We start from the raw sequence: 45,389 nt of genomic DNA, 5'->3' as shown, positions 1-45,389 counted from the left end.
CCGCCCGGGCCCGGGGGGGGGGGGGGGGGCCGGGCGGGCGGGGGGGGGGGGGGGGGGGGGGGGGGGGGGGGGGGGGGGGGGGCGCCGCCCCCCCCCCCCCCCCCCCCCCCCGCCGGGGGGGGGCCCCCCCCCCCCGGGGGGGGCCCCCCCCGGCCCGGTTCTCTGTTTTCCCCGGCTTCGGTGGTCAGCCGCCGGCCTTGGCGAACTCCGCGAGGAACGTCTCGCAGAACGCCTTCAGATCGTCCGGCTTGCGGCTGGTGACCAGGGTGTTGGGGCCGTGGTCGCACACCTTCACCTGCTCGTCGACCCAGGTGCCGCCGGCGTTGCGGATGTCGGTCCGCAGGCTCGGCCAGGAGGTCAGCACCCGGCCGCGTACGACGTCCGCCTCGACCAGCGTCCACGGGGCGTGGCAGATCGCCGCCACCGGCAGACCCCGGGTGAAGAAGTCCTTCACGAACGCCACGGCACCCTCGTCGGTGCGCAGGAAGTCCGGGTTGGCCACGCCGCCCGGCAGCACCAGCCCGCCGAAGGAGTCCGCCGACGTCTGCCCGGTCACCTCGTCGACGGGGAAGGTGTCCGCCTTGTCGAGGTGGTCGAACGCCTGGATCTCACCGGACTGCGTCGACACCAGGACGGGCTCGTGCCCGGCGTCCTTCGCCGCCTGCCACGGCTCGGTCAGCTCGACCTGCTCCACGCCCTCGGGGGCCGTCAGAAATGCGATGCGCATACGGGTTCCGGTCCTTTCTCTCTGCTCTCTCTGCTCTCTCTGACGTCTTTCTCACGGCTGTCTCACGCTCACGCTCACGCGCACGCTCACGTCCGTCGGCCGAGGTCGCCGAGGCTCACCAGGCCGACCGGGAGGCCGTTCTCCACGACCGGCAGCCGGCGCACCGCCCGCTCGCGCATCAGCGTCAGCGCGTCCCGGGCCGGCAGCCCGGGGGCGACCACCAGCGGGTCGCGGGTGCAGACGGCGCCGACGCCCACGGCGAGCGGGTCGACGCCCTCGGCCACGGCCCGCACGGTGATGTCCCGGGCGGTGAGCATCCCGACGACCCGCTGTCCGTCGGCCACCACGACATCGCCGATGCCGTGGTCGCGCATGAGCCGGGCCGCCTCGACGAGCGAGGCCCCCGGGCGCACGGCCACCACACCCGGGGTCATCACGTCCTTGACGTACTCGCCCGCGTGCTCGTTCATGGCACGCCGGTCACGTCTCCCGGGAGCGGGGCGGCCCGGTGAGGGCCTCGGCCAGCTCCTGGACGGTGGTGTAGCTCGCCTTGTGCGGCAGTGCCTCGACCCGCTCGACCAGGGACTCGGGCGCGTTGCCGCGCCGCAGCCCCCGGGCCAGTTCCCGCGCGTTCGCCGGGAACGCCCCGCGGGTCAGGTTCCGGGCCAGTTCCAGCCGGAGCGACTCCAGCAGGGACGGTGCGCGGCTCGGTGTCACCGGGCCGTACGCCACCTCCGGGTCGTCCTCGGCGATCGGCTCGGGGTCGTGCCACTCCTCGGTGCGGGTGGGGTGCCCGGACCGCAGCAGTCCTTGCAGTTCGTGCTTCATCTCGTCGTCACGGTGGGCGCTCAGCCGGTCGCTGCCTCGCTGCATGTCTCCCTCCAGGTCCTTCGGGGTGGGCACCGCGTACCCGGCAGGCGGAGGGCGACACGGATTCACCCGCGCGGAACCGGACCGATTTGTCGCCCCGGCGCACGGCGGGTTTGCGCGGCCGCCGACGGGAACCCGGTCCGCAGCCCCCCCGCGCCCACCCTCCCCGGGAAGGACGGACAGGACCATGGCGGTGCTGTTCACTGTGCTCATCCCGCCCCTCATGCTCGGCGTGGTACTGGCGCTGGGCCGCTACGAGGAACTGCTGCTGCCGGCTCCCGAACCGGCACCCGGAGGCCCCGAGGCGGCGCTGGCCGTACCGGACGCCAGGAAACAGCCCGGGCCGCGGGCCCCCGGCCCCGGCGAGGAACTGTCCCCCGCGGCCTGACGGCGGCGGGAGGTGGGCACCATGCCCCGCACCATCATCGTGGGACTGGACGGTTCGGCCGAGAGCCGGGCCGCCGCGGCCTGGGCGGCCCGCGAGGCGGCCCTGCGCGCCCTGCCGGTACGCCTGGTGCACGTGTGGGAACCGGTGCCGGAGCCGATGGCGGCCCCGCCCGCCGGCCCCCGCGAGGGGCTCGTGCGCGAGGCCGCCGAGGGGCTGCGCCTGAGCCACCCCGGCGTCGAGGTGACCGCCGAACAGCGGGCCGGCAAGGCGGTGGACGAGCTGGTGGACGCGGCCCGGGACGGTGCCGCGCTGCTGGTCCTCGGCTCCCGCGCCCTGAGCGGGTTCCGGGGCTTCCTGGTCGGCTCCGTCGGCCAGGCCGTGATCGCCCGGACCACGACGCCCGTGGTCGTCGTGCGCGCCGGGGAGGAGGCCGCCGACGAGCACCTCCCGGACCCGGCCGGCCCGCCGTCCGAGGCCACCGCGTTCCGGCCGGTCGTGCTCGGCCTGGACACCGACCGGCCCGACGACACCCTGATCGGCTTCGGGTTCGAGGAGGCACGGTGCCGCGCGACCGCCCTGCACGTCGTCCAGGGCTGCGGCGCGGCCCCCTGCCACGGCTACGGGCTGGACGCCGGTGCCCGCTGCGACGACGGCCTCACCCGGCAGCGGGCCGCCCGGCTCGGTCAGGTGCTGCTGCCCTGGCGGCACCGGCACCCGGACGTCGAGGTCGTCGAGATGTCCCGCACCGGCAGCCCCGCCGACCGGCTGCTGGACGCCGCCCGCGACGCGTCCCTGACGGTCGTCGGCCGCCGCGTGCGCCGCAGCCCGTTCGGCGCGCACATCGGCTCCGTCACCCACGCGGTACTGCACCACGCCACGGTGCCCGTCGCCGTGGTCGCGCACGACTGACCCGGGCCGGCCCCGTTCACAGTCCGCTGCCGCTGCCGCTGCCGCTGCCGCTGCCGCTGCCGCTGCCGCTGCCGCAGGGCCCGTAGAGGTCGAGCAGCCGGACGCGGGCGGCGTGCAGCCGGTGGGCGACCACGCCGCCGACCCAGACGGCCACCGCACGCCCGAACTCCGCGTCCTCGGCGCACAGCTCCCGCACCGCGTCCGCGTCGAACTCCCAGGCCCGGACCGGGCTCATCGCCTCGGCGCCCAGCTGCCACCGGTGGGGCGGGAAGTGCCAGGAGCAGCCGGCCAGTTCGCCGTGGCCCAGCGACTCGATGACGGCGGCCCGCCGGCCAGGTACCCGCAGGTCCAGCGTCACCGTGCCGGTGCGGATGATCCAGAACCGGTCGGCGCGCCCGCCCTCTTCGAACAGTCGTGCGCCCGCCGCGACGGACACCGTGCGGCCGAGCCGCGTCAGCCGCTCGCTCCGGCCGGCCGGGAAAGCCGTGGTGAGTGTGGTGGTGGAGGCCATCTCGGGTTCCTTTCGTCCGGCGCCAGTCTGGAACCGCGCGGACGGGCAGGACACGGGCCGTCCGGCACACCGCCGGGGCCGAACGGCCCGACCCCGGGCCGCCGAAGCCGGCCGCCCCGGACGGGGAGACGCCTTCTGCTACTTCTTCTCCCGCCCCGGCAGGAACTCCTGCACCTTCGACTTGAAGCCCTGCTTCAGCATCGCCCCCCGGTCCGCGTCGCCCTTGAGGATCGCGGAGGCGGTGGCCTCCAGCTGGTCCCAGGTGGCGTGCGGCGGGACCGGCGGCACCGCCGGGTCGGTGAGGAACTCCAGCACCGCGGGGCCGTCCGCCGCCAGCGCCGTCCGCCAGGCACCCTCGACGTCCTCGGGCTTCTCCACCCGGATGCCGGTCAGCCCCAGTGAACGGGCGAAGTCGGCGTAGCGCACGTCGGGCAGCTGCTGCGAGGGCAGGAAGGACGGGGCGCCCTCCATGGCCCGCATCTCCCAGGTGACCTGGTTGAGGTCCCGGTTGTTCCAGACGGCCACGATCAGCCGCGGGTCTTCCCACAGTTCGCGGTACTTGGCCGCCGTGATCAGCTCGGCCATCCCGTTCATCTGCATCGCGCCGTCCCCGACCAGCGCGATGACGGGCCGCTCCGGGTGGGCGAACTTCGCCCCGATCGCGTACGGCACGCCGCACCCCATCGTCGCCAGCGTCCCGGAGAGCGAACCGCGCATCTCCCCGCGCATGGTCAGGTGCCGGGCGTACCAGTTGGCGGCGGAGCCGGAGTCGGAGGTGACGATGGCGTTCGGCGGCAGCAGCGGGTCCAGGGCGGCGGCCACGTACTCCGGGTTGACCGGGTCGGCGTCCAGAGCGGCCCGCCGCTCCATGGTGTCCCGCCAGCGCGTGACGTTGTCGCACACCGTGTCGTACCACTCGCGTCCGCGCCCGTCCTCGATCAGCGGGATCAGCCGCTCCAGCGTGGCCCTCGCGTCGCCGACGAGATTCACCTCGTACGGATACCGCATCCCGATCATGTGCGGGTCGATGTCGATCTGCACGCCGCGCGCCTTGCCGAACTCCGGCAGGAACTGGGAGTACGGGAAGGACGAACCGATGGTCAGCAGCGCGTCGCAGTCCCGCATCAGCTCGTAGGAGGGGCGGGTGCCGAGCAGGCCGATCGAGCCGGTGACGTAGGGGAGTTCGTCGCTGAGGACGTCCTTGCCGAGCAGCGCCTTGGCGACGCCCGCGCCGAGCAGTTCGGCGAGCGTCTCCACCTGGTGCCGGGCCCCGGCCGCGCCCTGGCCGACCAGGATCGCCACCTTGTCACCGGAGTTGAGCACCTCCGCGGCCCGCCGTACCGACTCCTCGGACGGAACCGCCGTCCAGGAGCCGCGGTCCAGGCTGGACGGCACCATCTTGAAGGCGTGCGTGGGCGGCGAGTACTCCAGCTCCTGTACGTCGCCCGGGATGATGACCGCCGTGGGGCAGCGCCGCGCGTAGGCGGTGCGGATCGCCCGGTCCAGCACGTTCGGGAGCTGCTCGGGCACGGTCACCGTCTCCACGAACTCCGAGGCGACGTCCTTGTAGAGCGAGTGCAGGTCCACCTCCTGCTGGTACGAGCCGCCCATCGCCGTGCGGTGCGTCTGGCCGACGATCGCCAGCACCGGCACGTGGTCGAGCTTGGCGTCGTACAGGCCGTTGAGGAGGTGGATCGCGCCCGGCCCCGAGGTCGCCGCGCACACCCCCAGCCGGCCGCTGAACTTGGCGTAACCGACCGCCTGGAACGCCGACATCTCCTCGTGCCGGGACTGCACGAAACGCGGCTGGTCGTCGGAGCGGCCCCAGGCGGCGAGCAACCCGTTGATGCCGTCCCCCGGGTACCCGAACACCTGGTCGACTCCCCACTCGCGCAGTCGCCGCAGTACGTGGTCGGAGACTTTGGAACCCATGGACGGACCTCCCGGAAGCCGGTGCGGGCGATGTCGGCGGCAGCCGTACGAGTCACCCCGGCGACCGGCCGGAAACCTCCCGGACGTTTGCCGGGCGGCCCGTGGGGCAGGCGCACCCCCAGTGCTTCGGACAGGAGGCACGCCCGTGGGAGCGGCGCGACGCCGCCCACGGCGGCATCCGTCCGTACCCCCGGACATGCTCCCGCGGTGACCGCCGACCTCCAGGGTCGTGCCGTCGCACCGGCGTCCGTCCCGCGTCCCCCGGTCGTACCGGACGAACCGCCGCCGGGCGCTGCGGCGGACCCCGCACTCCGAGGGAGTTGCGACGCACCATGCCGATCCGAGTTCCCGCCCGGCCCCACCCGCACGACGACGCCCCCGACACCGCGGCCGCCTTCCGCGAACTCGCCGCGCTCCCGGACGGGCCGCGCCGCGCCGCGCTGCGCGACCGGATCGTCGAGGCCTGGCTGCCCATGGCCGAACGGCTCGCGGGCCGCTTCCGCAGCCGCGGCGAGAGCTACGACGACCTGCGCCAGGTCGCCGCGCTCGGGCTGGTCAAGGCCGTCGACCGGTACGACCCCGAGCTGGGCAACGCCTTCGAGAGCTACGCCGTACCGACCGTCACCGGCGAGATCAAGCGGCACTTCCGCGACCACATGTGGACCCTGCACGTGCCGCGCCGGGTCCAGGAGCTGCGCAACCGCGTCCGCCGCTCCGGGCAGGACCTGTCCCAGACGATCTCCGGCCGCTCCCCGACGGTCGCCGAGATCGCCGCGCACGCCGACCTCAGCGAGGACGACGTCCGCGAGGGCCAGGCGGCCCTGGAGAGTTTCACCGCCCTCTCCCTGGACGCCGGACTCACCGGCGACGAGGACGGCTACGCGCTCGGCGACGTCCTCGGCGGGCCCGACCCGGCGCTGGACACCGTCGTCGACCGCGAGGCCGTCAAGGAACGCCTCGCCGCGCTGCCGGAACGCGAACGCGCCATCCTCTACATGCGGTTCTTCGACGACATGACCCAGAGCCGGATCGCCGAGCAGCTGGGCATCTCCCAGATGCACGTCTCCCGGCTGCTCAGCCGGTGCTGCCGCCGGGTGCGGGAGCAGGTGCTGCGGGAGACCGAAGGGTGAGGCCGCGGTCCCGCCGGGCCGGGCCGTGACACGCGGTCCGTCACCCGCCCGGGCGCCGCGGTCCCGCGAACGGAGCAGGGCCGCGCGCGGACCGGTGCCGGGCGGGCTGTGATGGCGGAGGGGGCGCGAGCGCCGTGCCCCCAGCCGCCGCTCGAAGGAGCCCGCCCCATGCTCACCGGCCGCACCAAGGGCCGCGCCGCCCGCCGCCGCGCCGCCCGCGTTCTGACGACCGCCGCCCTGGCCGTTGCCGCCCTGGGGCTCGGCGCCGCGCCCGGCCCCGCGGCAGTCGACACCGGCGCGGCAGCCCTGCCGGTCGCCCGCGAAGGGGGCGCCGCCCCCGGACTTCCGCACGACGAGGACCCGGGCTTCCCCGGAGAGGTTCCGGAGATCCCCGACGAGGAGGACGACCTGCCGGAGATCCCGGACGAGGAGGACGAGATTCCGGAGATCCCCGAGATCCCTGAGATCCCGGACGAGGAGGGCGAGATCCCCGAGATCCCCGGGGACGGAGAGGAAGACTCCCCGGACCCCTTCCTCGACGAGGGGGACGTCCGCACGGACGAGGCGGCGGCCGGCTCCGACCGGCGGGGCGGGGAGCCCGGCGGCGCCGGTGCGGCGGACGGCACCGGCGAGGGCGTCGTCGCCGGGGGACGGGGGCCGGCCGGGAAAGCGACCGCCGAGGTCAGCCCGGCCACGGTCCGGCCGGGAGCCCACGTCACCGTCTCCGTCTCCTGCCCGGCCACCGGCGGCTCCGCCCCGGCCTTCCTGGACGCCACCTCGAAGGCGTTCGAGAAGGGCACCGTCAAGCTCCCCAAGGTCCCCGGCCACGGGGGCGGGACGGCCGGAACCGCCTACCGGGGCACGGCCCGGATCGCCCCCGCCGGGAACTCCGGCAAGGGCCCCGCCACGGCCGGCCATGACGCCACGTACACCGTCGACGGCACCTGCCCGGCGGCGCACGGCGGCAAGGGCCACCCGTGGAGCGCGAAGCTCACCGTGTCCGGGGCGGGCGGCGGCAAGCCCTGCCACGAACCCGAACGGCCCGGCACGCCCTGCCCGACCAGACCGCCGTGTCCGGAGCCCGTACCGCACGGCGGCTCCTGCGGCGACACACCGGTCCCGAACGGCGTGCACGCGGGGCAGGGCGGCGCCTTCACCGACTCCGTGCCCGCCCTGGTCGCCGGCGGTGTCCTGATCGCGGGCGCCTGCGGCGCGGCCGTCCACCGGCTGAGCCCACGCCGACGGCGGACCACCGGGGGCGGCTGACCGTGCGTACCGGGACCGGCGCCCGGGCCGGCCGCCTGCCGCACCGCCGCGCCGCCGCCCCGCCTCGCCCCCCGCCCCGGTACCGCTCCCTGCCCCGGCTCCCGCCGTCCCCTCCCGTCCCGCCACCGGCCCGCGCTGTGATCCGCGTAACCCGGCCCCGGGGCCATGACCGGCCGGTGCGCTGGGTACTCAGAGCACGACACGACCGGTGTCACCGCGGCTGCCGGGCGGCACGAGCGGGTCACCCGCCCCGGCGACGGGGCGGCAGTGGAACTGACTGGCGGAGGTGCCCATGCGGCGGACGGTCCCGGAAGGACACGGCCCCGTCCGGTTCGGGCCGCCGCTGTCCGACGACGGTCTGCCCGTGCCGGCCGAACTGTCCGCCGTCCTCGCCGCCGCCGCGGACCGCACCGGCCAGGACCCGGTCGGCGGCGCCCCCGCCCTGCTGGACGCGGCCGCCGGCCACTGGGACCGGCGCGGCCTGCCCACCGGGCCGGGCGACGTGGTCGCCGCCCCCGGCGCCCCGCCCCTGCTGCTGGCGCTGACCGCCGCGCTCGGCGGCGACGTCCTGGTGCCGCGCCCCTGCGCCGCCTGGTGGGCGCCGTACGCGCGGCTGCTGGGCCGGCCCGTCTTCCACGTCGCCACCCCGGCCGAGTGCGGCGGCGTACCCGATCCGTACGCCCTGCTGGAGACCGTGCGCCGGGTCCGCGCCGAGGGCGGTGACCCGCGGCTGCTGGTGCTGTCCGTCGCCGACGACCCCACCGGCACCGTCGCCCCGCCCGAGGTGCTCCACGAGACCGTCGAGGCCGCCGTCGGCGAGGGCCTGCACCTGGTCAGCGACGAGACCTGGCGCGACACCCTGCACGACCCGCACGGCACCGTGCTGATCAGCCCCGCCGAGATGCTCCCCGAGCACGTCACCGTCGTCACCGACCTGGCCGGCGCGCTGCTCCCGCCCGGCTGGCCCGCCGCCGTCGCCCGCCTGCCCGGCACCGCCGCCGGAAACCGCCTGCACGCCCGTGTGCTCGACGTGCTCACCGCGCTCGGCGCCCGCGTCGCCGCCCCGGTCGCGGTCACCGCCGCGTACGCCCTCACCGAGCCCGAGCCGGTCGTCGCCCACCGGTCGGCCGCCGTCCGCCTGCACGCGCGCGTGGCCGCCGCCGCGCACGCCGTCGTGACCGGCGCGGGCGCCCTGTCCCTGCCCCCGCGCGCCGGACGGCACCTGTACGCCGACCTCGGTCCGCTGCGCCTCGCCCTGGCCGAGCGCGGCGTCGGCGACGCCCAGGAACTGGAGGACCACCTCACCGCACGGCTCGGCCGGCCCGTCCCCGGCGGCCACCGCTTCGGCGACGACCTGGCCGCCCTGCGCGTACGGCTGTCCACCGGGCCTCTGCCGGGCGCCGCGGACGAGCGGCACGCCGCGTGCCCCACCGGCCCCGATCCGCTGGAACTGCCCCAGGTGCACCGTGCGTTGAACGACCTGAAGTCGGTATTCGACGATCTCCACGACGATCGGCGATGGGAGCCCTCTCGATGACGCAGCAGTCCGAGCCGGCCACGAGCACGCCCACCCGGGAGCCCGCGGCACCGACGCCCGGCCCCGCCCCCTTCCCGCCGCTCGCCGCTCCCCGCCCCCTGGCCGAGCGCCGGGTGTGGCCGCGCGCCTTCCACGACCGGCTGACCGCCCCGCTGCCCGGCCTGAAGGCCACCGCCCGGTTCGCCCGCGAGGGCGCCGTCAGACCCGGCCGGGAGGGGCTCGCCGACATCCCCCGGCTGCCGGTCGCCCCCGGCCCGCTGCCCCGCGTCGGCGCCCACGACCTCGCCGTCACCTGGGCCGGGCACGCCAGCTGGGTCGTGCGCGTCGGCGGGCTCACCGTCCTCACCGACCCGGTGTGGTCCCGCCGCATCCTCGGCACGCCCGCCCGGATCACCCCCGTCGGCGTCCCCTGGGACGCGCTGCCGCCCGTCGACGCCGTCGTCATCAGCCACAACCACTACGACCACCTGGACGCGCCGACCCTGCGCCGGCTGCCGCGCGACACCCCGGTGTTCGTGCCGGCCGGGCTCGGCCGCTGGTTCCACCGCCGCAAGTTCACCGTCGTCACCGAGCTGGACTGGTGGGAGGCGGCCGAACTCGAGGGCGTCCGCTTCGACTTCGTACCGGCCCACCACTGGTCCAAGCGCACCCTCACCGACACCTGCCGCAGCCTGTGGGGCGGCTGGGTGCTCACCGCCCCCGGCGGCCGGCGGGTGTACTTCGCCGGCGACACGGGATACGGCCACTGGTTCTCCCGCATCGGCCGCCGCTACCCCGGCATCGACCTCGCCCTGCTCCCCATCGGCGCCTACGACCCCCGCTGGTGGCTCAGCGATGTCCACTGCGATCCGGAGGAGGCGGTCAGGGCGGCCCAGGACCTCGGCGCCCGCCGGATGGCGCCCATGCACTGGGGCACGTTCGTGCTGTCCGCCGAGCCCGTCCTGGAACCCCTCACCCGGGTCCGCGCCGCCTGGGAGCGGGCCGGCCTGCCCCGCGAGGACCTGTGGGACCTGCCGGTGGGCGCCTCCCGGGTGCTGGCCGGGTAGCCGGACCCCGCCCCGGGGCCGCTACGCCTTGGCCGGCCCCCGCAGCCGCTTCCACACGCTGGGCGCCGCGCTGATCACCACCGTCAGCACGACCGCCGCGACCACGCCCTCCCACGGCTCCTTGAACAGGGAGCCGCCCAGGATGCCGATCAGCTGGTACGTCACCGTCCAGGCCAGGCAGGCCGGCAGGTTGCCGCGGACGAAGCGGCGGGTCGGCCACTTGGCCATCAGACAGGCCAGCATCACCGGGATGCGGCCCGCCGGCACCAGCCGGGACAGCACCAGCACCGCGACCCCGTGCTCGGCGAGCTTCTCCTGCGCCTGCGCCAGCCGGTCCTCGGGAGCGCGCGAGCGGATCGCCTCCAGCCAGCGCGAGCCGTTCTTCGACTTCATGCCGCGCCGCCCCAGCCAGTACAGCGCGACGTCCCCGAGGAACGCGGCCAGCGACGCCGTCAGGAACACCAGCCCCAGGGATATCGCCGTCTGGTGGAAGGCGACCACCGCCGCCGAACTGACCAGCACCCCCGTCGGCACCACCGGGACCAGCGCCCCGATCAGCACCAGCAGGAACAGCGACGGATAACCCAGTGCCTGCTGGGTGGCGTCCGTCGGGACGACCGTCACGGCCGATCCGAGCCACGTCACCGGGCGGCCTCCAGCAGCACGCTCTCGCCGTGCCCGAGCCGGTGCACCGCCACGCCCGGCGCGTGCAGCGCGGCCAGGCGCACGAACTCATCTCCCGGCGCATGGAATTCATGGGGGCGCACGGCGTCCATCCCGATGGGCCAGTACGTGCCGTAGTGCACCGGCACCGCGCTGCGCGGAGCCAGCCGGGCCAGCGCCTGGGCCGCCCGGCCCGCGTCGAGGTGCTCCTCGCCCAGATGCGGCCCCCAGCCGCCGACCGGCAGCAGCGCCGCGTCGACCGGCCCGACCGCCTCCGCCATGCCGTCGAACAGCCCGGTGTCCCCGGCGAAATACGTGCGTCCCTCGCCCTCGACGACATAGCCGAGGGCGGGGGAGCGGCGCGGCCCCAGCGGCAGCCGCCGCCCGTCGTGCCAGGCGGGCACCGCCCGTATGCGCAGGTCACCGACGGTGATCTCGTCGCCGGGCACGACCTCGGTGACCGACAGGCCGGTCAGCCGGCGCAGCCCCGGCACCGTCCGGGGAGCCCCTCGCGGAACGAGCAGGCGCGTGCCCGGCGCGAGCCGCGCGAGCGACGGCACATGGAGATGATCGGCGTGCAGATGGGAGACGAGCGTCACATCCGCCCGCCAGGCCTCGGGCGGGGGGAGCGCGCCCCGGCGCCGCCGCAGGTGGGCGAGGCGACGGGCGAACAGGGGGTCGGTGAGCACACGTATGCCCGAGTCCTGGACCGTGCAGGTGGCATGACCCCACCAGGTGACCTCCACCGGCACCTCTTTGCCTCCTTCGCGCGACTCCCCCGAAGCCTACGTCCAGGAGTAGTGTCGGCGGCGAAACCGGAGGTGAGGGGGACGCCATGGGACCGGTGAGAGTCACGGCGATCGCGAGTCTGACGCCGCTGGAGGAACTGGACGCCGATCCGTTCCTGGTGGACTCCCGCAGCCAGCACGCCATGTGTGCCCGCTGGGCCGCCGAACACGGGTACGTCGTCGCCCGGGAACTGCTCGTCAGCCGCCTGCGGCCGGACCACGACGTCCTCTGGGACGGCGTCCGGCCCGGACACGACCTGTTCGTCGCGCCCAGCCGCCGGGTGCTGGAGAGTGCGCTCGCCTCCGTCGAGGAGTTCACCGCCCAGTGCGCGCGGCGCGGGGTGCGGGTGGAGACCGTCGGACACGCGGAGCCGTCCTACGACGCCCAGATGAAGGCGTGCGTGCACCGCAGGCTGTCCATGCCGACGGCAGGTTACGACGGCCGCTGACCAGCGGCCCGGGCCCAGACCCCCCGGGACCCTGGCCGGATCATTCCGTACCCGGACGTTGTGACACGCTGGAGAGCGGTCCGCGCCCGACGGCGGACCGGAACGTGAGGTGTGCGGAGCGTGAACCCGTGAACGCAGGGCGCTGGCGGCGGATCGCCAGTCAGATCGGCCGGAGCGTGACGGTGTGGGCCGTCTCCACGGTGACCATGCTGGTGCTGGCCGGCCTCCTGCCGGACTTCCAGCTCCAGTCCCCCGACGGGGACAGCGCGACCCAGATCGCCGTGACCGCCGCGTTCGGCGCCGGCGCCTTCGGTCTGCTGTCGGCGCTGGTGTGGCCGCTGCTGGTCCGGCTGCTGCTGCTGGTGCCGGCCCTGGTCCTCGGCCTGCTGGTGTTCTTCCTCAACGGCGCGCTGCTGCTGGTCGCGCTCCGCGTCAACCCCGCCGCGCACGGCGCCGCCGGTCCCGAGACCGCGGTCGTCGTCGCCGCCGTGATGTCGGCCGTCGCCTCCGCCACCGGCGGCGCCCTCGCCGTCCGTGACGACGACGCCTACCGGAGCCGCCTCTACCGCCTCGCCGACCGCCGCCGCAGAACCGTTCCGCCCTGTCCCGCCGGCCACGGCACCGTCTTCCTGCAACTGGACGGCGTCGGCCACGACGTCCTGAAGGCCGCCGCCGGCAAGGGCACCATGCCGACCGTCGCGCGCTGGCTCGGCGACGGCACCGCCCCCGGCACCCACCGGCTCACCCCCTGGCGCACCGACTGGTCCAGCCAGACCGGCGCCAGCCAGCTGGGCATCCTGCACGGCAGCAACCACGACATCCCGGCGTTCCGCTGGTACGAGAAGGACACCCGCGAGGTGATGGTCTGCAACCGTCCCTCCAGCGCCGCCGAACTCCAGCGCCGCGCCGTCGAGCGCACCGGTGACGGCGGGCTGCTCACCTTCGACGGGGCCAGCCGCGGCAACCTGTTCAGCGGCGGCGCCGACGAACAGGCCCTCGTGCTGTCCATCGCGGTGCGCCGCCGCAGCCGGGAGACCCGCTCCCGCGCCGGGTACTTCGCCTACTTCTCCGACCCCGCCAACGCGGTCCGCACCGCCCTCTCGTTCGGCGCCGAGGTGGCCCGCGAGATCGGCCAGTCGCTGCGCGCCCGCGTCCACAAGGTCCGCCCCCGGGTCTCCCGCGGCGGCCTCTACCCGTTCGTCCGCGCCTTCGCGACCGTCGTCGAACGGGACGTCGTGGTCGCCGCGGTCATCGGCGACATGCTCGCCGGCCGCACCGCCGTCTACGCCGACCTGGTCGCCTACGACGAGGTCGCCCACCACTCCGGACCGCACAGCCGGGACGCCGAGAAGGTCCTCGCCCGCCTCGACCGCTCCCTCGCGCTGATCGAGAAGGCCGCCGAGCACGCCCCGCGCCCGTACCGGATCGTCGTCCTGTCCGACCACGGCCAGAGCCCCGGCGAGACCTTCCGCGCCCGCTACGGCCTCACCCTCGCCGACCTGGTCCGGGCCGGCTGCGGGCTGCCCGTGCCGCGCAAGGCGCAGCGCACCCACAGCGGCGCCGAGGCCCGCAACACCGTGCGCGCCGCGATGGGCCGGCCGGTCGAGGAGGGCGGCGAGCAGCACCGTCCCTCGCGCCGCCGCTCCGAGCCCCTCGTCCTCGCCTCCGGCAACCTGGGCCTGGTCTCCTTCCCGGACGTCGGCCACCGCATGAGCCGGGAGGAGATCGACGCCCGCCACCCCGCGCTCCTCGCCACCCTCGCCAACCACCCCGGCGTCGGCTTCCTGCTGGTCCGCAGCGAGGCCCACGCGGACGACGAGCACGACGGGCTGGTGCTCGGCGCGCGCGGCGCGGAGACACCCCTGGACCGGCTCGACGAGGACCCCGGCCCGCTCGCCCCCTTCGGGCCCGGTGCCGCCGACGCCGTACGCCGCACCCACTCCTTTCCGCACACCGCCGACATCATGGTCAACTCCTCCCTCGACCCGGCCGACGGCGAGGTGCTCGCCTTCGAGGAGCAGATCGGCTCGCACGGCGGGCTCGGCGGCGCCCAGTCCCAGGCGTTCCTGCTCTCCCCGACCGCCCTGACCCCGCCGGTCGCGGAAGGGACGGAACTGGTCGGCGCCGAGCACGTCCACCGCGTACTGCGGCGCTGGCTGCGGGAGTCCGACGGCCCGCAGATACCGCTGGACGATTCACCGTCCGAGGCGCACGGAGAGACACCTTTTGCGGTGCCGGACGGGGTCGTACAGGACAAAAGCGCCTGATTTGGAGGGCCGCCCGGGTGTGTCCGACCATGGTCGGCGGCCCGGCGATCCCGGGCGGCATTTTCCAGAGAGGCGCACCACCCCCATGCACGTCACCGGGACCGTTCCCCCGCCGGCCCCGCAGCGGAACCCCGACCGGCACACCCGCCGCTTCGGCCTCCCCGTCGCCACCGCCCTGGTCATGGGCAACATCATCGGTGGCGGCATCTTCCTGCTCCCGGCCTCCGTCGCCCCCTTCGGCACGGTCAGCCTGCTCGCCTTCGGCGTCCTGACCGTCGGCGCCATCGCCCTCGCCCTGGTCTTCGGCAGGCTCGCCGCCCGCGACCCGCGCACCGGCGGCCCGTACGTCTACGCCCGCGAGGCGTTCGGCGACTTCGCCGGGTTCCTCGCCGCCTGGGCGTACTGGATCACCACCTGGGTCTCCAACGCGGCCCTCGCCGTCGCCGCCGTCGGCTACCTCGACGTGCTGATCCCGGTGAACGACCACCGCTGGACCGCCTGCCTGGCCGCGCTCGTCCTGCAGTGGCTGCCCGCGCTCGCCAACTTCGCCGGCACCCGGTACGTGGGCGCCGTGCAACTGGTCGCGACGGTGCTGAAGTTCGTACCGCTGCTGCTCGTCGCCGTCGGCGGGCTGTTCTTCTTCGACGCGGACAACCTCGGCCCGTTCAACGCGAGCGGCGGCTCCGCCGTCGGCGCGGTCTCCGCCTCCGCCGCGATCCTGCTCTTCTCCTACCTGGGCGTGGAGTCCGCCGCGGTCAGCGCCGGCGAGGTCAAGGACCCCCGGCGCACCGTCGGCCGCGCCACCGTGATCGGCACCGCGGGCGCCGCCCTGGTCTATCTGCTGGGCACCCTGTCGGTCTTCGGCACCGTCGCCCACGACCGGCTGGTCGGCTCCACCGCGCCGTTCTCCGACGCCGTGAACGCCATGTTCGGCGGCACCTGGGGCGGCTGGGCCGTCGCACTGGCCGCGCTGGTCTCCATGACCGGCTGCCTCAACGGCTGGACGCTGCTCAGCGCCCAGACCCCGTACGCCGCCGCCCAGGACGGCCTGTTCCCGTCGGCCTTCGCCCGCAAGCGGCGCGGCGTGCCCACGGTCGGCGTCGCCGTCACCGTCGTCCTGGCCTCCCTGCTCACCGTCTACAACTACGCCTCCGGCTCGGGCCAGGTCTTCGAGATCCTGGTCCTGGTCACCACCTTCACCGCGACCGTCCCCTACCTGCTGGCCACCGCCGCCCAGCTCTTCCACCTGCTCTCCGGCCGCCGCGACCGGGTGAACCGGGCGCGGCTGCTGCGGGACGCCGTGGTCGCGGCGGTGGCGGCGGCCTTCTCCCTCTGGCTGGTCGCCGGCGCCGGGTACGCGGCCGTCTACCAGGGCGTGCTGTTCCTCTTCGCGGGCGTGCTGGTGTACGCGGTGATGGCGGGCCGCCGCAAGACCGCCCTCGGCTGACCCGCCTTCCGGTAATTCGGCTGCGACAGGCTGCCCGGGCGCCCACACTGAGGGCGGACCTTCTCCCGACCCTCCCCAGGAGCCCCCCGCGTGCAGGCTGCCGTCACCGTCACCCCCGCCCGTCTTCCGGAACTGCTGCTGGGCCTCGCCACGGTGCGGCCGGTGTTCCTCTGGGGGGCGCCCGGCATCGGAAAGTCCTCCCTGGTGCGGAGCTTCGCCGAGTCGCTCGGCCTGGAGTGCGTGAGCCTGCTCGGCACCCAGCTCGCGCCGGAGGACCTGATCGGCGTACCGCAGATCCGCGACGGCCGGTCGGTGTTCTGCCCGCCCGAGGTGATCGCCCGCGACGAGCCGTACTGCCTCTTCCTGGACGAGCTGAACGCGGCCACCCCGGACGTGCAGAAGGCGTTCTACTCGCTGATCCTGGACCGCCGGATCGGCAACTACGAGCTGCCGGCGGGCTCCATCGTCATCGGCGCCGGCAACCGAGCCACCGACAACGCCCTGGCCCGCCCGATCGCCTCCGCGCTGGTCAACCGGCTCACCCACGTCCACCTGGAGGCGTCCCCGAAGGACTGGCTGGTCTGGGCGGGGGAGAACGGCATCCACCCCTGGATCACCGACCACCTCACCGACCGTCCCGACCACCTGTGGTCCAAGCCGCCCAAGACCGAGGAGCCGTTCTCCACCCCGCGCTCCTGGCACATGCTCTCCGACGCCCTGCACTCCTTCGGCCGGGACCTGGACGAGGAGACCCTCAAGGTCCTCGCCCACGGCACCCTCACCCCCGCCCACGCCACCGCCTTCTGCGGCTACGTCAAGATCGTCCGCAGCCGGTTCGGCATCGAGGCGATCATCAAGGGCGAGGCCCGCTGGCCGCACCGCCTCCAGGACCGCGACCTGCTCTACTACCTCGCCGACTCCTTCCGCGGCCGGCTCGTCAAGGAACTCCCCGCCGACAAGGAGCACATGTCGGCGAGCGGCCGGCAGACCGCGTACCGCGCCAAGTCACTGCTGGTGCAGCTGGCCGAGATATCGGTCGAGGTCGCCCAGAGCGTCATCGCCTCCGACGCCGACGGCAACCCCGTCCTGCCGTCCTGGTTCCTGGTGGAGGCGGCCCGCGACATGCCGCGCCTGGTGGAGGCCCGCCGGTGAGCCGGCCGCCCGCCAAGAAGAAGAAACGGGACCTCGCGGGGGAGGCGTTCGCCGAGGGACTCGGTCTGGTGCGGGCCAACCCGGCGCTGGCCGCCGTCGAGTTCACCGTCTGCCGCCGAGCGGACTGCGGCCTCGCGCCCCGCGACGGGCTGGTCCGCGTCGACTCCGACGGCGGCCTGCACGCCCACCCCGACCGCATGGCCGACCCCGCCGACTGGGCGTGGGCCGTCGCGCACGCCGCCCTCCACCTCGGCTTCGGCCACGTACCCGCCGCCAGGGGCGCCCGCGTCCAGCCCGACCGGTACGACCTCGCGGCGCGCTGCGTCGTCGTCAACCGGTTCCTCCAGACCTTCCCCGTGGGGCAGGCCCCCCAGGAACTGCCCCTGAGCTACCCGGACGGCGACGAGGAGCGGCTCGCCACGCTGTGGCGGCGCGACGGGCTCCCCGCGGCCTACGAGCGCTGCGGCACCGCGGGCGCCGAGGCGGACCTGCTGCTCCTGGAATGGGACGGCTGGTACGGGCCGCCCCCGGACCGGCAGCTCGCCTTCGCCACCGCGCTGACCCGGACCGTCTCCGCCGCGATGGACGTGGCGGGCGGCCGGCGTGCCACCCTGGACGGCGAGGAGCCCGCCCGCCGGCCCTGGGAGAACGCGCTGAGCTGGTTCGTCTCCTCCTACCCCCTGCTCGGCGGCATCGCGGCCGGCGTCAAGCTGATCGCCGACGCCGAACTCGCCCGCGCCCACGGCATCGCGGTCGCCGCCGTCGACACCGAGGCCGGTGAGATCTACGTCAACCCGCTGCGGCAGCTCGACGACGAGGAGTGGCGGTTCGTCCTCGCCCACGAGATGCTGCACGCCGCCCTGCGCCACGGCGACCGCACCGGCGCCCGGGACCCCTTCCTCTTCAACGTCGCCTGCGACTACGTCGTCAACGGCTGGCTGGAGGAGATGCGGGTCGGCGTCATGCCCGACGGGCTGCTGTACGACCCGTCGCTGGCCGGCCTGTCCGCCGAGGAGGTCTACGACCGCATCGCCGGCGACCCGCGCCGCGTCCGCCGCCTGGCCACCCCGCGCGGCAAGGGCGCCCGCGACGTCCTCGGCGCCCCGCTCGGACCGCCCCGCGACCACGTCGACCTCGACGAGTTCTACCGGCGCGGCCTCACCCAGGGCCTCGATCTGCACCAGGGCCGGCAGCGCGGCCTCCTGCCCGGTGGGCTCGTCGAGGAGATCCGCGCGCTCAGCCACCCGCCGCTGCCCTGGGACGCCCGGCTGGCCCGCTGGTTCGACGAGTTCGTGCCGCGCCCCGAGCCGCTCAGGACGTACGCGCGGCCCTCGCGGCGGCAGGCGGCGACCCCCGACATCCCGCGCGCCGGACGGTACTTCCCGCCCGAGGAGGTCACCCGCTGCACCTTCGGCGTGGTCCTGGACACCTCCGGCTCCATGAACCGCGTCCTGCTCGGCAAGGCGCTCGGCGCCATCGCCTCCTACGCCGAGGCCCGGGACGTCCCGGCCGCCCGGGTCGTGTTCTGCGACGCCGCGCCGCACGACGCCGGGTACCTGGCCGTCACCGAGATCGCCGGCCGGGTCCGGGTGCGCGGCCGGGGCGGCACCGTGCTCCAGCCCGGCGTCGACCTGCTGCACCGCGCCGACGACTTCCCGCCCACCGCGCCGGTACTGATCATCACCGACGGCTGGTGCGACACCCTGCGGGTGCGCCGCGAGCACGCCTACCTCCTCCCACGGGGCGCACGGCTCCCGTTCGCGCCCAAGGGCCCCCTCTTCCACGTGAGCTGAACCCGGGTGTGATCGGATAGGGGGCGGACCCATCCGATTCGCGAAAGGACCTGCCGTGGCCACCACGCGCTCCGCACACACCGTCTGGGAAGGCAACCTGTTCGAGGGCAACGGCGTTGTCACCTTCGACTCGTCCGGCATCGGCGAGCAGCCGGTGTCCTGGCCGTCCCGCGCCGAGCAGGCGAACGGGAAGACCAGCCCCGAGGAGCTGATCGCCGCCGCCCACTCGTCCTGCTTCTCCATGGCGCTGTCCAACGGCCTGACCGGCGCCGGCACCCCGCCCACCAAGCTGGTCACCTCGGCCGACGTCACCTTCCAGCCCGGTGAGGGCATCACCGGCATCCACCTCACCGTGGAGGGCACCGTCGAGGGCCTCGACAACGACGCGTTCGTCGCCGCCGCCGAGGACGCCAAGAAGAACTGCCCGGTCAGCCAGGCCCTGACCGGCACGACCATCACCCTGTCGGCGAAGCTGGCCTGATCAGGCCGCCGCACCCCTTCCGCCGGGGCCGGGGCTCCGGGCCGCCTCCCCTTGACAACAGCACGCTCAAGTTTTGTGCTGGAGGAGCAGCCACCCGGAGGGCCACGGCGGAAGGGGACGGCATGGGACGCGCGGTCGGTATCGATCTCGGGACCACGAACTCCGTGGTGGCCGTCCTGGAGGGCGGCGAGCCCACCGTCGTCGCCAACGCGGAGGGCGCCCGGACGACGCCCTCGGTGGTGGCCTTCGCCAAGAACGGCGAGGTGCTGGTCGGCGAGGTCGCCAAACGGCAGGCGGTCACCAACGTGGAGCGCACCGCCCGCTCCGTGAAACGGCACATGGGGGACGCCGGATGGCGCTTCCCCGAGCAGGGCGACATCGACGGCACCCGCTACCGGGCGCAGGAACTGTCCGCGCGGGTGCTCCAGAAGCTGAAGCGGGACGCCGAGGCGTACCTCGGCGAGGACGTCACCGACGCCGTGATCACCGTCCCCGCCTACTTCGACGACGCCCAGCGGCAGGCGACCAAGGAGGCCGGGGAGATCGCCGGCCTGAAGGTGCTGCGGATCATCAACGAGCCCACGGCGGCGGCCCTGGCGTACGGCCTGGACCGGGAGAACGACCAGACGGTCCTCGTCTTCGACCTCGGCGGCGGCACCTTCGACGTGTCGCTCCTGGAGATGGGCGAGGGCGTCATCGAGGTCAAGGCCACCAACGGCGACACCCTGCTCGGCGGCGACGACTGGGACCAGCGGGTCGTCGACCACCTCGTCGAACGCTTCACAGGGCAGTACGGCATCGATCTCGGCCGGGACAAGATGGCGGCGCAGCGGCTGCGCGAGGGCGCCGAGAGGGCCAAGATCGAACTGTCCTCGGCCAGTGAGACCACCGTCAGCCTGCCCTACGTCACCGCCTCCGCGGAGGGCCCCCTCCACCTGGACGAGAAGCTGACCCGCACCCGGTTCCAGGAGCTGACCGCCGATCTCCTGGACCGCTGCAAGGCCCCCTTCCACCAGGCCGTCCAGGACGCCGGCGTCGAACTCTCCGCCGTCGACCACGTCATCCTGGTCGGCGGCTCCACCCGGATGCCCGCCGTCACCGGCCTGGTGCGCGAACTCACCGGCAAGGACCCGCACAAGGGCGTCAACCCCGACGAGGTCGTCGCGGTCGGCGCCGCCCTCCAGGCGGGCGTCCTGCGCGGCGACGTCAAGGACGTGCTGCTGCTCGACGTCACCCCGCTGTCCCTCGGCATCGAGACCAAGGGCGGCATCATGACCAAGCTGATCGAGCGCAACACCACGATTCCGACCCGGCGTTCGGAGATCTTCACCACCGCCGCAGACAACCAGCCCTCCGTCGGCGTCCAGGTCTACCAGGGCGAACGCGAGATCGCCGCCTACAACAAGAAGCTCGGCGTCTTCGACCTCACCGGCCTGCCGCCCGCCCCGCGCGGCGTCCCGCAGATCGAGGTGGCCTTCGACATCGACGCCAACGGCATCATGCACGTCTCCGCCAAGGACCTCGCCACCGGCCGCGAGCAGAAGATGACCGTCACCGGCGGCTCGGCGCTCCCCAAGGAGGACATCGACCGCATGATGCGGGAGGCCGAGCAGTACGCCGACGAGGACCGCGGGCGCCGCGAGGCCGCCGAGACCCGCAACCATGCCGAACAACTCGTGTACCAGACGGAGAAGTTCGTCCGCGACAACGGCGACAAGATCCCCGAGGCCACCCGCGCCGAGGTCGAGTCCGCCGTCACCGGCCTGAAGGCCCTGCTGGAACGGCAGGCCGACACCGCCGAGCTGCGGGCCGGCGTCGAGCGACTCGCCGGTGTCAGCCAGCGCATGGGCCAGGCGATGTACGCGCAGGCCGGGCAGCCACCGTCCGAGGGCGCCGCGCCCCCGCGGGAGCAGGGCGACGACGACGCGGTGGTGGACGCGGAGATCGTCGACGACGACAAGGGCGGCGGCGGGGACTGACGGGGACCGGGTGTGAAGCGGTCCCCCCGAGCCGCCGCACCCGTCGTCTTCGTCAGGTCGTCGTCAGGTCGTCTTCGTCAGGGCTTGCGGGCGACGCCGGCGTAGAACAGGTCCGTGGGGCCGGTGCCGGGCGGGGTCGGGGAGGGGTCGGGCCGCCACTGGACGCCCGGGACCAGGCCCGGGTCGACCAGCTCCAGTCCGGTGAAGAACCGGCTGATCTCGGCGTGGCTGCGGACGGTGAGGAACACGCCGCGGTCGCGGTAGACCTGGAGGGCGCGGGCGGTGCTGTCCGGGTCGAAGTCGGCGGTGGTGTGGGACAGCACCAGGTAGCTGCCGGGCGCGAGGGCCGCCAGGAGCCGGCCGACGGTGTCGTAGGCGTGGTCGTCGGGCAGGAAGTGCAGCAGGGCGATCAGGGACAGCCCGACGGGCCGGGACAGGTCCAGGGTGCGGGCCGCCGCCTCGATGATGGTCCCGGGGTCGCGGGCGTCGGCCTGGACGTAGTCGGTGGAGCCCTCGGGGGCGCTGCGGAGCAGGGCCTGGGCGTGGGCGAGGACGATCGGGTCGTTGTCGACGTAGACCACGCGGGCCGCGGGGTCGGTGCGCTGCGCGACCTCGTGCAGGTTCGGGCTGGTGGGGATGCCGGTGCCGATGTCGAGGAACTGCCGCACGCCGGCCTCCGCGGCCAGGAAGCGGACGGCGCGGTGCATGAACGCCCGGTTGGCGAGGGCGGGGCCGCGGCCGTGCGGCAGCCCTTGCAGGACGCGTTCGGCGGCCTCCGCGTCGACCGGGTAGTTGTCCTTGCCGCCCAGGTAGTAGTCGTACATCCGGGCCGGGTGCGGCTTGGACGTGTCGATCTTCAGTCCTGGCCCCTGGGTGTCATCGGTCATGACGGCCTCGTCGCTTCGAGAAGTGGATACCGGCGAGAGCGAATGTATCTCCGGTGGCGGACAGGGCAGTTGGCGGGGCAGTCGACGGGAAGGCCGGGCTCCGGACCGGGAGCGGCCCGCACGTCACCGGACCAGTGCCTCGGCGAGTTCCTGCGGGCGCGCGGCGAACGGGCTGTGGCTGCCCGGCAGGGTACGGACGGTGAACGGCTCGCCCGGCACGGCCCGGTCGGCCTCCGCGATCATCAGGTCCTGCACGGCCGCCGGCAGCGCCCGGTCGTCCGCGCAGCGTACGAACGTACGCGGGATCCGGCCCCACCGTGCCGCGGTCAGGGTGACGGGGGCCGACGGGAGCGCCAGCGGCAGATCGGGGCTCAGCGCGGAACGCCAGCGGTCGAAGCGGTCGGCGGGCGTGTCGTGGTAGTGGGTCTGCCGCAGTTCCTCGACGTAGTCCGGGTCCGGCGAGAGCGGGTCGATCCGCAGGGCACCCAGCGCCTCGGGGTCACCGAGGTGGAGGCCCTGCCCCCGGGCGGTGGCGTTCTCGGGTGTGCTCAGGTAGTCGGAGAACCGGGGGCGGCCGGCCGGGACGAAGGCGGAGAGGTAGACGACGCGGTCGACCAACTCGGGCGCGCGCTCCGCGGCCAGCGACGCGGGGCCGCCGCCCGCGCTGTGCGCGACGAGCACGACACGGCCGTAGCGGCGGACCCGGCGCAGTGTGTCCAGGACGGCGGTGGCGCAGTCGTCCATCGTCAGACCGGCCAGCCGTGACCGCTCGGTCGGCAGACCGGGGCGGCCGGGCAGCAGGTATCCGCTGGGCAGGGGAGCGCCGAAGCCGTGCCCGGGCAGGTCGACGGCGACGCTCGCGGCACCGAGACCGGCGAGCGCCCGCTGCGTCGCCGCCCACTGCCAGGAGCCGTGCCAGGCACCGTGGACCAGGACGAAGACGGTGTGGTTCAGGCCGGAAGGAGTCATGGCCCCATCTCAACCGGCCGTGCCGGATCGATCCAGGGGAAGATATGGCAGGGTGAGCGGCGATACTTCGCAGGTATGGACGGAGCGGCATGGAAGCGCGGCATCTGCGGTACGCGCTCGCCCTCGCCGAGCACGGACACTTCGGCCGGGCGGCCCGCGCGCTGGGGATCGCGCAGCCCCCGCTGTCCAGACAGATCGCCGACCTGGAGCGCGAGACCGGGACGCGGCTGTTCGACCGGACGCGCCAGGGCGTGCTGCCGACCGCCGCGGGTGAGGCGTTCCTCGCCCGGGCGCGGCGGGCGCTGGACGAGATGGCGGCGGCCGCGGTCGACGCCGGCCGGGCGGCACGCGGCGAGACGGGCCGGCTGCGGCTGGGGTTCATCGCCTCCGCCCTGCTCGACCCGCTCCCGGACGTGCTGGGCCGGTTCGGCCGCGAGCGGCCCGACGTACGGCTGGAACTGCACGAGATGGCATCCCGTCACAGCGCCGCCGCCCTCGTCGCCGGAGAACTGGACGTGGCCGTCACCCTCGGACCGCCGCGCGGCGCCGGGGCCGAGCACCTGGTGTCCGTCCCGGTCGGGCACGACCGTCTGATCGCCGTGGTCGGCAGCACCCACCCCTATGCGGGCCAGGCGTCGGTGAGCGTGGACCAGTTGCGACGGCAGCCGCTGATCGTGGCCGCCGGGGAGGACGAGCCCGCCGTCGCCACCGGCCTGCGCGCCCTGCTGGGCGAGGACGCCGCCGCGCTGGACGGTGCCACCGTGGCCAGGGACGTGCACACCATCATGGGCCTGGCGGCCTGCGGGATCGGAATCGGCCTCGGGCCCTCGCGCATGCGGTCGGCCCCGCGACCGGGCATCCGATTCTGCGAGGTGACCCCCAGGACGGCGCTGCCCGACCTGGTCCTGTCCTTCGCCGACCGGGACCGCTCCCCGGCGCTGGGCGCCTTCCTCGACATCGTCCGCGACAACTGCCCCGGCGTCGGTGCCGCACTCGACCGGCGGCTGGGCCACGCATGAGAACCGGCCCACTGCGCCGCCCGCTTCATGCCGGAGGCGGGGAGGGGCGGGCGCGAGGCGGTGGATAGCCTTCCGGGGGAGCGGGAGGAGGAGGCCCCTGACGCACGCTCCCCGGGTTCTCCGCAGGACCTGTTCCCAGAGCCCCGTTCCCAGGGCCCGGCGTCCGGGCCGATACACGTGAGACCGCGAGGTGAGAGGCCCCATGTTCACGACCCGCCCCACCCTCCAGGGCACCTTCGGCATGGTGTCCTCCACCCACTGGCTGGCCTCCGCCGCCGCCATGGCCGTACTGGAGGACGACGGCAACGCCTTCGACGCGGCGGTCGCCGCGGCGTTCACGCTGCACGTCGTGGAACCGCATCTGAACGGCCCGGCGGGTGAGGTGCCCGTCGTCCTGGCCCCTGCCGGGTCCGCCCCCCGGGTGCTGTGCGGTCAGGGGCCCGCGCCGGCCGGAGCGAGCATCGCCCACTACACCTCCCTCGGTCTCGACCTGGTCCCCGGCACCGGCCCGCTGGCCGCCGCCGTGCCCGGCGCGTTCGACGCCTGGCTGCTGCTCCTGCGCGACCACGGCACCAAGTCCCTCGCGGACGTACTGAAGTACGCCATCGGGTACGCCGAGCACGGGCATCCGGCGGTCGAACGGGTCGGGGCGACGGTCGAGACGGTGCGGGAGCTGTTCGAGACGGAGTGGACCACCTCCGCCGAGGTCTACCTCCCCGGCGGCCGGCCCCCGGCACCGGGCGCCCTGCTGAAGAACCCGGCGCTGGCGGCGACGTGGCGGCGGCTGCTCACCGAGGCGCGGGCCGCGGCCGGGGGCGCCGTCGGCTCCGCGCGCCGGGAGGCCGAGATCGAGGCGGCCCGCCGCACCTGGCGGGAGGGCTTCATCGCCGAGGCGCTCGCCGGCTTCGCCGCCCGGCCCGTCATGGACACCTCCGGCGAACGGCACGCGGGCACTCTCACCGGCGACGACCTCGCTGCGTACACCGCGCACTACGAGGAGCCGGTCACCCACACCTGGAACGGCTGGACCGTCGCCAAGGCCGGCCCCTGGAGCCAGGGCCCGGCCCTGCTCCAGCAACTCGCCCTGCTGGACGACGACTTCGGCACACCGGGCAGCGGCGCGGCCTACGGGAGCGCCGCCTACGTGCACACCCTCGTCGAGGGCACCAAGCTGGCGATGGCCGACCGCGAGGCCTGGTACGGCGACGCCGAGGGCGCCGGCGTACCCCTGCGCACGCTGCTGTCGCCGCGGTACAGCGCGGGGCGGCGGGCGCTGATCGACGCCCGGCAGGCCTCGTACGAGCTGCGGCCCGGCAGTCCCGACGGGCGTACGCCCCGGCTGCCGGCGGCCGCCTCCCCGGACGCGGACCCGAGCGTGGCCGTGACGCCCGGCGCGGGGGAGCCGACCGTCGCCCGGGACGGCGCGACCCGCGGCGACACCTGCCACGTCGATGTCGTCGACCGCTGGGGCAACATGGTCTCGGCCACGCCCAGCGGGGGCTGGCTCCAGTCCAACCCCGTCGTGCCCGGCCTCGGCTTCCCGCTGGGCACCCGGCTCCAGATGACCTGGCTGGAGCCCGGCCTGCCGAACTCCCTGACCCCCGGCCGCCGCCCCCGCACCACCCTCACTCCCTCCCTCGCCCTGCGCGACGGGGTGCCGGTGCTCGCCTTCGGCACACCCGGCGGCGACCAGCAGGACCAGTGGAGCCTGCACTTCCTGCTCGCCGTGGCCCTGCGCGAGAAGTTCCGCGGCGGGTACGACCTGCAAGGCGCGATAGACGCCCCGAACTGGCACACCGAGAGCTTCCCGTCGTCGTTCTACCCGCGGCTCACGGACCCGGGTTCGCTCGTCCTGGAATCCCGCTTCGGCGACGACGTGATCGCCGGCCTGCGCCGCCGCGGGCACCGCGTCACGGTCTCCGGCCCCTGGTCGGAGGGGCGGCTGTGCGCGGTCGCCCGCGACCCGGAGACGGGGGTGCTGTCGGCGGCGGCGAACCCGCGCATGATGCAGGGGTACGCCGTCGGGAGGTAGCGGGGCGACGACGGTGCGGCGCGGCGGCGAGCGCGGAGGTCACCGCCGCGCGTCGGCGGTCCCGGGCGGCAGGGTCGCGCACACCGCGTCCAGGACGCACGCGTACGGCGTGCCGAGGGCGGTGAGCCGGGAGCGGAGCCGCGCCAGGGCGTCGTGGTGCTCGACGAGCAGCCCGGTGTCGCCGGTGCGGGAGGCCAGCTCCAGCACGGCGGGCAGGAAGTCGGGCCGTTCCCCGTCGGCGCACTCCAGCCCGTGGGCGCGGTACCGCTCCTCGAAGCGGGCCGGGGACGACCCGCGCAGCCCGGCGTCGCCCCCGCCCCACCAGCCGAGATGGAGGCTGTGCGGGTCGCCGGAGCCGAAGACGGCGGCGTAGTGGGCCTGGAGGTCGCGCGGGAGCGTCACCGCCGCGTGGTCGGTGAACCCCCGCAGCTGCGGCGCCGCTTCGCGCAGCAGCGGCAGCCGGTCCCGGAGACCGTCGTCCGGGTACGTCAGACAGAGCGCCGCCGCCTGGTACAGCACCGCGAAACCGGGCATCGGACCTCCCTCGCCGGCCCCGGTTCACGAACCTAGGGCCGGGCGGGGGAGCGCACCCGTTCACGGCGCCCGTACGGGTCTGCCCGGGAGGGCGTCCCCGGGAGACGCCCCGGCGGCGTCAGGGCTTGCGGGCCACCCCCGCGTACACCGGCACGATGCCCTCCGCCTGCACCGCCACGTCCTCCGGCTCCGGGCGCCACCCGGTCACCGGGATCACGCCGGGACCCAGCAGCTCCAGCCCTTCGAAGAACCGCGCGAACTCGGCCAGCGGACGCGGGTGGAACGGTGTGCCGCCGCGGGCGAACAGCGCGGCGGCCTTGCCGACGGCCTCCGGGTTCAGGTCCGCGGTGACCTGCGACAGGATCAGGAAGCTGCCCGGGGCGAGGGCGTCGACGTACCGCTTCAGCAGGCCGTGCGCGTCGTCGCCGTCGGCCGCGTCACCGAGGTAGTGGGTCAGGGCCACCAGCGACAGGGCGACCGGCCGGCCGAGGTCCAGGGACTCGCCCGCCGCCCCCAGGACCGTGTCCGGGTCGCGGACGTCGGCGTGGACGTAGTCGGTGGAGCCCTCGGCGCAACCGTGCAGCAGCGCCTCGGCGTGCCGCAGCACGATCGGGTCGTTGTCCGCGTACACCACCCGGCACTCGGGTGCGACGTCCTGCGCCACCTGGTGCAGGTTGGGCTGGGTCGGGATGCCGGTGCCGATGTCGAGGAACTGCCGGAGGCCGGCCTGGGCGGCGGTACGGACCGCGCGGTGCATGAACCGGCGGTTGGCGCGGGCGCCGCGCACCGCCGTCTCGTCGGCGGCGAGGATCTTGCGGGCCAGTTCCTCGTCCACCGGGTAGTTGTCCTTGCCGCCCAGCCACCAGTCGTAGACACGGGCGGGGTGCGGCCGGCTGGTGTCGATGGCGGGCACGGCGTCGGGTCGGGTCATGCGCGGCGGTCTCCTCGTGATGCGACGGTGGGTGCGGGGCTTGCGCGTGCGGGGCGGCGGACCGGTCAGCAGCGCTCGCGGTACTCGCGCAGGATCTTCTGGGTGCGCTGGGCGGAGGCGGCCAGCGCCGTCATGTGGTCCAGCACCTCCAGGTGCGTGGAGACCTCGTCCCGGGAGTCCAGGTACAGGGCGCCGGTCAGGTACTCGGTGAACACCATGTCGGGCAGCTCCGGCTCCGCGAACCGGAACAGCGTGAACGGCGCGTACGTCCCCGGGTGCGGACCGGTGGCGAACTCGGCGACCTGGAGGGTCACCCGCTCCCGGCCGGCGAAGTCCAGCAGCTTGTCGAGCTGTTCGCGCATGACCCGGCCGTCGGCGCTCACCGGGCGGCGCAGCACCGTCTCGTCCATGACCACCCACAGGTGCGGCGGCTGCTCGCGCTCCAGCAGCGCCTGCCGCTCCATGCGCAGCGCCACGTGCCGTTCGACGGCGCCCTCGTCGGAGCTGTTGCCGATGGTCCCGGTCTCCAGCACGGCCCGCGCGTACTCCTCGGTCTGGAGCAGCCCCGGCACGAAGTGCGGCTCGTAGGACCGGATGATGCGGGCGGCGCCCTCCAGGCTGACGTACAGGCTGAACCACTCGGGCAGCACGTCGTGGTAGCGCTGCCACCAGCCGGGCCGGTTCGCCTCCTCGGCGAGGTCGACGAAGGACGACACCTCGCCGTCGGGCACCCCGTAGGCGGTCAGCAGGATCTGGACGTACGGGATCTTCAGCGCGACCTCGGCCGTCTCCATCCGCCGTACGGTGGCCGGGGCCACCCGCAGCACCTTCGCGGCGGCCTCGCGGCTCAGTCCGGATCTCTCGCGCAGCTCCTGGAGCCGCTTCCCCAGCACCACCTGACCCACGGTGGGTGCGGGCCTACGGTCACTCACGCCACGCCCCTCCAACGCGCCGAAGTACTTCACCAGTCTTTCACGCCACCCCGCCCGTCCCACAAGGGAGGTCCGGCGGCGGGGGCTGTGGCAGGCTGGGCGGGAGACCCGTCCGGCACCCAGGAAGGAGCGCGGCCCATGCCCGTCGAGCCGCTGTCGCAGCAGGACGTCGAGGACCGGCTGGCCGCACTGCCGGGGTGGTCGCTCGACGGCGACCGCCTCACCCGCTCCTACCGGCTCGCCTCGCACACCGCGGCCACCGCGATGGTCGTGCACATCGCCCAGGTCCAGGAGGAACTCGACCACCACTCCGACCTGACCCTGGGCTACAACACGGTGTCGCTCAGCGTGCACACGCACAGCGCGGGCGGCGCGGTGACGGAGAAGGACTTCGAGCTGGCCCGCCGGGTGGAGGATCTGGCCGGGGGCCACGGGGCACACTGACCTGTGTGCTGGACTACGACAAGGAAGCGGAGCGGTACGACGCCGCGCGCGGCGGCGAGCCCCGGGCCGCCGCCGCTGCCGAGGCCGTACTGAGTCTCGTCCCGGCCGGCGCGCGCCGGCTGCTCGACGCGGCCTGCGGCACCGGGATCGTCACCCGGCGCCTCGCGGCGGCCCGCGCGGGGCTGCGGGTGACCGGCGTCGACCTGGCCCCCGCCATGGTCCGGCGGGCCGCGGCCCGGCTGCCCGGCGCGGTGGTGCGCGCCGACGCCCGCCGACTGCCGTTCACCGCCGGGGCGTTCGACGCGGTGAGCAGCGTCTGGCTGCTCCACCTGGCCGGCACCGACGACGACGCGCGGACCGTCGTCGGCCAGTGCGCCCGGGTGCTGCGGCCCGGCGGGGTGTACGTGACCACGGTCGACAAGGGCCCCTCGCACAACGTGGGCAGCGACATCGACGCCGTCCTCGCCGCCCGTCCGCCCAGCCCCGTCCGGGACGCCGCCGGGGCCGTCGAGGCGTACGCCCGCGAGCACGGGCTGTGCCCGGCGGGGCGGGCCCGGTTCACCGGCCTGGGCCAGGGCCGCAGCCCCCGCCGCACCATCGCGGACCTGCGGCGCGGCTGGTTCATGACGCTCCCGCCGGAGGGTCCGCTCGCCGACCGTTTCGCCGGCCGCCTCGCCGCCCTGCCCGACCAGGACCGGCCCCGGCCCGACCCGGTGTTCACGCTGCTGGCGTTCAGGAAGCCCTGACCGGCGGGGCGTCGCCCCGGTCGTCGACGGCGGCACCGTCGCCGCCGGAAACGACCCGGCAACTTCCGTGCCACCGGCGGCGACTGAGAGGGAAACACCGGGAGCACCCCCTCCCGGCCCCCTCAGGAGGCAGTCTCCATGAAGCACCCGCACCGGCGCGGCAGACACCGCGTCCGCGCCCGCGTCCTCGTCCCCGCCCTCGCCGCGGCCCTGGCCGTGGCCGGCGCCGGGCTGACCGCGCTCACCGCCGACACCGCCGACGCCGCGACCGCCCGGCAGGTCGAGGCGCTGGACCGGGGCGTCGTCAGCGTCCACACCTCGGCCGGCAACCTGGTCAGCTGGCGCTGGCTCGGCACCGACCCGAACGACGTGTCCTTCAACGTCTACCGGGCCGGTACGAAGGTCAACTCCAGCCCGGTCACCGGCTCGACCAACTACTTCCACTCCGGCGCCCCGGAACAGGCCGACTACACCGTCCGCGCCGTCGTGAACGGCGTCGAACAGGCCGACTCGGTCCACGCGATCCAGTTCCGCGCCGGCTACAAGGACGTCCCGATCTCCCCGCCGTCCGGCGGCACCACCCCCGACGGCGTCGCCTACACCTACGAGGCCAACGACGCTTCCGTCGGCGACCTCGACGGCGACGGCGCCCTGGACATCGTCCTGAAGTGGCAGCCCACCAACGCCAAGGACAACTCCCAGTCCGGGTACACCGGCAACACGATCGTCGACGGCGTCAAGCTCGACGGCACCCGCCTGTGGCGGATCGACCTCGGCAGGAACATCCGCTCCGGCGCCCACTACACCCAGTTCCAGGTGTACGACTACGACGGTGACGGCAAGGCCGAGGTCGCCATGAAGACCGCCGACGGCACGACCGACGGCACCGGCGCGGTGATCGGCAGCTCCTCGGCCGACTACCGCAACTCCTCCGGCTACATCCTGTCCGGCCCCGAGTACCTGACCATGTTCAACGGCCAGACCGGCAAGGCGATGGGCACCGTCGACTACGTCCCGGCCCGCGGCACCGTCTCCTCCTGGGGCGACTCCTACGGCAACCGCGTCGACCGCTTCCTGGCCGGCACGGCCTACCTGGACGGCGCCCGCCCCTCGCTCATCATGGCCCGCGGCTACTACACCCGCAGCGTGATCGCCGCCTGGGACTGGCGGAACGGAGCCTTCACCCGCCGCTGGACCTTCGACACCAGCTCCTCCACCAACAGCGGCAAGGGCTACGACGGCCAGGGCTCGCACAGCCTCTCCGTCGGGGACGTCGACAACGACGGCAAGGACGAGATCGTCTACGGCTCGATGGCGGTGGACGACAACGGCAACGGCCTGTGGACCGCGAAGACCGGGCACGGCGACGCCCAGCACCTGGCCGACCTCGACCCGTCGACGTCGGGCCTGGAGTACTTCAAGGTCTCCGAGTCCACCTCCCAGCCCGCCGAGGTGTATCTCAACCCGGCGAGCGGCGCGGTCCGCTGGAAGCTCGACGCCTGCTGCGACAACGGCCGGGGCGTGGCCGGTGACATCTACGCGGGCAACGACGGGGCCGAGGTCTGGTCCGCCTCCGACACCTACATCCGCGACGAGGCGGGCGCCACCAAGGGCCGGGAGCCGTCCTCGGCCAACTTCCTGTCCTGGTGGGACGGCGACACCGTCCGCGAACTCCTGGACGGCACCCACATCGACAAGTACGGCACCTCTTCCGACACCCGCCTGCTCACCGGCTCCGGCGTCGCCTCCAACAACGGCACCAAGGCGACCCCGGTGCTGTCCGGCGACATCCTCGGCGACTGGCGCGAGGAGGTCGTCTGGCGCACCAGCTCCAACACGGCGCTGAGGATCTACTCGACGCCCGTGGAGACCAGCACGAAGATCACGACCCTGCTGCACGACACGATGTACCGCACGGGTCTGGCCTGGCAGAACACCGCGTACAACCAGCCCCCGCACCCGAGCTTCTTCCTCGGCAACGGGATGGCGACCGCGCCGCGCCCGACGGTGTACACGCCGTAGCCGAGCCCGGCCGCCGGTCCGCGACGGGACCGGCGGCCGGTGACCACCACGGCGCCCCCTGCCGGCTGCCGTCCGGCGGCTACGAGGTGACCTCCGCGCCGTCCTGACCGTTCGCCGACCGCGTGACCACCGTGTGGATCCAGTTCCGGGACAGTCCCAGGCGGGCGGCGAGGACGTCCTCGGTCACCCCCCGGCCGTGGGCGGCGCGCAGCGCGTCGTCCCGGAGCCGTCTCCACCGCACGACCGCCCGCCGCCCCGCCGTCGCTCTCTCCGTCAGCACGGCCAGCGTCACCAGTACCTCGCCCAGCACACCGTTCCACCACCGCCGCCGCATACGGCCCCCTTCGCAGACCCGAACCCGCCGCGTGTACCCACCACGGTCGAGTGCGGCGGACGCGGCCCACAAGAGCGCGGGGGAGGCGTGCGAGAGCCCGCGCGTTCCGGGTGTGCGCGAGAGCGGAACCGGTGGGGCCGGCGCGGTCAGTGGGGCTGCCGCAGCCCCGCGACGAGCAGCCGGACCATCCGGCGCGCGTCGTAACGGTCGTCGCCCTCCGCGCCGACGCAGAGGTTCCCCACGCCGCGCATCAGCGAGTACGCCGCGAGACCGGGGCCGATCTCGCCCGCCTCCTCGGCCGCCGCCAGCAGCCGGGCGCACACCGGGGCGAGGCGGTCCAGGAAGGAGGCGTGCAGCGCCTGGAACGCGGGGTCGTCGGAGTTCAGCACGGCGGCGAGGCCGTGCTTGGTGACCAGGAAGTCGGCGAAGAGGTCCACCCACCGCCCCAGGGCCTCGTACGGCGTCGGGCAGCTCTCCAGCAGGGCCGGGCCGGCCTCGGCGCACGCCTCGATCTGGTGCCGGTACACGGCGACGACGAGGTCGGCGCGGGTCGGGAAGTGCCGGTAGACCGTGCCCGTGCCGACGCCGGCCTCCGCCGCGATGTCCCGGACCGGCGCGTCCACGCCCGACCTGACGAAGACCGCGGCGGCCGCGTCCAGCAGCGTCCGCTGATTGCGCCGGGCATCCGCCCGCCTGGGCCGGGCCGCGCGCTCCGCACCCTGCTCGCCGTCGTTCACCGCGTCGCTCCCTCCACCGCCTCTTGCAAAGCGGAACAGTGTTCCGTATCGTCGTCGTAACGGAACAAGGTTCCGCTTGTTCCATCATGCCGGACGGACGCCTCGGCCACCAAGCCGCGCCTCCGCGTCCGCTCCCCCCGCGTGCACGAAAGGCACCTCCATGTCCGCGTACCAGCCGACCACCGTCCCCTCCCCGGTCGTCTCCGTGAAGCCCGTCGTGCTCCCCGCACCCGGTCGCGGCGACGACCTCCAGGTCCAGGTCTCCGCCCCCGTCACCGGCCGTGACCTGCCGGTCGTGGTCCTCTCGCACGGTTACGGCGGCTCGCTGGACAGCTACGCCCCGCTGGCCGACCACTGGGCCGCCCACGGCTTCGTCGTACTGCGCCCCACCCACCTCGACTCCCGCCGCCTCGCCCTGCCCGCCGACGACCCCCGCACCCCGCTGATCTGGCGCACCCGCGTCGAGGACCTCACGCGGGTCATCGACCACCTCCCCGACCTGGAGGCCGCCGTGCCGGGCCTCGCCGGGCGGGTCGACCGCGGCCGGGTCGCCGTGGCCGGACACTCCTGGGGCGCCCAGTCGGCGAGCATGCTGCTGGGGGCCCGGGTCCTCGACGCCGACGGCGTCCCCGGCGAGGACCTGTCCGACCCGCGGGTCACGGCGGGCCTCCTGTTCGCCCTGCCCGGACGCGGCGGCGCCGACCTGTCCCCGTTCGCTGCCGAGAACTTCTCCTTCATGAACCCCTCCTTCGACGACATGACCACCCCCGCCCTCCTGGTCGCCGGCGACCACGACGACTCCGCGCTCTCCGTGCGGGGCCCGGACTGGTTCACCGACGCCTACGCGCTGAGCCCGAAGGACAAGACCCTGCTGACCCTGTTCGGCGCCGAGCACTCGCTGGGCGGCATAGCCGCGCACGAGCACACCGAGACCACCGACGAGAGCCCCGAGCGGGTCGCCCTGCTCCAGCGCCTCACCACGGCCTACCTGCGCAGCGCCCTCGACCCCGACGACCCGGCGTGGCGCGAGGCGAGCGCCGAACTGGCGGCCGGCGGGCAGCAGCTGGGCCGCCTGGAGAGCAAGTAGCCGTGGCCGCCCCCAGCTTCGGCATCATGACCGCCCCCTCGCAGGTCGACTACGCCGACGTTCTGCGGGTCTGGCGCGAGGCCGACACCGTGCCCGAGATCGGGCACGCCTGGCTCTTCGACCACCTGTTGCCGATCTACGGCGACCCGAAGGGCGTCACCTACGAGGGCTGGACCCTGCTCTCCGCGCTCGCCGCGCAGACCAGCAGAGTGCGGCTCGGTGTGATGGTCACCAGCAACCGGTTCCGTCCGCCCGCCGTCCTCGCCAAGATCGCCGCGACCGTCGACGTCGTCTCCGGCGGCCGGCTCGACTTCGGCATCGGCGCCGGCTCCCGGCCCGACGTCCCGATGGCCCGGCGCGAGTACGAGGCGCACGGCCTGCCCTACCACGACGGGGCGCACGCCGTACGCGCCCTCGCCGAGGCGTGCACGGTGATCCGGCGGCTGTGGACCGAGCCGGAACCGTTCGACTTCGACGGCGCCCACGTCACGCTCCGCGGCGCGTACGGCAACCCCAAGCCCGTGCGGCGCCCGCACCCGCCGGTCCTCGTCGGCGGACGCGCCTCGGCGACCCTGCGGGTGGCCGCCGAACACGCCGACATCTGGAACTACCCCGGCGACGACGTCGAGGACGCCGTGGCGCGCGGCGCGATCCTGGACCGGCACTGCGCCGACCTGGGCCGCGACCCGGCGACGATCACCCGCTCCCTCGTCCTGCCGGTCTCCTACGACGACCCCGCGCCCACCCGGGAGGCGATCGGCCGGGCGACCGAGGCCGGTTTCCGGCACCTCGTCCTGACGCTGCCGGCGCCCTACCCCGAGGGCGTGGCCCGGTGGCTCGCCGAGGAGGTCGTCGTGCGGTGAGCGACCGGGAGCGGGGCGTGCTCCCGCCGGAGAGCACGCCCCGCCCGTCACCCACGCGGTCGTTCAGCCGACCGCGCAGCTCTCGCCGCCCAGGGAGAAGGAGGCCGGTTCCGCGTTGGTCCCCGACCACTCACCCGTGAAGCCGAACGCCACCGACGAGCCGGCCGCCACGGCACCGTTCCAGCCGACGTTCCTCGCCGTGACCGTGGTCCCCGACACGGAGTGCTCGGCGTTCCACATCCGGCTCACCTTCTGCCCGTCCGGGAAGGACCAGTTCAGCGCCCAGCCGTTCCAGGCCGCCGTCCCGGTGTTGGTGAGCTTCACGTCCGCCTGGAAGCCGCCCGGCCACTGGTTGGTGACCGTGTACGTCACCGCGCAGGCACCCGTCGGCTCGGGCTCCGTTCCGGGGTCCGTGGCGGACGTGTCGCCGTAGACGATGCCCCGCCCGTTGGTCGCCACGTACACCCGCCCGTACACCCGGGGGTCGCCGGTGATGGCCGCCCCCGTCCAGCCCCACTGGTGGGCGTCGTCGTTGATCCGGGTCCAGGAGGCGCCCTGGTCGGTGGAGCGGAAGACGCCCCGCACCCCGCCGATCTTCGCGCTGGTGTACAGCGTCTGGTACGAGGCGCCCGGCGCCGCCTTGCCGATGCCGATGGTGTCGGCCTGCTCGACGTTCGACAGCTTGGTGAAGCTCGCGCCGCCGTCCGTGGAGTGCCACAGGCCGTACGCCCCGTCCGCGGCGCCGCCCGCCAGCCACACGTCCCCCCGCACACCGGGCAGCGCCTTGAACCGCACGCTGTCCCCGCTCGGCAGGCCGGTCGCCGCCGACGCCGAGAAGGTCGCGCCGCCGTCCGTACTGACGTAGAACTTCCCGGACTTGAAACCGTAGAAGGTGTCCGGGTCGACCCGGTCGGACTCGACGACCGCACCGGCCGGGATGCCGCTCGACGCCTGCCAGGACGTGCCGAAGCCCGTCGTGTACTGCACACCGGTGCCGACCGGGCTCCACACGAACCGGCTCCCGTCGGCCGCCGCCGCGACCGTGCCGCCGCCGCTCACCCCCGACGGGTCGGTGCCGCCGAACCAGTTGGCGCCGTTGTCCGTGGAGAAGGCGATGTGCGGACCCGAGTCCAGGTTGCCGACGCGGACCACGGTGCCCGGGTCCGACTCGGCGTAGTCCAGGCTGGTGCTCGACGTGAAGTTGGGCGAGGTGAACATCATCGACGGGACCTCGGTCAGGCTGGTGTGCCGGAAGCCGCCGATGTCGCCGAGGGCGCTGAGCAGCGGGGCGCCCGACGGGGGAGCGGCGAGGTCGTTGACGGCCGTCTCCTCCAGCCCCCGCACCATCGGTGTGATGGTGAACTTGCTCCCGGCGTCCCAGTCGGTGAGGTCCTCCGTGCCGTAGACCGTGGCGCCCGTCCCGTACATCATCCGGTCGCTGTCGAACGGGTCGATCTCCAGCGACTCCGTCATCCACCCCAGCTTGGGTGTCTGCTCGGGCGGCGTCGGATTCGCGCCCCAGGTCAGCCACGGCGACGACGACACGTCCATCGTGTAGCGGTTCTCGCGGTTCGGGTACGAGGTGTAGCTCCACGCCTGCGTCCAGGTGCCTCCGCTGTCCGTCGAGCGGAAGATCTGGGTGTCCGGCCACCAGGAGCTGTACGCCGTCGCCATCACCGTGCCGGGGTGCCGGCGGTCGACGGTCAGACCGCTGAACCCGTAGTAGGTGTCGGCCTCCGCGACCGGGCTGATGTCGGTCCAGGTGCCGGTCGCCGTCGCGTACCGGTACAGCCGGCCCTTGCCGCCGTCGTACGGGCCGCCCGTGTCGCTGTAGGCCAGGTACAGGTAGCCGTTCTCGGCGTCCAGGACGCCCTTGTGGGCGAGGTACCCGGTCGGTTGCCCGGCGATCCGCTCCCAGGTCGCGCCCGCGTCCGTCGACCGGTAGACGGCGTTCTCCTTGTCGGCGACGCCCACGTAGATCGTCTTCGTCGCCGAACCGCCGCTGCCCGTCGACTCGTCGAAGGTGACCCAGGTGATGCCCTGGTTGTCGGAGGCGTAGCCGCTGGTGTCGCTCGGGTCCTGGGCGTAGTCGCCGGGGTTGGGGAAGGCGGTCACCTGGGACCAGGTGACGCCGGCGTCGGTCGACCGCCACAGGCCCTTGCCGCTGGGCGCGCCCAGGTACAGCACGTCGTTGTCGTGCGGGTCGACGGCCAGGCGCTCGCCCATGCCCCGGCCCGGCATGTTGCCGCCCAGCTTGAACGGCAGGTCGGTCTTCCGCCAGCTCGCGCCCCGGTCGGCGGAGCGCAGGACCGCGCCGTTGCCCGGGTCCCAGCTGTTGGTGTACGTGCCGACCGCCGCGTACACCCGGTCGGGGTCGACCGAGTCGGAGGCGATGCTGACGACACCCGTGTGCCCCCAGTCGTCCCAGCCGACGTGATCGAGCAGCGGCGTCCAGGTCTTGCTCGCCTCCTGCCAGCGGTAGGCGCCGCCGATGTCGGTGCGGGCGTAGGCGAGGTCCTGCTCGCTGCGGTTGAAGACGATGCCGGGGACGAAGCCGCCCCCGTCGATCCGGGCGTTCTTCCAGGTGTAGGTGTCGGCGGCGACGGCCGCCTTCGGCGTCTCGGCGGCCAGCGCGGCGGGCGGGCCGCCGGTCAGCAGTCCGGCCGCGAGCGCCAGCGCGGCGGTGAGGATGCGGGTTCTGCGCACGGTGGGGGACCGTCCCTTTCGTCAGGGTGGGGGAGACGACGACCGGGCGGCCCCCCCGTGCGGAGGGGAGCCGCCCGGCGCGGTACGCGGAGCTTTCAGCGGGGACTTATTCGAGGAGCTCCGCGTACGAGCCCATGGCGAGGGCGATGTCCGCCTGGGCCCAGAACCGGTGGTACGTGAACGTGGGCGCGGCACCGCCCGCGAGGTAGCTCTCGACCTTCGACCAGTTCGGGTCGTCCTCGTAGAACGAGCGGATCGAGGCGAACGTCGACGACGAGTCGATGACGTCACCGTTGGGCATCGTGCCGGTCCAGCCGCTCGGCACGTACACCGAGTCGTCGAACCGGTTGTAGTCCGCCCGGGTCTCCGGCACGGCGATGCCCAGCGCGTCCTGGTTGTTCTCCCACATGCCGTCCAGCAGCGCCTTGGCCGTCGAGGCCGCCTCCGCGTCACCGGAGCGGTCGGCGTAGTACGTCAGGGTCTTGGCGTACGCCGCCGCCACCCCGACGTCGTCGGTGTAGTCGGCGACCGTGACGTGCAGGCCGCTGTTGGCACCGGGGGAGGAGGCGTTCCAGGTGTCGGGCGCGCCCGACCACTGGAGCGTGGACGGGATGCGGAAGCTGCCGTCCGGGTTGACCGTCGTCTCCGACAGCGCCCAGTCGACCCACTTGTCAAGCACCGTCTTGGCGTCGGCGTCGCCGCTCTGCTGGTAGTACTCGGCGACCCGCTCCATGGACCACGCCTGGAAGCCGAACCACTGGTTGGACGGCGGGTCGTGGTACACCGGCTTCTCGTCGTAGTACATGCCGTAGAACGTCGGCGTCCCGGCCGGCGGGGTCGCGTACCGGCCCTGCCAGCTGTTGGTCGCGCCGCCCGCGATGGCACCCTCGTCGGACTGGAGCCAGCGGTAGAACTCCAGCTGCCGGTCGAGGGACTTGGCCCAGTCCGCCGCACCCGTCGCCGACTTCGGCTTCAGGTCGGCGTAGGAGCTGAGGGCGTACGCGGCCAGCGGGTTCTGGTAGCCGCCGTGGGTGTGGCTGGAGCCGATGCGCCAGGCCCAGCCCGCCGAGGTGTCCACCGCGCCGCCCCAGGCGTAGTACCAGGACAGCAGGTAGTGCGAGGAGTCCTTGCCGGTGCCCGCCGGGCAGCTCGTCGGCCCCACACAGCCGCCGACCTTCTTGAAGTACTTGTCGAACATCGCGTACCGCAGGTAGTCGCCCATCTTGGCGGCCTTCGCGACGGTCCCGGAGATCTCCGACTCCTTGCCCTGCTGCCCGGCCCAGACGTCCGCCCAGTACGCGGCCTGCACGGCGCGCGCGTCGGCGTCCGGGGCGTTGGTGAACTTCCACTGCTTGGCGTAGGAGGCGTCACCGGTGAACAGGTCCAGGTAGCCGTTGGTCCCGCCGTACTCGAAGGCGTCGCAGGTCGGCTGCGGCACCGTCTCCCACACCGACTCCTGCGCGCCGCGCTGGAAGGTGTTGATGTACGACGGCCCGGTGTCCGACGGGCCCGCCTCGCAGTTGCCGGGCGAGTTGCCGTAGCCGTAGGTGTTGTCGACGTCCTGGAGCCAGTGCATCCCGTACACGTCGTCCGTGCCGTACGCCGACTTCAGCTCACCGGCGATCGGGTCCGGGCCGACGGAGACACCGGAGTCCAGCTTGGCCGGGTACTCCTGCGGGGTGTCCAGTTCGGGCGCGTAGGTGGCCGGCTTGGACGCGTTGTACGAGGAGTTGGTCGGCTGGTCGGCGTGGGTGGGGATCATGTACTGCTCCATGATGTCCCAGGCACCGTTGAACCGGGTCCAGTCGCCCGTCACCTTGCCGTACATGGCCTGGAGCCACAGCAGATAGCTGTACGCCTCCGACGTGGTCTCGTGGCCGTGGTCCGGCGCCTCGACGATCAGCGTCTCCACCGAGTGGTACGGGATGCCCTCGGGGGAGAAGTAGCCGTTCGCCGGGTCGGTGATCTTCCCGTACAGCTCCAGGAAGCGCGCGTCGTACTCCGTCGCCGCCGCGAGCTGGGTGACGGTGACCGTCGCCTTGCCATGGCCGGGGGCCGTCGACTCGAAGACCGCCGAGCCGGTGCCGGAGGCGTCGGCGCCGATGGTCACCTGCTGCGCGGTGTTCCAGTTGGACGGCGTGAAGGTGAGGGTCGCGCCGCCGGTCACCGACAGACCGGTGTTGCCACTGGTCCGGGCGGTCGTCACCGTCACGTTCGCGGTCGGCTGCGTGGACAGCTTCACGTCGTACGTACCCGACTCGCCCTGCTGGACGCCCAGTTGAGCGGGTGTCGCGACGACGGTGGGGCCGGCCGCGACGGTGATGCCGACCGGGGTGGAGGCCCCCGACGCGCCCAGGCTGTCGTACGCCTTCGCCACCAAGGAATGACTGCCCACGGTCAAACCAGAGGCGGAGTACGTGTAGGGCGCGCTGCTGTCGGTGCCCAGCAGCGTGGTGTCGTCGTAGAACTCCACCTTGGTGACGGTGGCGTCGTCGGCCGCGGCCGCGGTGGCCGCCAGCGGCACCGCCGTGCCCTGGCTGTACACGGCACCCGGCGCCGGGCTGGTCAGCACGGTGATCGGCGGCTGGTGGGCGCCGGTGCACGGGGTGCCGTTGACCGAGAACGAGGTGGGCGCCGTGTTGGTGCCGCTGTAGGTGAACTGGGCGCCGGTGATGACAGCGGCGCCGGCGCCTATTCGAGCGTTGTACGCGGCGTTCGTCACGGTCACCGTCGACCCGGACTGCGACCAGGTGCCGTTCCAGCCGTTGGTCAGCTTCTGGTTGCCCGTGTAGCCGTAGGTGAGGGTCCAGCCGTCCAGGGCCTCGGTGCCCCGGTTGGTGAGGGTCAGCTCGGCGGTGAAACCGGAACCCCAGTCGTTCGTCTTGTAGTCCACGCTGCACTGGACCGCCGCGGCGTGCGCGGTGGTCGTGCCGGTGCCCACCAGGGTGAGCGGGAGCGCGAGGGCCGCCAGCGCGGCCGTCCACAGGCGCCGCGCGGCGCGGCGTCTTCGACCTCGGTGCATGGTGCTGGTTCCTCCTTGCGGCTCGGAGCGAGGGGGGAGGAGCAACAAGCTGTGAACCAGTGGGAGCGCTCCCATGTTGAGGAGAGGGGTGAGTGCGGTCAAGGTGTGTGAAGAGTCGAAAATGTTCGATGGGCCGAGTTGAGGGAATGTTGGCAACTCCTCTGTTCTTTACCGACACTTGGCGCTAACTTCTTCGGCACCAGTGGGAGCGGTTCCGTCAGTCGGTACTCCATCAGTCGGTACTCGATGAAGAGGAAACCCGCACCCATGAGCCGTAGCAGAACTGCGTTACTGGCCGCTCTCGCGCTCGTCGCCGGAGCCTCCGGCGCGGCGTACGCCGCCGTACCCCCGGACGTCGGCGCGGCGGCCGTCCCCTGCACCGTGGACTACAAGGTGCAGAACCAGTGGGACACCGGATTCACCGCCGCCGTCACCGTCACCAACAACAGCGCCGCCAAGTCCGGCTGGTCCCTGAAGTGGTCCTACGCCGGCAACCAGAAGGTGACCAGCGGCTGGAACGCGAAGATCAGCCAGAGCGGTACGGCCGTCACCGCGGCCAACGAGTCCTACAACGCCCCGCTGTCCACCGGCGGCTCGGTGAGCTTCGGCTTCCAGGCCTCCTACAGCGGCAGCAACGCCGTCCCGGCCACCTTCACCCTCGACGGGGTGACCTGCAACGTCGACGACGGCGGCACGACCCCGACCGATCCCCCGGACCCGGAGGGCCCCTCCGCCCGGGTGAACAACCCGTACGACGGCGCCAAGGTGTACGTGAACCCGGAGTGGTCCGCCAAGGCCGCGGCCGAACCGGGCGGCAGCCGCATCGCGAACCAGCCGACCGGCGTGTGGCTGGACCGCATCGCCGCCATCGAGGGTGTCAACGGCGGCATGGGGCTGCGCGACCACCTCGACGCGGCGCTGGAGCAGAAGGGCTCCGGCGAGCTGGTCGTCCAGCTCGTCATCTACAACCTGCCCGGCCGCGACTGCGCCGCCCTCGCCTCCAACGGCGAGCTGGGCGCGACCGAGATCGACCGGTACAAGACCGAGTACATCGACCCGATCGCCGCGATCCTCGCCGACTCCAAGTACGCGTCGCTGCGGATCGTGACCACCGTCGAGATCGACTCGCTGCCCAACCTGGTCACCAACACCACCCCGCGGGCCACCGCCACGCCCAACTGCGACGTGATGAAGGCCAACGGCAACTACCAGAAGGGCGTCGGCTACGCCCTGAACAAGCTGGGCGACGCCCCCAACGTCTACAACTACATCGACGCCGGCCACCACGGCTGGCTCGGCTGGGACGACAACTTCGGTGCCTCCGCCGACCTGTTCAAGGTCGCCGCGACCACCGAGGGCGCGACCGTCAACGACGTGCACGGCTTCATCGTCAACACCGCCAACTACAGCGCGCTGAAGGAGGAGAACTTCACGATCGACGACACCGTGAACGGCACCTCCGTGCGCCAGTCCAAGTGGGTCGACTGGAACCGGTACACCGACGAGCTGTCCTACGCCCAGGCGATGCGGCAGAAGCTGGTCTCCATCGGCTTCGACTCCAACCTCGGCATGCTGATCGACACCTCCCGCAACGGCTGGGGCGGCTCGGCCCGGCCCACCGGCCCGGGTGCCATGACCGACGTCAACACGTACGTCGACGGCGGCCGCTACGACCGTCGCATCCACCTCGGCAACTGGTGCAACCAGACCGGGGCCGGCCTCGGTGAGCGCCCGCAGGCCAACCCCGCCGCCGGGATCGACGCGTACGTCTGGATGAAGCCCCCGGGCGAGTCCGACGGCGCCAGCGAGCCGATCGACAACGACGAGGGCAAGGGCTTCGACCGGATGTGCGACCCGACGTACACCGGCAACCCGCGGAACAACAACAACATGTCCGGCGCCCTGCCGGACGCCCCGCTCTCCGGGCACTGGTTCTCCGCGCAGTTCCAGCAGCTGATGCAGAACGCGTACCCGCCCCTGTCGTAACCGGTTTTGCGGTTTCGGCAAGTTGGTTTGCCTCTCGTGTCGGATCGGCGCACGCTGGTCGCACCACGACACGGGAGGCAGCCGCATGGGGCACCACCAGCACCATCATGATCATGGTCACGACGACTTCGACTGGGCGCGCATGGCGCCGCTGCTGGAGGCGGAGGCGGAGCTGTACGCGCCGCTGTACACCCGCGCCCTGGACTGGATCGGCCGGGACGTCACCGCACCCGGCCTGGTGGCCGACGCCGGCAGCGGGCCGGGGGTGGTCTCCTGCCTGCTCGCCGACGCCTTCCCCGGCGCCCGGGTGGTCGCCGTCGACGGTGCCGCGCCGCTGCTGGAGCGGGCCCGCGACCGCGCCGCCCGGCAGGGCATCGCCGACCGCTTCGGCACCCTGGCCGGTGAGCTGCCGGGCGCGCTGGACGGGCTCGACTACCCCGCCGACCTGCTGTGGGCCAGCCGCAGCCTGCACCACCTGGGCGATCAGCGGGCCGCGCTCGCCGCCTTCGCCGGGCACCTCGCGCCCGGCGGCACCCTCGCCCTGCTGGAGGGCGGGCTGCCCGCCCGGTACCTGCCGCGCGACCTCGGCTTCGGACGCCCTGGCCTGCAGGCCCGCCTGGACGCGGTGCACGAGGACACCTTCGCGCGGATGCGGCACGAACTGCCGGGATCCGTCGCCGTGACCGAGGACTGGCCCGCGCTGCTGACCGCCGCCGGCCTGAAGCACACCGGCACCCGCAGCTTCCTGCTGGACCTGCCGGCCCCGCTCGACGAGCCGGCCCGCGCATTCGTCGCCGCCGTGCTGTCCCGGCAGCGCGCCATGGGCGAGGAGTTCCTGGACGCCGACGACCGTGCCGCCCTCGACCGGCTCCTGGACCCCGACGACGAGGCGAGTGTGCACCGCCGGCCCGATGTGTTCGTGCTGGCGGCGCACACCGTGCACACGGCGGTACGGGCCGGCTGACCCGCACCGCCGGGGGAGGGACCGTCAGTCGTTGACCGTCGCCGGGTCGGATCCGACCCGCCGGTCCTCGTTGAGGGCGCTGATCGCCGCGAGGTCCTCGTCGTCCAGGCTGAAGTCGAAGACCTCGATGTTCTCCTTGATCCGGGACGGCGTCACGGACTTCGGGATCACGATGTTGCCGGTCTGCAGGTGCCAGCGCAGCACGATCTGGGCCGGGCTGCGGCCGTGCTTCTGGCCGATGGCGACGATGGCCGGGACCTCCAGGAGGCCCTTGCCGGAGCCGAGCGGCGACCACGCCTCCGTGGCGATGCCCTGCTCCGCGTGGTACTCGCGCAGGGCGTGCTGCTGGAGGTGCGGGTGCAGCTCGATCTGGTTGACCGCCGGGATGACCGACGTCTCGCCGATCAGCCGCTCCAGGTGCTCCGGCTGGAAGTTGGAGACACCGATGGCCCGCGCCCGGCCGTCGGCCAGGATCTTCTCGAACGCCTTGTAGGTGTCGACGTAGGTGCCCCGGTCGGGCATCGGCCAGTGGATCAGGTACAGGTCGACGTACTCCAGGCCGAGCTTGGACAGGGAGGTGTCGAAGGCGCGCAGGGTGGAGTCGTACCCCTGCTCGCTGTTCCAGAGCTTGGTGGTGACGAAGAGGTCCTCACGGGGAAGGCCGGAGGCGGCGATGGCCTTGCCGGTGCCCCTCTCGTTGCCGTAGATCGCCGCCGTGTCGATGCTGCGGTACCCGGCCTTCAGGGCCGTCGCGACGGCGGTCTCGGCCTCGTCGTCCGGTACCTGCCAGACGCCGAAGCCCAGCTGGGGCATCTCGACGCCGTTGTTCAGGATGATCGGGGGGACCTGGCTGCTCACGGGCTGTTGATCCTTCGTTTGTGGTGACGTGGTGCTCCCATGGTCAACGATCACGAGGCCGCGCGCATTCCTGATGGGGGAAAAAGCGGGCGGATCCCTGCTTCACACCCGGTACAGGGCGTCCACCTCGGCCCGGTACGCCTGCTCGATGGCCTTGCGCTTGAGCTTGAGCGACGGAGTGAGCAGCCCCTGCTCCTCGGTGAACGGCTGGGCCAGGATGCGGAAGGTGCGGATGGACTCGGCCTGGGAGACGAGCGTGTTGGCGGCGACCACCGCGCGCCGCACCTCGTTCTCCAGGTCGGCGTCGCGGACCAGGTCGGCCGGGTGCATCCGGGGCTTGTTGCGCATCGTCAGCCAGTGTTCGACGGCCTCCTGGTCGAGGGTGACCAGGGCGGCGACGTAGGGGCGGTCGTTGCCGACCACGACGCACTGGCTGACCAGCGGGTGGTCGCGGACGCGCTCCTCCAGCACCCCGGGGGAGACGCTCTTGCCGCCGGAGGTCACCAGGATCTCCTTCTTGCGCCCGGTGATGGTGAGGTAGCCGTCCTCGTCGAGCAGGCCCAGGTCGCCGGTGGCCAGCCAGCCGTCGTGCAGGGACTCGTCGGTGGCCTTCGGGTTGTTGAGGTACCCCTGGAAGACGTTGCCGCCGCGCAGCCAGATCTCGCCGTCCTCCGCGATGTGCACGGTGACGCCGGGGATCGGGTGGCCGACCGTGCCGTAGCGGGTGCGCTCGGGCGGGTTGGCGGTGGCCGCCGCCGTCGACTCGGTCAGGCCGTACCCCTCGTAGATCTGCACTCCGGCGCCCGCGAAGAAGAGGCCGAGCCGCCGGTCCATCGCGCTGCCGCCGGACATGGCGTTGCGCAGGCGTCCGCCCAGCGCGGCCCGGACCTTGGCGTAGACGAGCTTGTCGAAGAACTGGTGCTGCACGCGCAGTCCCGCAGACGGTCCGGGACCCTGGCCCCACGCCTTCGCCTCCAGGGC

Annotated in this window: 40 protein-coding genes (1 of these 40 only partly in view); 22 read left to right on the top strand and 18 right to left on the bottom strand. The window is 73.7% G+C overall.

All coding sequences use genetic code 11. The features are described from left to right. Nucleotides 1–184 precede the first annotated feature (184 nt). From ACIQR3_RS25475 to ACIQR3_RS25465, 3 genes are all read right to left on the bottom strand, one after another. Nucleotides 185–727: a type 1 glutamine amidotransferase domain-containing protein gene (locus ACIQR3_RS25475; RefSeq protein WP_403542768.1), complete on the bottom strand. Its 543-nt coding sequence runs from the start codon at nucleotides 725–727 to the stop codon at nucleotides 185–187. Between the two features lie 86 nt (nucleotides 728–813). Further along, the gene (locus tag ACIQR3_RS25470) at nucleotides 814–1,197 is read right to left on the bottom strand and encodes a CBS domain-containing protein (protein ID WP_403542766.1); all 384 of its coding nucleotides are present in this window, start codon (nucleotides 1,195–1,197) and stop codon (nucleotides 814–816) included. Between the two features lie 10 nt (nucleotides 1,198–1,207). Further along, the gene (locus ACIQR3_RS25465; RefSeq protein ID WP_403542765.1) at nucleotides 1,208–1,600 is read right to left on the bottom strand and encodes a DUF2795 domain-containing protein; all 393 of its coding nucleotides are present in this window, start codon (nucleotides 1,598–1,600) and stop codon (nucleotides 1,208–1,210) included. 184 nt (nucleotides 1,601–1,784) lie between these two features. On the opposite strand from ACIQR3_RS25465, the gene ACIQR3_RS25460 reads away from it, so the two are divergent. Both ACIQR3_RS25460 and ACIQR3_RS25455 read left to right on the top strand, forming a co-directional pair. Then, entirely contained in the window at nucleotides 1,785–1,985 is a 201-nt protein-coding gene (locus ACIQR3_RS25460; protein WP_403542764.1) for a hypothetical protein, read from the top strand. 21 nt (nucleotides 1,986–2,006) lie between these two features. After that, entirely contained in the window at nucleotides 2,007–2,894 is an 888-nt protein-coding gene (locus tag ACIQR3_RS25455; RefSeq protein ID WP_403542762.1) for a universal stress protein, read from the top strand. Nucleotides 2,895–2,910: 16 nt separating this feature from the next. Here ACIQR3_RS25455 and ACIQR3_RS25450 read toward each other — a convergent pair whose 3' ends face one another. After that, a complete protein-coding gene (locus ACIQR3_RS25450; protein ID WP_403542761.1) occupies nucleotides 2,911–3,405 on the bottom strand; it encodes a cyclic nucleotide-binding domain-containing protein in 495 nt (164 codons plus the stop codon). A 138-nt stretch (nucleotides 3,406–3,543) separates the two neighbouring features. Next, nucleotides 3,544–5,337, bottom strand: coding sequence for a thiamine pyrophosphate-requiring protein (locus tag ACIQR3_RS25445; RefSeq protein ID WP_403542759.1), 1,794 nt, complete (start codon nucleotides 5,335–5,337; stop codon nucleotides 3,544–3,546). Nucleotides 5,338–5,669: 332 nt separating this feature from the next. Between ACIQR3_RS25445 and ACIQR3_RS25440 the strand changes: the two genes are divergently transcribed. From ACIQR3_RS25440 to ACIQR3_RS25425, 4 genes are all read left to right on the top strand, one after another. Next, nucleotides 5,670–6,467 (top strand): RNA polymerase sigma factor SigF, encoded by a 798-nt coding sequence (locus ACIQR3_RS25440; protein WP_403542758.1) that lies wholly within the window; start codon nucleotides 5,670–5,672, stop codon nucleotides 6,465–6,467. A gap of 168 nt (nucleotides 6,468–6,635) precedes the next feature. After that, nucleotides 6,636–7,733, top strand: a complete 1,098-nt coding sequence (locus ACIQR3_RS25435) for a hypothetical protein (protein WP_403542757.1) — start codon at nucleotides 6,636–6,638, stop codon at nucleotides 7,731–7,733. 292 nt (nucleotides 7,734–8,025) lie between these two features. Further along, complete coding sequence (locus tag ACIQR3_RS25430; RefSeq protein WP_403542755.1) at nucleotides 8,026–9,270, top strand: aminotransferase class I/II-fold pyridoxal phosphate-dependent enzyme; 1,245 nt, start codon at nucleotides 8,026–8,028, stop codon at nucleotides 9,268–9,270. Beyond that, complete coding sequence (locus tag ACIQR3_RS25425; protein ID WP_403542753.1) at nucleotides 9,267–10,316, top strand: MBL fold metallo-hydrolase; 1,050 nt, start codon at nucleotides 9,267–9,269, stop codon at nucleotides 10,314–10,316. Before ACIQR3_RS25430 ends, ACIQR3_RS25425 begins: the two co-directional genes overlap by 4 nt. Before the next feature lie 21 nt (nucleotides 10,317–10,337). Here ACIQR3_RS25425 and ACIQR3_RS25420 read toward each other — a convergent pair whose 3' ends face one another. Together ACIQR3_RS25420 and ACIQR3_RS25415 are read right to left on the bottom strand one after the other, a co-directional pair. Continuing rightward, a complete protein-coding gene (locus ACIQR3_RS25420) occupies nucleotides 10,338–10,961 on the bottom strand; it encodes a DedA family protein (RefSeq protein WP_403542751.1) in 624 nt (207 codons plus the stop codon). Further along, the gene (locus ACIQR3_RS25415; RefSeq protein ID WP_403542750.1) at nucleotides 10,958–11,731 is read right to left on the bottom strand and encodes an MBL fold metallo-hydrolase; all 774 of its coding nucleotides are present in this window, start codon (nucleotides 11,729–11,731) and stop codon (nucleotides 10,958–10,960) included. Before ACIQR3_RS25415 ends, ACIQR3_RS25420 begins: the two co-directional genes overlap by 4 nt. A gap of 83 nt (nucleotides 11,732–11,814) precedes the next feature. Here ACIQR3_RS25415 and ACIQR3_RS25410 point away from each other — a divergent pair, with 83 nt between their 5' ends. The 7 genes from ACIQR3_RS25410 (at nucleotide 11,815) to dnaK (ending at nucleotide 21,335) form a co-directional block, all read left to right on the top strand. Then, the gene (locus ACIQR3_RS25410; protein WP_215173260.1) at nucleotides 11,815–12,216 is read left to right on the top strand and encodes a hypothetical protein; all 402 of its coding nucleotides are present in this window, start codon (nucleotides 11,815–11,817) and stop codon (nucleotides 12,214–12,216) included. 128 nt (nucleotides 12,217–12,344) lie between these two features. Beyond that, a complete protein-coding gene (locus ACIQR3_RS25405; protein ID WP_403542749.1) occupies nucleotides 12,345–14,483 on the top strand; it encodes an alkaline phosphatase family protein in 2,139 nt (712 codons plus the stop codon). Between the two features lie 85 nt (nucleotides 14,484–14,568). Beyond that, complete coding sequence (locus tag ACIQR3_RS25400; RefSeq protein WP_403542747.1) at nucleotides 14,569–15,930, top strand: amino acid permease; 1,362 nt, start codon at nucleotides 14,569–14,571, stop codon at nucleotides 15,928–15,930. Nucleotides 15,931–16,020: 90 nt separating this feature from the next. Beyond that, the gene (locus ACIQR3_RS25395) at nucleotides 16,021–17,082 is read left to right on the top strand and encodes an ATP-binding protein (RefSeq protein ID WP_403542745.1); all 1,062 of its coding nucleotides are present in this window, start codon (nucleotides 16,021–16,023) and stop codon (nucleotides 17,080–17,082) included. Beyond that, nucleotides 17,079–18,875 (top strand): hypothetical protein, encoded by a 1,797-nt coding sequence (locus ACIQR3_RS25390; RefSeq protein ID WP_403542744.1) that lies wholly within the window; start codon nucleotides 17,079–17,081, stop codon nucleotides 18,873–18,875. Before ACIQR3_RS25395 ends, ACIQR3_RS25390 begins: the two co-directional genes overlap by 4 nt. Before the next feature lie 55 nt (nucleotides 18,876–18,930). Next, the gene (locus ACIQR3_RS25385) at nucleotides 18,931–19,356 is read left to right on the top strand and encodes an OsmC family protein (protein WP_403542742.1); all 426 of its coding nucleotides are present in this window, start codon (nucleotides 18,931–18,933) and stop codon (nucleotides 19,354–19,356) included. Nucleotides 19,357–19,478: 122 nt separating this feature from the next. Next, on the top strand, nucleotides 19,479–21,335 hold the full coding sequence (dnaK, locus tag ACIQR3_RS25380; protein ID WP_403542741.1) for a molecular chaperone DnaK: 1,857 nt from the start codon (nucleotides 19,479–19,481) through the stop codon (nucleotides 21,333–21,335). A gap of 77 nt (nucleotides 21,336–21,412) precedes the next feature. Here dnaK and ACIQR3_RS25375 read toward each other — a convergent pair whose 3' ends face one another. Next, entirely contained in the window at nucleotides 21,413–22,222 is an 810-nt protein-coding gene (locus tag ACIQR3_RS25375; protein WP_403542740.1) for an SAM-dependent methyltransferase, read from the bottom strand. A 123-nt stretch (nucleotides 22,223–22,345) separates the two neighbouring features. Beyond that, complete coding sequence (locus tag ACIQR3_RS25370) at nucleotides 22,346–23,191, bottom strand: alpha/beta fold hydrolase (RefSeq protein ID WP_403542738.1); 846 nt, start codon at nucleotides 23,189–23,191, stop codon at nucleotides 22,346–22,348. A gap of 89 nt (nucleotides 23,192–23,280) precedes the next feature. On the opposite strand from ACIQR3_RS25370, the gene ACIQR3_RS25365 reads away from it, so the two are divergent. After that, the gene (locus ACIQR3_RS25365) at nucleotides 23,281–24,210 is read left to right on the top strand and encodes a LysR family transcriptional regulator (protein WP_403542736.1); all 930 of its coding nucleotides are present in this window, start codon (nucleotides 23,281–23,283) and stop codon (nucleotides 24,208–24,210) included. 202 nt (nucleotides 24,211–24,412) lie between these two features. Continuing rightward, nucleotides 24,413–26,242, top strand: a complete 1,830-nt coding sequence (locus ACIQR3_RS25360; protein ID WP_403542734.1) for a gamma-glutamyltransferase family protein — start codon at nucleotides 24,413–24,415, stop codon at nucleotides 26,240–26,242. A gap of 39 nt (nucleotides 26,243–26,281) precedes the next feature. On the opposite strand, the gene ACIQR3_RS25355 is transcribed toward ACIQR3_RS25360, so the two are convergent. The 3 genes from ACIQR3_RS25355 to ACIQR3_RS25345 all read right to left on the bottom strand — a co-directional run bounded on the left by ACIQR3_RS25355 (nucleotide 26,282) and on the right by ACIQR3_RS25345 (nucleotide 28,639). Next, on the bottom strand, nucleotides 26,282–26,776 hold the full coding sequence (locus tag ACIQR3_RS25355) for a nitrate reductase molybdenum cofactor assembly chaperone (protein WP_403542732.1): 495 nt from the start codon (nucleotides 26,774–26,776) through the stop codon (nucleotides 26,282–26,284). A 118-nt stretch (nucleotides 26,777–26,894) separates the two neighbouring features. Then, nucleotides 26,895–27,707 (bottom strand): SAM-dependent methyltransferase, encoded by an 813-nt coding sequence (locus ACIQR3_RS25350; protein ID WP_403542730.1) that lies wholly within the window; start codon nucleotides 27,705–27,707, stop codon nucleotides 26,895–26,897. Nucleotides 27,708–27,772: 65 nt separating this feature from the next. Further along, nucleotides 27,773–28,639, bottom strand: coding sequence for a helix-turn-helix domain-containing protein (locus ACIQR3_RS25345; protein ID WP_403542728.1), 867 nt, complete (start codon nucleotides 28,637–28,639; stop codon nucleotides 27,773–27,775). A gap of 138 nt (nucleotides 28,640–28,777) precedes the next feature. Between ACIQR3_RS25345 and ACIQR3_RS25340 the strand changes: the two genes are divergently transcribed. The 3 genes from ACIQR3_RS25340 to ACIQR3_RS25330 all read left to right on the top strand — a co-directional run bounded on the left by ACIQR3_RS25340 (nucleotide 28,778) and on the right by ACIQR3_RS25330 (nucleotide 31,851). Next, complete coding sequence (locus ACIQR3_RS25340) at nucleotides 28,778–29,083, top strand: 4a-hydroxytetrahydrobiopterin dehydratase (protein WP_403542726.1); 306 nt, start codon at nucleotides 28,778–28,780, stop codon at nucleotides 29,081–29,083. A gap of 5 nt (nucleotides 29,084–29,088) precedes the next feature. Next, a complete protein-coding gene (locus ACIQR3_RS25335; protein ID WP_403542724.1) occupies nucleotides 29,089–29,829 on the top strand; it encodes a class I SAM-dependent methyltransferase in 741 nt (246 codons plus the stop codon). A gap of 138 nt (nucleotides 29,830–29,967) precedes the next feature. Further along, entirely contained in the window at nucleotides 29,968–31,851 is a 1,884-nt protein-coding gene (locus ACIQR3_RS25330; RefSeq protein ID WP_403542722.1) for a rhamnogalacturonan lyase, read from the top strand. Nucleotides 31,852–31,930: 79 nt separating this feature from the next. Here the strand turns inward: ACIQR3_RS25330 and ACIQR3_RS25325 are convergent, their stop codons facing one another. Both ACIQR3_RS25325 and ACIQR3_RS25320 read right to left on the bottom strand, forming a co-directional pair. Continuing rightward, nucleotides 31,931–32,185 (bottom strand): hypothetical protein, encoded by a 255-nt coding sequence (locus ACIQR3_RS25325; RefSeq protein WP_403542720.1) that lies wholly within the window; start codon nucleotides 32,183–32,185, stop codon nucleotides 31,931–31,933. A 146-nt stretch (nucleotides 32,186–32,331) separates the two neighbouring features. After that, nucleotides 32,332–32,922 carry a TetR/AcrR family transcriptional regulator gene (locus ACIQR3_RS25320; RefSeq protein ID WP_403542718.1) on the bottom strand — a complete coding sequence of 197 codons (591 nt, stop codon included), beginning with the start codon at nucleotides 32,920–32,922 and terminating at the stop codon, nucleotides 32,332–32,334. Nucleotides 32,923–33,082: 160 nt separating this feature from the next. On the opposite strand from ACIQR3_RS25320, the gene ACIQR3_RS25315 reads away from it, so the two are divergent. Further along, entirely contained in the window at nucleotides 33,083–34,009 is a 927-nt protein-coding gene (locus ACIQR3_RS25315) for an alpha/beta hydrolase family protein (protein WP_403542716.1), read from the top strand. A gap of 26 nt (nucleotides 34,010–34,035) precedes the next feature. Beyond that, the gene (locus tag ACIQR3_RS25310; protein WP_403542788.1) at nucleotides 34,036–34,872 is read left to right on the top strand and encodes an LLM class flavin-dependent oxidoreductase; all 837 of its coding nucleotides are present in this window, start codon (nucleotides 34,036–34,038) and stop codon (nucleotides 34,870–34,872) included. A 63-nt stretch (nucleotides 34,873–34,935) separates the two neighbouring features. Here ACIQR3_RS25310 and ACIQR3_RS25305 read toward each other — a convergent pair whose 3' ends face one another. Both ACIQR3_RS25305 and ACIQR3_RS25300 read right to left on the bottom strand, forming a co-directional pair. Then, the gene (locus ACIQR3_RS25305; RefSeq protein WP_403542714.1) at nucleotides 34,936–37,578 is read right to left on the bottom strand and encodes a cellulose binding domain-containing protein; all 2,643 of its coding nucleotides are present in this window, start codon (nucleotides 37,576–37,578) and stop codon (nucleotides 34,936–34,938) included. Nucleotides 37,579–37,684: 106 nt separating this feature from the next. Further along, nucleotides 37,685–40,600, bottom strand: coding sequence for a glycoside hydrolase family 48 protein (locus ACIQR3_RS25300; protein WP_403542712.1), 2,916 nt, complete (start codon nucleotides 40,598–40,600; stop codon nucleotides 37,685–37,687). 267 nt (nucleotides 40,601–40,867) lie between these two features. Between ACIQR3_RS25300 and ACIQR3_RS25295 the strand changes: the two genes are divergently transcribed. Beyond that, nucleotides 40,868–42,586: a glycoside hydrolase family 6 protein gene (locus ACIQR3_RS25295; RefSeq protein WP_403542710.1), complete on the top strand. Its 1,719-nt coding sequence runs from the start codon at nucleotides 40,868–40,870 to the stop codon at nucleotides 42,584–42,586. A gap of 85 nt (nucleotides 42,587–42,671) precedes the next feature. Next, complete coding sequence (locus tag ACIQR3_RS25290) at nucleotides 42,672–43,550, top strand: class I SAM-dependent methyltransferase (RefSeq protein WP_403542708.1); 879 nt, start codon at nucleotides 42,672–42,674, stop codon at nucleotides 43,548–43,550. A gap of 24 nt (nucleotides 43,551–43,574) precedes the next feature. On the opposite strand, the gene ACIQR3_RS25285 is transcribed toward ACIQR3_RS25290, so the two are convergent. Both ACIQR3_RS25285 and ACIQR3_RS25280 read right to left on the bottom strand, forming a co-directional pair. Then, on the bottom strand, nucleotides 43,575–44,408 hold the full coding sequence (locus ACIQR3_RS25285; RefSeq protein WP_403542706.1) for an aldo/keto reductase: 834 nt from the start codon (nucleotides 44,406–44,408) through the stop codon (nucleotides 43,575–43,577). 102 nt (nucleotides 44,409–44,510) lie between these two features. Then, nucleotides 44,511–45,389, bottom strand: the final stretch of a protein-coding gene (locus ACIQR3_RS25280) for an AMP-dependent synthetase/ligase (protein WP_403542704.1). It continues 948 nt past the right edge of the window; 879 of the gene's 1,827 nt are visible here — the last part of the coding sequence; its start codon lies beyond the right edge, outside the window — the gene reads right to left on this strand; it ends in the stop codon at nucleotides 44,511–44,513.

Origin of the sequence: Streptomyces sp. NPDC090994 (assembly GCF_044768905.1) — a bacterium.
Classification (GTDB): domain Bacteria; phylum Actinomycetota; class Actinomycetes; order Streptomycetales; family Streptomycetaceae; genus Streptomyces.
The sequence above is the reverse complement of the archived record's forward strand: the minus strand, read 5'-3'. Positions and strand labels throughout refer to the sequence as shown.

What these genes read in the sequence shown, in the direction of transcription:
- ACIQR3_RS25475 (WP_403542768.1), bottom strand. Translation starts at nt 727, where the DNA reads ATGCGCATCGCATTTCTGACGGCCCCCGAGGGCGTGGAGCAGGTCGAG.
- ACIQR3_RS25470 (WP_403542766.1), bottom strand. Translation starts at nt 1,197, where the DNA reads ATGAACGAGCACGCGGGCGAGTACGTCAAGGACGTGATGACCCCGGGT.
- ACIQR3_RS25465 (WP_403542765.1), bottom strand. Translation starts at nt 1,600, where the DNA reads ATGCAGCGAGGCAGCGACCGGCTGAGCGCCCACCGTGACGACGAGATG.
- ACIQR3_RS25460 (WP_403542764.1), top strand. Translation starts at nt 1,785, where the DNA reads ATGGCGGTGCTGTTCACTGTGCTCATCCCGCCCCTCATGCTCGGCGTG.
- ACIQR3_RS25455 (WP_403542762.1), top strand. Translation starts at nt 2,007, where the DNA reads ATGCCCCGCACCATCATCGTGGGACTGGACGGTTCGGCCGAGAGCCGG.
- ACIQR3_RS25450 (WP_403542761.1), bottom strand. Translation starts at nt 3,405, where the DNA reads ATGGCCTCCACCACCACACTCACCACGGCTTTCCCGGCCGGCCGGAGC.
- ACIQR3_RS25445 (WP_403542759.1), bottom strand. Translation starts at nt 5,337, where the DNA reads ATGGGTTCCAAAGTCTCCGACCACGTACTGCGGCGACTGCGCGAGTGG.
- ACIQR3_RS25440 (WP_403542758.1), top strand. Translation starts at nt 5,670, where the DNA reads ATGCCGATCCGAGTTCCCGCCCGGCCCCACCCGCACGACGACGCCCCC.
- ACIQR3_RS25435 (WP_403542757.1), top strand. Translation starts at nt 6,636, where the DNA reads ATGCTCACCGGCCGCACCAAGGGCCGCGCCGCCCGCCGCCGCGCCGCC.
- ACIQR3_RS25430 (WP_403542755.1), top strand. Translation starts at nt 8,026, where the DNA reads ATGCGGCGGACGGTCCCGGAAGGACACGGCCCCGTCCGGTTCGGGCCG.
- ACIQR3_RS25425 (WP_403542753.1), top strand. Translation starts at nt 9,267, where the DNA reads ATGACGCAGCAGTCCGAGCCGGCCACGAGCACGCCCACCCGGGAGCCC.
- ACIQR3_RS25410 (WP_215173260.1), top strand. Translation starts at nt 11,815, where the DNA reads ATGGGACCGGTGAGAGTCACGGCGATCGCGAGTCTGACGCCGCTGGAG.
- ACIQR3_RS25400 (WP_403542747.1), top strand. Translation starts at nt 14,569, where the DNA reads ATGCACGTCACCGGGACCGTTCCCCCGCCGGCCCCGCAGCGGAACCCC.
- dnaK (WP_403542741.1), top strand. Translation starts at nt 19,479, where the DNA reads ATGGGACGCGCGGTCGGTATCGATCTCGGGACCACGAACTCCGTGGTG.
- ACIQR3_RS25375 (WP_403542740.1), bottom strand. Translation starts at nt 22,222, where the DNA reads ATGACCGATGACACCCAGGGGCCAGGACTGAAGATCGACACGTCCAAG.
- ACIQR3_RS25370 (WP_403542738.1), bottom strand. Translation starts at nt 23,191, where the DNA reads ATGACTCCTTCCGGCCTGAACCACACCGTCTTCGTCCTGGTCCACGGT.
- ACIQR3_RS25365 (WP_403542736.1), top strand. Translation starts at nt 23,281, where the DNA reads ATGGAAGCGCGGCATCTGCGGTACGCGCTCGCCCTCGCCGAGCACGGA.
- ACIQR3_RS25360 (WP_403542734.1), top strand. Translation starts at nt 24,413, where the DNA reads ATGTTCACGACCCGCCCCACCCTCCAGGGCACCTTCGGCATGGTGTCC.
- ACIQR3_RS25355 (WP_403542732.1), bottom strand. Translation starts at nt 26,776, where the DNA reads ATGCCCGGTTTCGCGGTGCTGTACCAGGCGGCGGCGCTCTGTCTGACG.
- ACIQR3_RS25350 (WP_403542730.1), bottom strand. Translation starts at nt 27,707, where the DNA reads ATGACCCGACCCGACGCCGTGCCCGCCATCGACACCAGCCGGCCGCAC.
- ACIQR3_RS25340 (WP_403542726.1), top strand. Translation starts at nt 28,778, where the DNA reads ATGCCCGTCGAGCCGCTGTCGCAGCAGGACGTCGAGGACCGGCTGGCC.
- ACIQR3_RS25330 (WP_403542722.1), top strand. Translation starts at nt 29,968, where the DNA reads ATGAAGCACCCGCACCGGCGCGGCAGACACCGCGTCCGCGCCCGCGTC.
- ACIQR3_RS25325 (WP_403542720.1), bottom strand. Translation starts at nt 32,185, where the DNA reads ATGCGGCGGCGGTGGTGGAACGGTGTGCTGGGCGAGGTACTGGTGACG.
- ACIQR3_RS25315 (WP_403542716.1), top strand. Translation starts at nt 33,083, where the DNA reads ATGTCCGCGTACCAGCCGACCACCGTCCCCTCCCCGGTCGTCTCCGTG.
- ACIQR3_RS25310 (WP_403542788.1), top strand. Translation starts at nt 34,036, where the DNA reads ATGACCGCCCCCTCGCAGGTCGACTACGCCGACGTTCTGCGGGTCTGG.
- ACIQR3_RS25300 (WP_403542712.1), bottom strand. Translation starts at nt 40,600, where the DNA reads ATGCACCGAGGTCGAAGACGCCGCGCCGCGCGGCGCCTGTGGACGGCC.
- ACIQR3_RS25295 (WP_403542710.1), top strand. Translation starts at nt 40,868, where the DNA reads ATGAGCCGTAGCAGAACTGCGTTACTGGCCGCTCTCGCGCTCGTCGCC.
- ACIQR3_RS25290 (WP_403542708.1), top strand. Translation starts at nt 42,672, where the DNA reads ATGGGGCACCACCAGCACCATCATGATCATGGTCACGACGACTTCGAC.